This is a genomic window from Maridesulfovibrio sp., assembly GCF_965230075.1.
Taxonomy (GTDB): Bacteria; Desulfobacterota; Desulfovibrionia; order Desulfovibrionales; family Desulfovibrionaceae; genus Maridesulfovibrio.
In genome coordinates, this window is sequence record NZ_OZ245945.1 from 4346543 (window position 1) to 4404030 (window position 57488).

At 48.1% G+C, this 57488-nt stretch carries 54 protein-coding genes and 2 tRNA genes (2 of these 56 running past the window's edge); 26 read left to right on the forward strand and 30 right to left on the reverse strand.

Translation table 11 applies throughout. The features are described from left to right. Both ACO05Z_RS19560 and ACO05Z_RS19565 read left to right on the forward strand, forming a co-directional pair. A protein-coding gene (locus ACO05Z_RS19560; RefSeq protein ID WP_421903868.1) for a potassium channel family protein crosses the window boundary here: on the forward strand, positions 1-736 show its 3' portion. 413 nt of this gene lie to the left of the window's left edge; only the last 736 of its 1149 coding nucleotides appear in the window; its start codon lies beyond the left edge, outside the window; it ends in the stop codon at positions 734-736. Then, positions 729-1244 carry a cyclic nucleotide-binding domain-containing protein gene (locus ACO05Z_RS19565; protein ID WP_421903869.1) on the forward strand — a complete coding sequence of 172 codons (516 nt, stop codon included), beginning with the start codon at positions 729-731 and terminating at the stop codon, positions 1242-1244. Before ACO05Z_RS19560 ends, ACO05Z_RS19565 begins: the two co-directional genes overlap by 8 nt. A 56-nt stretch (positions 1245-1300) precedes the next feature. Here ACO05Z_RS19565 and ACO05Z_RS19570 read toward each other — a convergent pair whose 3' ends face one another. Both ACO05Z_RS19570 and ACO05Z_RS19575 read right to left on the reverse strand, forming a co-directional pair. After that, positions 1301-1582: a TIGR04076 family protein gene (locus ACO05Z_RS19570; RefSeq protein ID WP_421903870.1), complete on the reverse strand. Its 282-nt coding sequence runs from the start codon at positions 1580-1582 to the stop codon at positions 1301-1303. Between the two features lie 96 nt (positions 1583-1678). Continuing rightward, positions 1679-2374 (reverse strand): Crp/Fnr family transcriptional regulator, encoded by a 696-nt coding sequence (locus ACO05Z_RS19575; RefSeq protein ID WP_421903871.1) that lies wholly within the window; start codon positions 2372-2374, stop codon positions 1679-1681. 248 nt (positions 2375-2622) lie between these two features. On the opposite strand from ACO05Z_RS19575, the gene ACO05Z_RS19580 reads away from it, so the two are divergent. Next, a complete protein-coding gene (locus ACO05Z_RS19580) occupies positions 2623-3492 on the forward strand; it encodes a septal ring lytic transglycosylase RlpA family protein (RefSeq protein ID WP_421903872.1) in 870 nt (289 codons plus the stop codon). A gap of 200 nt (positions 3493-3692) precedes the next feature. Here ACO05Z_RS19580 and ACO05Z_RS19585 read toward each other — a convergent pair whose 3' ends face one another. Then, positions 3693-3986, reverse strand: coding sequence for an integration host factor subunit alpha (locus tag ACO05Z_RS19585; protein ID WP_015853597.1), 294 nt, complete (start codon positions 3984-3986; stop codon positions 3693-3695). A 128-nt stretch (positions 3987-4114) separates the two neighbouring features. Beyond that, positions 4115-4537, reverse strand: coding sequence for an HIT family protein (locus ACO05Z_RS19590; protein WP_421903873.1), 423 nt, complete (start codon positions 4535-4537; stop codon positions 4115-4117). A gap of 179 nt (positions 4538-4716) precedes the next feature. Between ACO05Z_RS19590 and ACO05Z_RS19595 the strand changes: the two genes are divergently transcribed. After that, positions 4717-5751 carry an elongator complex protein 3 gene (locus ACO05Z_RS19595; protein ID WP_421903874.1) on the forward strand — a complete coding sequence of 345 codons (1035 nt, stop codon included), beginning with the start codon at positions 4717-4719 and terminating at the stop codon, positions 5749-5751. A gap of 169 nt (positions 5752-5920) precedes the next feature. After that, entirely contained in the window at positions 5921-7594 is a 1674-nt protein-coding gene (locus ACO05Z_RS19600; protein ID WP_421903875.1) for an FAD-dependent oxidoreductase, read from the forward strand. A 47-nt stretch (positions 7595-7641) separates the two neighbouring features. Here the strand turns inward: ACO05Z_RS19600 and ACO05Z_RS19605 are convergent, their stop codons facing one another. From ACO05Z_RS19605 to ACO05Z_RS19645, 9 genes are all read right to left on the reverse strand, one after another. Continuing rightward, on the reverse strand, positions 7642-8523 hold the full coding sequence (locus ACO05Z_RS19605) for an alpha/beta fold hydrolase (protein ID WP_421903876.1): 882 nt from the start codon (positions 8521-8523) through the stop codon (positions 7642-7644). A gap of 34 nt (positions 8524-8557) precedes the next feature. After that, positions 8558-8683 carry a hypothetical protein gene (locus ACO05Z_RS19610; protein ID WP_421903877.1) on the reverse strand — a complete coding sequence of 42 codons (126 nt, stop codon included), beginning with the start codon at positions 8681-8683 and terminating at the stop codon, positions 8558-8560. Beyond that, on the reverse strand, positions 8680-10092 hold the full coding sequence (locus ACO05Z_RS19615; RefSeq protein ID WP_421903878.1) for a hypothetical protein: 1413 nt from the start codon (positions 10090-10092) through the stop codon (positions 8680-8682). Before ACO05Z_RS19615 ends, ACO05Z_RS19610 begins: the two co-directional genes overlap by 4 nt. A gap of 314 nt (positions 10093-10406) precedes the next feature. Further along, the gene (gene gap, locus ACO05Z_RS19620) at positions 10407-11426 is read right to left on the reverse strand and encodes a type I glyceraldehyde-3-phosphate dehydrogenase (protein WP_015853603.1); all 1020 of its coding nucleotides are present in this window, start codon (positions 11424-11426) and stop codon (positions 10407-10409) included. 25 nt (positions 11427-11451) lie between these two features. After that, positions 11452-12012, reverse strand: coding sequence for a GAF domain-containing protein (locus ACO05Z_RS19625; protein ID WP_421903879.1), 561 nt, complete (start codon positions 12010-12012; stop codon positions 11452-11454). A 472-nt stretch (positions 12013-12484) separates the two neighbouring features. Continuing rightward, the gene (locus ACO05Z_RS19630; RefSeq protein ID WP_421903880.1) at positions 12485-13771 is read right to left on the reverse strand and encodes an ATP-binding protein; all 1287 of its coding nucleotides are present in this window, start codon (positions 13769-13771) and stop codon (positions 12485-12487) included. 42 nt (positions 13772-13813) lie between these two features. Further along, positions 13814-14089 carry a type II toxin-antitoxin system RelE/ParE family toxin gene (locus ACO05Z_RS19635; protein WP_421903881.1) on the reverse strand — a complete coding sequence of 92 codons (276 nt, stop codon included), beginning with the start codon at positions 14087-14089 and terminating at the stop codon, positions 13814-13816. Then, on the reverse strand, positions 14079-14321 hold the full coding sequence (locus tag ACO05Z_RS19640) for a CopG family ribbon-helix-helix protein (RefSeq protein WP_421903882.1): 243 nt from the start codon (positions 14319-14321) through the stop codon (positions 14079-14081). Before ACO05Z_RS19640 ends, ACO05Z_RS19635 begins: the two co-directional genes overlap by 11 nt. A 60-nt stretch (positions 14322-14381) precedes the next feature. Continuing rightward, positions 14382-15743, reverse strand: coding sequence for a PLP-dependent aminotransferase family protein (locus ACO05Z_RS19645; protein WP_421903883.1), 1362 nt, complete (start codon positions 15741-15743; stop codon positions 14382-14384). 248 nt (positions 15744-15991) lie between these two features. On the opposite strand from ACO05Z_RS19645, the gene ACO05Z_RS19650 reads away from it, so the two are divergent. From ACO05Z_RS19650 to ACO05Z_RS19660, 3 genes are all read left to right on the forward strand, one after another. After that, positions 15992-16582 (forward strand): LysE family translocator, encoded by a 591-nt coding sequence (locus ACO05Z_RS19650; RefSeq protein WP_421903884.1) that lies wholly within the window; start codon positions 15992-15994, stop codon positions 16580-16582. 145 nt (positions 16583-16727) lie between these two features. Beyond that, positions 16728-17606 (forward strand): NAD(P)-dependent oxidoreductase, encoded by an 879-nt coding sequence (locus tag ACO05Z_RS19655; protein WP_421903885.1) that lies wholly within the window; start codon positions 16728-16730, stop codon positions 17604-17606. Positions 17607-17669: 63 nt separating this feature from the next. Then, positions 17670-17745: transfer RNA gene (locus tag ACO05Z_RS19660), tRNA-Phe, on the forward strand. Positions 17746-17846: 101 nt separating this feature from the next. Here the strand turns inward: ACO05Z_RS19660 and ACO05Z_RS19665 are convergent. Both ACO05Z_RS19665 and ACO05Z_RS19670 read right to left on the reverse strand, forming a co-directional pair. Next, the gene (locus ACO05Z_RS19665) at positions 17847-18326 is read right to left on the reverse strand and encodes an S-ribosylhomocysteine lyase (protein WP_421903886.1); all 480 of its coding nucleotides are present in this window, start codon (positions 18324-18326) and stop codon (positions 17847-17849) included. A 136-nt stretch (positions 18327-18462) separates the two neighbouring features. Further along, positions 18463-19158 carry a 5'-methylthioadenosine/adenosylhomocysteine nucleosidase gene (locus ACO05Z_RS19670; RefSeq protein ID WP_421903887.1) on the reverse strand — a complete coding sequence of 232 codons (696 nt, stop codon included), beginning with the start codon at positions 19156-19158 and terminating at the stop codon, positions 18463-18465. 147 nt (positions 19159-19305) lie between these two features. Here ACO05Z_RS19670 and ACO05Z_RS19675 point away from each other — a divergent pair, with 147 nt between their 5' ends. Together ACO05Z_RS19675 and ACO05Z_RS19680 are read left to right on the forward strand one after the other, a co-directional pair. After that, complete coding sequence (locus ACO05Z_RS19675) at positions 19306-20247, forward strand: LysR family transcriptional regulator (RefSeq protein ID WP_421903888.1); 942 nt, start codon at positions 19306-19308, stop codon at positions 20245-20247. Positions 20248-20327: 80 nt separating this feature from the next. Then, positions 20328-23336, forward strand: a complete 3009-nt coding sequence (locus ACO05Z_RS19680; RefSeq protein WP_421903889.1) for a S8 family serine peptidase — start codon at positions 20328-20330, stop codon at positions 23334-23336. Between the two features lie 47 nt (positions 23337-23383). Here ACO05Z_RS19680 and ACO05Z_RS19685 read toward each other — a convergent pair. The 3 genes from ACO05Z_RS19685 to ACO05Z_RS19695 all read right to left on the reverse strand — a co-directional run bounded on the left by ACO05Z_RS19685 (position 23384) and on the right by ACO05Z_RS19695 (position 25713). Continuing rightward, positions 23384-23459 (reverse strand) — tRNA-Phe (locus ACO05Z_RS19685). Between the two features lie 53 nt (positions 23460-23512). Then, positions 23513-25294 carry an aldehyde ferredoxin oxidoreductase N-terminal domain-containing protein gene (locus ACO05Z_RS19690; RefSeq protein WP_421903890.1) on the reverse strand — a complete coding sequence of 594 codons (1782 nt, stop codon included), beginning with the start codon at positions 25292-25294 and terminating at the stop codon, positions 23513-23515. Then, positions 25294-25713, reverse strand: coding sequence for a 4Fe-4S binding protein (locus ACO05Z_RS19695; protein WP_421903891.1), 420 nt, complete (start codon positions 25711-25713; stop codon positions 25294-25296). Before ACO05Z_RS19695 ends, ACO05Z_RS19690 begins: the two co-directional genes overlap by 1 nt. A gap of 246 nt (positions 25714-25959) precedes the next feature. On the opposite strand from ACO05Z_RS19695, the gene ACO05Z_RS19700 reads away from it, so the two are divergent. Next, positions 25960-26229, forward strand: coding sequence for a hypothetical protein (locus ACO05Z_RS19700; RefSeq protein WP_421903892.1), 270 nt, complete (start codon positions 25960-25962; stop codon positions 26227-26229). 64 nt (positions 26230-26293) lie between these two features. Here the strand turns inward: ACO05Z_RS19700 and ACO05Z_RS19705 are convergent, their stop codons facing one another. Beyond that, positions 26294-27217, reverse strand: coding sequence for an ACP S-malonyltransferase (locus tag ACO05Z_RS19705; protein ID WP_421903893.1), 924 nt, complete (start codon positions 27215-27217; stop codon positions 26294-26296). Positions 27218-27465: 248 nt separating this feature from the next. Between ACO05Z_RS19705 and ACO05Z_RS19710 the strand changes: the two genes are divergently transcribed. Together ACO05Z_RS19710 and ACO05Z_RS19715 are read left to right on the forward strand one after the other, a co-directional pair. Then, on the forward strand, positions 27466-28584 hold the full coding sequence (locus ACO05Z_RS19710; RefSeq protein WP_421903894.1) for an FIST signal transduction protein: 1119 nt from the start codon (positions 27466-27468) through the stop codon (positions 28582-28584). Next, positions 28581-29456, forward strand: coding sequence for a PAS domain S-box protein (locus tag ACO05Z_RS19715; protein ID WP_421903895.1), 876 nt, complete (start codon positions 28581-28583; stop codon positions 29454-29456). Before ACO05Z_RS19710 ends, ACO05Z_RS19715 begins: the two co-directional genes overlap by 4 nt. A gap of 1 nt (position 29457) precedes the next feature. Here ACO05Z_RS19715 and ACO05Z_RS19720 read toward each other — a convergent pair whose 3' ends face one another. Then, positions 29458-29817, reverse strand: a complete 360-nt coding sequence (locus ACO05Z_RS19720) for a response regulator (RefSeq protein WP_421903896.1) — start codon at positions 29815-29817, stop codon at positions 29458-29460. Between the two features lie 421 nt (positions 29818-30238). Between ACO05Z_RS19720 and ACO05Z_RS19725 the strand changes: the two genes are divergently transcribed. From ACO05Z_RS19725 to ACO05Z_RS19735, 3 genes are all read left to right on the forward strand, one after another. Further along, positions 30239-31747: a sodium-dependent transporter gene (locus ACO05Z_RS19725; protein ID WP_421903897.1), complete on the forward strand. Its 1509-nt coding sequence runs from the start codon at positions 30239-30241 to the stop codon at positions 31745-31747. A 3-nt stretch (positions 31748-31750) separates the two neighbouring features. Next, a complete protein-coding gene (locus ACO05Z_RS19730) occupies positions 31751-31846 on the forward strand; it encodes a MetS family NSS transporter small subunit (RefSeq protein ID WP_015853623.1) in 96 nt (31 codons plus the stop codon). A 373-nt stretch (positions 31847-32219) separates the two neighbouring features. Continuing rightward, the gene (locus ACO05Z_RS19735) at positions 32220-32729 is read left to right on the forward strand and encodes a nitroreductase family protein (RefSeq protein WP_421903898.1); all 510 of its coding nucleotides are present in this window, start codon (positions 32220-32222) and stop codon (positions 32727-32729) included. Between the two features lie 49 nt (positions 32730-32778). Here the strand turns inward: ACO05Z_RS19735 and ACO05Z_RS19740 are convergent, their stop codons facing one another. Together ACO05Z_RS19740 and ACO05Z_RS19745 are read right to left on the reverse strand one after the other, a co-directional pair. After that, positions 32779-33471 (reverse strand): dienelactone hydrolase family protein, encoded by a 693-nt coding sequence (locus ACO05Z_RS19740; RefSeq protein ID WP_421903899.1) that lies wholly within the window; start codon positions 33469-33471, stop codon positions 32779-32781. Between the two features lie 6 nt (positions 33472-33477). Further along, on the reverse strand, positions 33478-34428 hold the full coding sequence (locus tag ACO05Z_RS19745; RefSeq protein WP_421903900.1) for a cation diffusion facilitator family transporter: 951 nt from the start codon (positions 34426-34428) through the stop codon (positions 33478-33480). Positions 34429-34833: 405 nt separating this feature from the next. On the opposite strand from ACO05Z_RS19745, the gene sstT reads away from it, so the two are divergent. From sstT to ACO05Z_RS19760, 3 genes are all read left to right on the forward strand, one after another. Further along, entirely contained in the window at positions 34834-36075 is a 1242-nt protein-coding gene (gene sstT, locus ACO05Z_RS19750) for a serine/threonine transporter SstT (RefSeq protein WP_421903901.1), read from the forward strand. 100 nt (positions 36076-36175) lie between these two features. Beyond that, a complete protein-coding gene (locus ACO05Z_RS19755) occupies positions 36176-39052 on the forward strand; it encodes a DEAD/DEAH box helicase (RefSeq protein ID WP_421903902.1) in 2877 nt (958 codons plus the stop codon). A 19-nt stretch (positions 39053-39071) separates the two neighbouring features. Then, positions 39072-39728, forward strand: a complete 657-nt coding sequence (locus ACO05Z_RS19760; protein ID WP_421903903.1) for a toxin-antitoxin system YwqK family antitoxin — start codon at positions 39072-39074, stop codon at positions 39726-39728. Positions 39729-39878: 150 nt separating this feature from the next. Here ACO05Z_RS19760 and ACO05Z_RS19765 read toward each other — a convergent pair whose 3' ends face one another. The 4 genes from ACO05Z_RS19765 to ACO05Z_RS19780 form a co-directional block, all read right to left on the reverse strand. Then, positions 39879-41252, reverse strand: a complete 1374-nt coding sequence (locus ACO05Z_RS19765; RefSeq protein ID WP_421903904.1) for a sigma-54-dependent transcriptional regulator — start codon at positions 41250-41252, stop codon at positions 39879-39881. A 3-nt stretch (positions 41253-41255) separates the two neighbouring features. Further along, positions 41256-42689, reverse strand: coding sequence for a sensor histidine kinase (locus ACO05Z_RS19770; protein WP_421903905.1), 1434 nt, complete (start codon positions 42687-42689; stop codon positions 41256-41258). A gap of 120 nt (positions 42690-42809) precedes the next feature. After that, positions 42810-44153: a glucose-6-phosphate isomerase gene (locus ACO05Z_RS19775; RefSeq protein WP_421903906.1), complete on the reverse strand. Its 1344-nt coding sequence runs from the start codon at positions 44151-44153 to the stop codon at positions 42810-42812. A gap of 99 nt (positions 44154-44252) precedes the next feature. Then, a complete protein-coding gene (locus tag ACO05Z_RS19780) occupies positions 44253-45428 on the reverse strand; it encodes a pyridoxal phosphate-dependent aminotransferase (RefSeq protein ID WP_421903907.1) in 1176 nt (391 codons plus the stop codon). A gap of 333 nt (positions 45429-45761) precedes the next feature. On the opposite strand from ACO05Z_RS19780, the gene ACO05Z_RS19785 reads away from it, so the two are divergent. The 4 genes from ACO05Z_RS19785 (at position 45762) to ilvD (ending at position 49599) form a co-directional block, all read left to right on the forward strand. Next, a complete protein-coding gene (locus ACO05Z_RS19785; RefSeq protein ID WP_421903908.1) occupies positions 45762-46115 on the forward strand; it encodes a hypothetical protein in 354 nt (117 codons plus the stop codon). A 21-nt stretch (positions 46116-46136) separates the two neighbouring features. Further along, a complete protein-coding gene (gene ftsE / locus ACO05Z_RS19790; RefSeq protein WP_421903909.1) occupies positions 46137-46826 on the forward strand; it encodes a cell division ATP-binding protein FtsE in 690 nt (229 codons plus the stop codon). Further along, complete coding sequence (locus ACO05Z_RS19795) at positions 46820-47701, forward strand: cell division protein FtsX (protein ID WP_421903910.1); 882 nt, start codon at positions 46820-46822, stop codon at positions 47699-47701. Before ftsE ends, ACO05Z_RS19795 begins: the two co-directional genes overlap by 7 nt. Positions 47702-47931: 230 nt before the next feature. Continuing rightward, complete coding sequence (gene ilvD, locus ACO05Z_RS19800) at positions 47932-49599, forward strand: dihydroxy-acid dehydratase (RefSeq protein ID WP_421903911.1); 1668 nt, start codon at positions 47932-47934, stop codon at positions 49597-49599. Between the two features lie 85 nt (positions 49600-49684). Here ilvD and ACO05Z_RS19805 read toward each other — a convergent pair whose 3' ends face one another. Then, on the reverse strand, positions 49685-50641 hold the full coding sequence (locus tag ACO05Z_RS19805) for a UDP-glucuronic acid decarboxylase family protein (protein ID WP_421903912.1): 957 nt from the start codon (positions 50639-50641) through the stop codon (positions 49685-49687). Positions 50642-50863: 222 nt separating this feature from the next. On the opposite strand from ACO05Z_RS19805, the gene ACO05Z_RS19810 reads away from it, so the two are divergent. Next, positions 50864-51967, forward strand: a complete 1104-nt coding sequence (locus ACO05Z_RS19810) for a DUF362 domain-containing protein (RefSeq protein WP_421903913.1) — start codon at positions 50864-50866, stop codon at positions 51965-51967. 283 nt (positions 51968-52250) lie between these two features. Here the strand turns inward: ACO05Z_RS19810 and ACO05Z_RS19815 are convergent, their stop codons facing one another. Further along, entirely contained in the window at positions 52251-52928 is a 678-nt protein-coding gene (locus ACO05Z_RS19815; RefSeq protein ID WP_421903914.1) for an HAD family hydrolase, read from the reverse strand. Positions 52929-53039: 111 nt separating this feature from the next. Here ACO05Z_RS19815 and ACO05Z_RS19820 point away from each other — a divergent pair, with 111 nt between their 5' ends. After that, the gene (locus ACO05Z_RS19820; protein WP_421903915.1) at positions 53040-54182 is read left to right on the forward strand and encodes a geranylgeranyl reductase family protein; all 1143 of its coding nucleotides are present in this window, start codon (positions 53040-53042) and stop codon (positions 54180-54182) included. 40 nt (positions 54183-54222) lie between these two features. Here ACO05Z_RS19820 and ACO05Z_RS19825 read toward each other — a convergent pair whose 3' ends face one another. Together ACO05Z_RS19825 and ACO05Z_RS19830 are read right to left on the reverse strand one after the other, a co-directional pair. Further along, positions 54223-55101, reverse strand: coding sequence for a DMT family transporter (locus ACO05Z_RS19825; protein ID WP_421903916.1), 879 nt, complete (start codon positions 55099-55101; stop codon positions 54223-54225). A gap of 75 nt (positions 55102-55176) precedes the next feature. Continuing rightward, positions 55177-56352 (reverse strand): homocysteine biosynthesis protein, encoded by a 1176-nt coding sequence (locus ACO05Z_RS19830; RefSeq protein ID WP_421903917.1) that lies wholly within the window; start codon positions 56350-56352, stop codon positions 55177-55179. 346 nt (positions 56353-56698) lie between these two features. Between ACO05Z_RS19830 and ACO05Z_RS19835 the strand changes: the two genes are divergently transcribed. Continuing rightward, positions 56699-57488, forward strand: the 5' portion of a protein-coding gene (locus ACO05Z_RS19835; protein WP_421903918.1) for a DnaA ATPase domain-containing protein. It continues 515 nt past the right edge of the window; the window shows 790 of its 1305 coding nt (coding positions 1-790); its start codon is at positions 56699-56701; its stop codon lies off the right edge, out of view.

Below are 57488 nucleotides of genomic sequence, written 5' to 3' on the forward strand. Positions count from 1 at the left end.
GCTGCATCTGGTCATTGTCAGCGACCTTGAAAGCCAGATCAGGGATGAAATCGCCTTTAAACTCGATATGGGGGAGCGGCTGAATTTCGTGCACGGCAACATCAGTCAGACCAACGTCATTTCAAGAGCGAATCCAAGTGTGGCCCGCAATGTCTATGTGCTCTGCCAGAATGGAATTGACAGCAAGGAATCCGACCAGCAGGCTATATATGCGGTTCTGGCCCTGCGCACTCTGTCCCCCAAGGTTCCGGTATACGCGGAAATCGCCCGCCATGAAAACAAGGAGCACCTGCTCCGCGCGGGGGCTAATGAAATTCTCGTACGCGGTGAAATTTCCGGGCGCATGATGGGCATGATGGGCGCCAGCCCATCCATGTGGTCTTTCTTCCGCAACCTGCTAGGCATCGGAGAATCCGGCATGCTCCAATTCCGGCCCTGCAATGCCGAAGAGCGACAGATGAGTTGGAGGGAACTGAGCACGAAAGTCAGAAACAGCAGCGGATGCCTGCCGGTAGCAGCCTGCAAGCTGGGCAAGAACCTGACCCTGCAGGATGTACTCGACGAAGGTTCCGCACTGGACCAGTTCATTATGGAATTGTTCAAGACCTCCGGGCAGGATACTTCACTGGGCATGCAGGGACCGAAAGTCCAGATGAATCCCCCGGATAATGAGCTCATGGAAGAATATGACGCCCTGCTGGTCATAAGTGCTCCGGGAGGTCCCGAACATGGCTGATTACTGGCTGTCTATCCCCCTTTTCCAAAATCTCGAAGAGGAAGAACTGCAGCAGGTAAAGTCTATTTTTGCCAACATCGCAGTGCGTTCCGGCACGGAAATCATCTCCGAAGGCGAGGAAGGGGACGAGATGTTTATCCTTGTGGACGGCAAAGTCCGCATCACCAAAGCCATGCTCATGAAAGGCATGTCCCTGCCGCTTAGTGAGATCAAAAACACCAGCAAGGTACTGGCCAACCTTGATGACAGCAGCTACCCCATGTTCGGTGAAATAGCCCTTATCGACCGCGACCATCGTTCAGCCACAGTCACAGTAGTGGAGGACTCCGAATTTCTGGTTACTGACCGCATGAAATTCTTCGAGTTTGTGGGAAACCATCCGCAAACAGGATCCAAACTGCTTATGACCATCGGCAAGCGGCTGACTGCCACAGTACGCCGCAATAACAACGAGCTGGTCAAATTGACCACAGCTCTGGCACTGGCTCTTTCGCGGAGCACTAAATAGCCAGCATTAGACTCGCCGAAAGGTAATTACCTTCCGGCTGTCAGAATATGCACCAATCATTCTCTGATCCGGCGAAGCTCCACCTTTACTTTATTGTTGGCATTAGGGCATTCCCATACTTGGATATCCGGATCATCACCAAAAGGAAAAGTTCCTCCCAATTGCAAGGTAGTCACCCAGCCTGCAATATTCTTATAAAACAGTCCGCAAAAATCTCCACACTTGTGGGTGCTGAGCTCAAACTCATCACCGGGCTTCATTCCGATGGTACAATTCCCTTTGGTCTCAATAACCTTCGCTACAACCTTACTGCCGATGGCTGGAAATTTTACAGGCATTGATCTGCTCCTTATTTATTGGGGTTATGTTGATTACATAAACACTGCCCAATTAGCTAATGAAGCAAATGAACTAATTCTGTAGCCAAGACTACATTAACAACTTTTCAGGGTGATAATTTTGTTCCGGCATTTGATTCTGTCCTTGGAGGCTAGAGCCTGCATTGCTTTAGTAATACTAACCCGATGTGCTCCGACCAGGAAAGCAAGTTCTTCGTGAGTGAGCTTAAAAGGGAACTGATATTCACCACCAATCTTACAGCCGTGCTCTTTGGAAATACAGGAAAGGACACTGTAAAGCCTATCTTCGAGATTAACCTCGGCAATACTTTCAATTCTATTGGACAGCGACAAAATTTTATTGCTCATGGATTTTATCACACTAAGCCCGATGTCCGGGTTTTGCAGAATGAGGGACTGGAAATCGTTTAAATTAAAGCCGCAGGTGATTGTGCCCTCTATTGCCCTAGCCGTTACCGGGTAAGTCCCGGCACCGGAAAATAGATTCTCACCAAGGACATCCCCATGCTTCCTGAAGTCAAGAGTCACTTCTGCGCCGTCTTCACTGACCTTACTAAGCTTAATCCTTCCCCTCCTTATAAGGAACAGCTCATCAGCATGCCCACCCTGACTGAATACAAGCTGACCGGTGGGTATCTCCCTTCTGATACCTATGGTTTGTAAAGCCTGAAGCTGGCCTTCACTAAAATGCTCAAATATCCACAAATCCTTTAAGCATTTACTTGTACCGGATGAATTTTCTGCTGCGCACTGATCACAAATACATCTCATATTGGTAGCCCCTTACCTTTACTCTAAACATTTATGCCTGAGAATTTGTCACAGCAGGAACATACGGTCCAGCATTTCAGCCATACTGTTTCGTCATTTCCCGCAAAAGCTATAGAAGAAATCACACCTTTATATATTTATAACAATGACTGCTGGACTTTAGCCAATTCAACAACTATGGATGGGTTACCTGATTGCTTTATCAGGACATCGGTAAATAAAGATTTTTCCATATGACGGAGGCTCAAATGTCCAGATATGTACTTCTGCTTGCACTTCTGGTGCTGCTTGTCCCTGCAGGCTGTGCTAAAAAAAGAATTTATTCCACTCCCGCAATCACCCATCACAAGGTGAAGAAGCAGGATTCCCCTAACGTGGTCAAACCGGTTCTGAAAACTGACCCGTACACCGTGCATGGCCGAACCTATATTCCGCATCTCAGCTCCAAAGGCTATAAGGCGCAAGGACTGGCCTCATGGTATGGTGACGACTTTCACGGCAAGACAACTGCCAACGGCGAAACTTACAACATGTACGCCATGACCGCCGCCCACCGCACCCTGCCCATGGGCACCATGCTTGAAGTAACTGACCGTTCCAGCGGACGCAAAGTCGTCGTCCGGGTCAATGACCGCGGACCTTTTGCCGACCCTGATTTGCGTATCATCGACCTTTCATATTCTGCAGCATCCAAGCTGGGAATTGTAAACAAAGGGATCACTCCGGTTGAACTGCGGGCTATTGATGATGTTAATGTTGAGCCAGTAGAAGCCACTGAAATCGTAGCTGAGACAGCGGCTCCTGCAGAAGAGGCCGTTATGGAAGAAACTGTGCAGGCTGCACCGGAAGTTGAAGAAATCATCATCACCGAAGAAGCTACCGCACAGGCCCACTACTATATTCAGGTGGGTGCATTCACTGACCATGACCGAGCCCAGAATGTACTGCAGTCTCTGCGCGACGGAGGTTACAAGGAATCTCGCATGGTGGAAGTAAACGTGAACGGCCAGAAGTTCATGCGGGTACAGGCCGGATACTTTTACAATATCCCGGCAGCTGAAGATGCCATGGCTACCCTCGGTGATGAATACGGAAACGTGATTCTCGTGGCTGAGTAAGCCCAAGCATACTAGCAATAAAAAAAACGCCCTGCCGAAACGACAGGGCGTTTTTTTGTGCACATCAGTGTAAAAAGACCGTAGGGCTTCAATAAATTGCACAAAAGTATGAAACAGGAGCCGGGTAAACCCGGCTCCTTTGTTTCATTACAAAATATCAAAGCGGGAGAAAGCCAGACCGCAACTCAGGCGGTAACTCACTATCCGTTCAGTTCAGCCCTGAACTTGCGGGAGAGCCTGAAAACAACAACCTTGCGTGCGGGCAGGGTAATTGCTTCGTTGGTCTGGGGATTGCGTCCCTTACGAGCATTCTTGTCGTAAGCTTCAAATTTACCGAAACCACTGATCAACATGGCGTGATCTTTTTTCACGGCCTGTTTCATGATGTCGAGGATGGATTCAACCAGTTCCTTGATCTCAGCTCTGTTACGGTCAGTCTTTTCGTAGATGTAGTCAACAACGCTGGCTTTAGTGAGGGTGTTTCCGGTAGCCATTCCTTTCCTCCGTTGTCCCCGGCCCTGCGGTCAGGGGCGGCGGTTTTAATGTTAACCGTGCAGGCAAAATGCCGAACACGACGATTCAGGTAAAAGGCGTTATCGTCTGAGAATAAATTACTATTAATTTATCCCATTATCATCTTTTCTATCTTTTGGGCAAGGGCTGAAGCTTCATCCATGCTTTCATATTCACTCTGGGCCCAGTGGACAAAACCGTCTTCCTTAAATCTGGGGATGAGGTGAAAATGGGCATGGAAAACCAGCTGGCCTGCCGCTTCATTGTTGTTCATAATCAGGTTCAGTCCGTCAGCACCGGTAGCCTTGACTATGGCATCCCCGGCAAGCTGGGCGGCGGTGATTATGTCCTGCCCCAGTTCTGCGGGCAGATCCCAAATATTTTCACAGTGCTGCTTGGGGATAACAAGGGCATGGCCTTTATTGACCGGCCCGATATCCAGAAAGCTGAGCACCTTGTCAGTTTCATAAATCTTAAAGCAGGGAATTTCCCCAGCCACGATTTTACAGAAGATACAATCCTGATTACTCATAATGAATACTGCTGCTGTTCCCACAGTTGCATGTTAAAACAAATAGTCTTAAACCGATCTTGAAAGCTTCAAGAGACAGTTATATTTAAATAAATAACCGACCACGTTTTTTTAATCAAGCTAATTTATTAAACAAAGGCATGATTTGTCTTATTTTTTTAACTGAAAGCCCCTGACCTATGCACACTACATTTTTTAAACACCCGGAACCGGAGCATAAAAAAACACGCATCTGGCCGGTTTTCATGCCTTTTATGGGCTGCCCCACAAAATGTATTTATTGCTCTCAAGACAGGCAGACTGGAACTGGAGCTAAGACATTAAGCGAAATATATCAAGATATTGAACGTGAAATACCCGCATTTTTCAAGGAAAAAAAGCGTGATCCCCTTGAATTGGCCTTCTTCGGCGGCACCTTTACCGCCCTTCCCTTTGAATGGCAGCAACGTTTCATTTCACTTGCTGCAGAGTTCAAAAAACAAGGCTACATGACTAAGGTACGCTGCTCCACCCGACCGGACTGCATTGATGCTGATCAAATAGTAAAACTCCACGAAGCCGGACTGGACATGGTTGAACTGGGCATCCAGAGTTTTTCAGCAGAAGTCCTGCGCCGCTCGGCCCGCAATTACTCCCCGCAGACCGCAGTCAATGCCTGCCATGTTATTCGCGAAAGCGGACTTTCACTGGGTATCCAGCTCCTCCCCGGACTGCCCGGAACAAAACGCGGCGATTTTCAGCGCGACATCAGCCGAACCATAGAACTAGCGCCTGATGCTGTGCGCATCTATCCCTGCCTGACAGTGAAAGGTACCGGACTTGAAAAGCTGTACCGGGTAGGCAAATATACTCCATGGTCTTTAAGCCGTACTGAAGAAGAGTTATCCCCGGCCCTGCTGCGACTCTGGCAGCATAAAATCCATGTCATCCGTATCGGTGTTGCGCACGAAGAAGGCTTTGAAGAAAGCATTGTAGCCGGCCCTGTCCATCCGGCACTGGGGCAAAAAATACGCTCCAAAGCCCTTTACCTTTTCCTGCGTTCCAAACTCGCTATGCACGGATCAAACATCAAACAATTAATCGTACCTCAGCAATACTCCGGTGAACTCTGGGGGCATAAGGCCAGTCTCAAGCCCCTTTATGCCAAGATCGGTATTCTTCCCGCCAATACCAAATATTCAGCCGCCTCTTTTTTTAAACTTATCTATAAATAACTGCACCTATCATTGCTTTTAGTAATTATTACTGATAAGTCTGTGTCATGGATTTTGGAAAAACCTTTTCCGGATCTGTAAAATAAGTCATATTGTTAAAAGCAATATATTAAATTGATGAGATGATAAGTGTCCGCTTAACTCAAGCGGAATAATAAGGAGGCTGAACATGAGTACACTGAGCGCAGAAGAAAAATACCGCAATTTCATCCCTGAAGAGAGCCGCGATTATCTTGAAAAACTCTTTGCCGGATTCAAACGGACCGTAACAATAGAAGTATACACTGCCGACGGAGAACACCGCGAATATAATGAATTCACCCTCAATATCTGCCGAGCTTTCAATGTGTTCAGCGATAAGATTGAGTTGCGCGAATACGCAATGGACAGCGAGATGGGTAAAAACCGAAATATCATCGCTACCCCCACAGTACTCATCTCACCTGATGAATACGATATCCGCTTTTTGGGTGCTCCTGCCGGGGAAGAAGGACGCGCTCTGGTGGAAGCACTCAAGCTCGCTTCCAAAGGCGCAGACGGAATTTCAAACTCCACAAAAGAGATACTCGAACCGCTGGAAGAAGACCGCCTGATCAAAATCTTTGCCAGCCCGACCTGCCCCTACTGCCCCGGACAGGCCATTAACGCTTTCAAGGCCGCAGTTGCCAGACCTGACAAAGTTTCGGCTTGGAATATTTCCACCCTTGATAATGAAAACATGGCCCACGAATACAAGGTCGGTTCTGTCCCGCACACTGACATTAACAACACAGCCACCTTCACCGGACTGGAGCCTGAAGAAAAATTTATGCTTCAGCTGCTCTTCCTCAAGCCTCTGGAAGAAGTTGTAGAAGAACAAAAGACAGCCAAGGCAGAAGCTGAAACAGCTGACGACACTGTTTTTGAAGACATCGATCTGGTCATCATCGGCGGAGGACCTGCCGGAATGAGTGCCGGAATTTACGCCAAGCGCAGTGGATTGAGCTGTATAATCCTTGAAAAGCAAGGCGTTGGCGGTCAGGTGGCTCTCACTCCTAAAGTCGAGAACTATCCCGGTTTTACCAACATTCAGGGCTTTGAACTGGTGGAAATTCTTGGAACCCATGCCCGCGAATACACAGACATTCACCAGTTCGCTGAAGTGAGTGATGTGAGATACGGAAAACGCATCGATATCGTTACTGAAGAAAAGACATACCGCGCCAAAGGGGTCATGCTTGCGACCGGGGTCAACGTGCGCATGCTCGGCGTTCCGGGCGAGGATAAGTTTTACGGCCACGGGGTCAGCTACTGCGCCACCTGTGACGGTAACTTCTACAAAGGCGGCAAGGCTGTAGTTGTCGGCGGTGGAAACACCGCACTTACTGATGCCCTGCACCTCAAACATCTGGGTATTGAAACCACCATCGTCCATCGCGGAGACAAGTTCCGGGCAGAAAAGGTGCTGCAGGATTCCGTTAGGCGTGAAGGAATCGAGATCATCTGGAACAGTCAGGTTAGCGAAATCATCGGTGAAGATCAGGTGGAATCTGCCCGCCTCATAAACAAAGACGGCACCGAGAACATTTTGGATACCGATGTAGTTTTCGTTGCCATTGGACACACCGCCAACACCCAACTTGCTGAAAAGCTGGGCTGCGAACTGCGCCCGGATGGATTCATCAAAGTCGATCCCAACCAGCGCACCAGTGTGGAACGGGTCTATGCTGCCGGAGACGTGACCGGAGGCGTGCGCCAGATCATCACAGCCACCGGGCAGGGTGCTGCCGCAGCACTGGCCGCATTTGATGATTTCACCAGACTCTTTGATGACAACACGGAAAACGGTAAGAATATTTGGTAAAAAGAAAGCGTCCTGTTTTACTTAAAACAGGACGCTTTTCTATTGAATCAATTCGGAAACAAATTCTGATTAACTTTTAAAAAATTATTCACTGTCCGCCCAAGCCCGACCGGATCTTGGTACATGAGCCAGTGGGTTGCATTCTTGTAGCGAACCAGCCAGCTCCCTTTTACCTGTCCCGCTATTTCAACGGACAGCTTCTCCGGAAGGATATCGTCATCCAGACCGGAAACAATCAACATACTCTTATCCAAACTTCTAAGCTGTGAACAACAACCATCCCAGCCAAGCATTGCATCAGCCTGCGCCTGCACAATTGCCGGATCTGGTGGACTTGCCGGACGCGGTAGCTTTGCATAGGCATCAGGGTATTTTTCAACCCAACCGGACGGGAATATGTGGGTTACCAATTCCTCCATATCCATTTTCAACAACTTCCGGGTGATGTCCGCAACAGGCTTAGCGTCACAGGAAGCTCCCATCAAAACCAGCTTGTTTACCTTATCCGGATAATTGAGCGCCATTTCCTGAGCAATCAGCCCGCCCATGGACCAGCCGAGCACATCTGCCTGCGCATAACCGAGTTCCTGCAATAGTCCGGCACTGTCCACGGCCATGCGGGAAATTGTAATTTCCTCTGTTCCATTGCTGGAACCGCCCATGCCCCGGTTATCAAAGATGATCACCGTATGCTCTTTGCCCAGTTCTCGTACCATCTGCGCATCCCAGACATCCATAGTCCCGGCAAAGCCCATGATCATGAGCAGAGGCGGGCCTTCACCAAAAGTGCGGTAAGCAAGCTGCATATCATCAACTTGAACTACCGATTTCGGCAAAGGAGTGAGATAATGCGCGGATTCAGGCAGATTCTTCTGGGCACATCCGGCCAGCAAAACGAATATAATAAGAGGTATGATCAGACGGCGCATGGCTAACTCCGGTTTTAAAATTTCATGCAGATTACTATTCAACACTCTTTTTGGAAAGCTGCTCGATTTCAGCAACATCTTTGCGGGGCAACGCATCTGATTCAGTTTCGACTGTCAATTCTGACTCCTGCTCTTGAACTTCAGGCTGCTCCGGCTTCACTCCAGGCTATCACCAAAATGATCAGCAATAAGTTCATTACGAACTTTGGTTATGCTGAAAGGTTCTCCCTTGCTGACCAGCACAGTCACGCGGTGCAGGAAATCTCGGATTGCCGCTGCCTGATCACGCTGATCACCCGAAACGGACTCGCAACGTTCATCAATGTCACGCAACCCGTAAACCATAAGCCGGGACTCGGGATTATCCTTAAGCATAAAAAGCGCGGCCAGCATGGAAGCATCCGCTTCGTCAAGGCCATCGGCGATGGCCGCATAAATCTGCTGTTCCCCGCTGATCTTGTCGTTGATTACCGCCTGCACAACTTCGATCAAGGCTTCATCGGTTCCCTTCTCTCCTTTACAACTGAAGATACATAACCACAGGGAACGCATTTCAGCATCAAGACCGGAATCAAGGATATCCTCGGTACTGAGTATTCCATCCACAAACTTTTTAAACAATACCCGGCAGGCCATGTTTATCCGCTCTTCCTCTCCATTTTGCTGTGCCCTTTCGCGAAATTCGCGATCAGCCTTAATCATTTCCCCAAGCTCACGACGCATATCAGCATCCTTGAGGTCTTCCAGCTCTGCTTCAAGCTGCTCATCATCCATGTCACGCAAGGAATAGAATTCCTGCTTCATATGCTGGTTCCGAGCCTGCGGCTCAAGCATTTCGTAAAGATGTCCATAATGGACCTCGCCCAATTGTTCCTTCCAGCTTTCACACAGAATTAATGCGGTTACCGGATCTTTAACTCCGATTGTTTCCAAGGCCCCGGCATACATGGCCTGCCTGGCAGTTATTAAACGTAATTCCAGAAGTTCGGGGGGGCTTCCCCGGAACAGACGCAGGATCGCCCCTTCCAGCAGCCGCTCCCCATGCATCAGCGAAGCAGCGTCCGGGCTGAGATTGACCGCCTTGAGCACGGAATCTATAGTTGCTGTGGCAGTTACTTCCTTCCAGTTCTGATATTCCTGACTTTGATGGCGGGCCACTGCATCAACTGCGGTCTTGCGTCGGGATTCCAAAATATCCATAAACCGGCCCCGGCATTCGTCATCGGGCAGCCCATCACGCAGCCTACCACCCTCTTCCGTAAAATAGTCATTGACCTCAAACACCGCCGACTGCGCTTCCCCGGCCCGCAATTCCATCAACCCTGATTCGGGGGCAGCCAGGATTTCCTGCAAGCCCACTTCAAAACGATTGTAAGCGTCCAAGACCCGCAAATCACGCTCTTCTTCCTCCCGGTTCCGGGCGCGCCGCAATAACTCCGGATCAATATTCTCCCGTGCTGTCAGCTTCTCCAATTCAGGACTTATGCCTGATTCCTTTTCAGCCCCGAACAAGCCATCGGAATCCAATCCCTTTAAAAAATTACCGCCTTTTGAATTTACAACCTTCACTGTTACTTTCTCCTGTTACATATTGATTTAAAACACAAAACAACAGACACAGGATCGCAAAATAACAAAGGGGACGGACCCGAGTTAGATAACTCAGGTCCGCCCCAAAAAAACGCAAGACGGGCGACCTGTCTGTGGTTAACAGGCCGCCCGTCTTGGCAATCTTAAGAATCTCATTCATTCAACAGGTACATCCACTACCTGATGTATGTTGGGAGGTTTTAAACCCTTTCAGGACAAGGGTTAAAAACCGACAGCGGTAAACATCCCGGACCGCTGCCGGCTTATTGTACTGTAATTAGGACCGTATCTTTTTAGATACCGCACTTAGCCATGTAGTCGATCAGGTCGGCCAGACGGCAGGAGTAACCCCATTCGTTGTCGTACCATGCGTAAACCTTGGCAAGGTTACCGCCCTGTACAACGGTGAAGTCAGCTTCGACGATACCGGAGTGGGGATCGGCGAGGAAGTCGGAGGAAACAAGGGGAGCTTCAGAGTAGCCCATGATGCCCTTGAGTTCGCCTTCGGAAGCTGCTTTCAGGGTAGCCTTGAGTTCTTCGGTGGTGGTGTCTTTTTTGAGCACAGCAACGAAGTCAACAAGGGATACGGTGGGTGTGGGAACACGCACGGAGTAACCTTCGAAACGGCCTGCCATTTCGGGAATTACCAGAGCAACAGCTTTAGCCGCACCGGTGGAGGTGGGGATCATGTTGCAAGCAGCAGCGCGAGCACGACGCAGGTCCTTATGAGGCTGGTCGAGGATACGCTGGTCGTTGGTGTATGCGTGAACAGTTGTCATCACACCTTTCTCAATACCGAACTTCTCGTGCATGGTCTTAACGATAGGCGCGAGGCAGTTGGTGGTACAAGAAGCGTTGGAAATAATGGTGTGCTTTGCAGGATCGTAATCCTTGTGGTTAACACCCATAACAACGGTGATATCTTCTTCCTTGGCAGGAGCGGAGATAACAACCTTCTTGGCGCCGCCTTCAAGGTGCTGTGCAGCGGTAGGACCAGTTCTGAAAATACCGGTACACTCGATTACGATATCTACACCGCACTCACCCCAAGGGATCTGGCGGGGATCACGTTCTGCGAAGTTCTTGATGGTGTAGTCGGAACCGACAAACATGGTGGTGCCTTCTACTTTTACTTCTGCAGGAAATTTACCGTAGTTGGTATCTCTGGCAAAGAGAGCTGCGTTTGTTTCGATATCGAAAAGGTCGTTGATGGCTACAACATCGATAGTGTCACGATGTCTTTCCCAGATGGTTTTCAGAACCTGACGGCCGATACGACCGAAACCGTTAATACCTACTTTTACTTTGCTCATTTTAAATTCCTTATATTAACGCGTCTTACAGATCGTCGACGCGGTAGATGTAATCGTTTGCCAATTCGCTTGCACGCTTCAGAGCGCTGTACATGCGGGCGTTTTCAAGAGCGAGACCGGAAAGGTCGGCAACGCACTTGAGGAAGTCCAGTTCTTCTTCGGAAAATTCGCGGAGTTCAGCGGAGTATACACGCAGAACGCCGATTACTTTTTCACCGCGGGCGGTGAGGGGAAGAACGACGAGAGAGCAGAGACCTTCTTTTGCTGCTTCTTCAGGATACTGGAAGCGGTCATCTTTTCTTACGTCGGCGATGGATACGATTTTACCATCAAGAACTTCCTGGTCCAAACGGCTCTTGGAAACCTCAACAGGACCTTTCTTTTCGTAACGTTCGCTCAGACCGTAAGATGCGTCTGCTTTCAGAACTTCGCCTTTACGGTCCAGAAGTCTGATAAAACAACCTTTCAGTTCCATTTCAGTTGCCACTTTTTCGGCAATGTTGTGCAGAACTTTTTCAGGTTCCAGGCTGGAGTTTACAGCTCTGGTGATTTCGAAAATTGCTTTGTAGAGTCTGGTTACACCCATTTCTCATACCTGCCTTGTTTATGTTTAACCGAAAGGGCCGCTTAAAGGGCGGACCTGCGTATCAAGTTCTTGGTTAATTGCTTTCTAACAGATTTGAAATCATTTTGCATGCAAAAAATGACCACTTTCTAACATTTTTATGTTTTGTGCTGCTAAATGTTTTTCGTTTATGAAAATTTTGTTCGCTTTTGTTACGCATAACACCATGTATATTATTTATAAACTAAATAAACTTAAAGTCCCTGAAAGCATTGCAGATAAACAATTCTAATTCAAGATGGACGAAAAATATATTCAATAAAAAAACAGTTCCGGGCAGGAAAAAAGCAGATAAAGGAAAGGTTCGATTTAGAAATATAAGCAAGCACCCGGACAAGAGGCTGGCTCAATAATATCAGAATATACCCTGACAGCAACCTATAAAGTTACAAACAAGGCGCGGAAAAAAGAAGAGCGTGAAAAAGCAAACGGCTTAGGAAGTAGCTTTGCGTAGAGTACTCAGGAATCGGGAACGCAAGGTGTCGCCCATCAATCCTTTTTTTACCGGGGAAAGCTTGAGAAAACCGCCCAGCAAGGAACGCATGAAATCTTCACTCTTGCTGTTGGGATTGTCGAAAATCAAATTCTGCAAGGTACCGCGCTCAAGAGATTGCAGGATGACTCGCTCGAAGCTGTCTTCAGGATGAATGACCCGCTGTTCACGCTTATCCATCTGCAAAGCCCCGGTGGGACATTTAAGCGCACAGACCCCGCACCCAAGGCAGATGTCTTTTTTGATTTCCGCATAACGACGCGGTTTATCCGATCCGGAAACATTTTCTTTATGGATGGTGATGGCATCAATAGGGCAAGCTCGGGCACATTTACCGCAGCCATTACATTCAGCAAGTTCAATCCCGGCAATGAAGGTAGAGGAAACCACAATGCCCGGATAACCGGAATACTTGATCCCGTTCATCAAATTGCAACAGCACCCACAGCAATGGCAGAAAAAACCGGCATTCTCACGGACATTATCGGTAGTCAGGGTAAAACCCATTTCACGTGAACGGGCCATGATATCGTCCATTTCAGCGCGGGAGATCTCACGGGCAAAATTATTGCGGATCAGGAAATCGGCAGCTTCGCCCATGGAGGTGCAGGTTTCTAGGTCGATGCCGCACTTCTGCTCGCCGAGATGCATCTTCTCGTGGCGACAGGAACAGAGACTGACCGCAAAACGGTCCTGCTGCGCTACCATCATGGAAGCTTTTTCATAATCGAGCACTTCCACATGATCCACATTGCGGATGGTCCCTTCGTGAGGCAGGGCACGCATGATGGAAACCTGTTCATCATTGCCGAAATTGGCCTTGAAGAAAGACTTGTCCCCGAACATGTAATTGTTGAACAGCTCGGCCCATTTTGCGGAATCAAGTTCACCCTTAGTGCGCATCATGGTGAATTCAAAAAAACCGATAACAAAGGGACTGATCATATAAAGGTAACGGTCCTGTTCCCAGAGGTCGCAGACCATACCTTTATGACACATGGATTCAAGCATAGGCCGGAGTGTTCGCTCATCCATGCCGGTCAGCTTTGAAATTCGTTCAAGGGATGAGGGGCGGTAGGGCATACGCACAATGAGCTCCGCCTCAGCAGGGGAGTAAAGAGCCTTGAGCATTTCACGCATGGAATCGGACCACGGCATACGCACGGTGGTTCCGTCCACTTTGTCACCCAACTGACGATAGATATCTTTTCCGATGATGTGTCCCATGAGGAGAGGAATTACACGGGGACGGTGGATATTGGCAAGAGATTAAGGATATTGCTTGCGACTGTGTAAGATCCTGACAATTTCAACATGATCTTTCACTCTGTAGACAACTATGTATGGCAAGTCAGGCAAAATCAACTCTCTGGTTTCCTTCAATCTTCCCTCTCTACCAGAATTGGGGAATGAGGAAAGTCGTGCAATTGACTTGATTATTCGGTCCAGCAGCATCTGTCCAACATCCTTCTGCCCTTGCTCTGAATAATAGTTTAACAAATGCAGAATATCTTTACGCCCAGACGGTGCCCAGCTAATCAACATTGTAGCCTAACTTTTCAACATCTTTGAGGACATCTTCGTGTGGAACACTCTGCCCACTATCCAATTCTGCTAGACCTTCACGCACTTGTGCACGAAACCAGATTTCATAATCAAGAAACCCAGCAACAGCTTCTTTAATTAATGCCGAACGAGTAGTGCCACTTCCACTAGCCAACTCATCAAGCCTTTCAATTGTATCCTGATCAAATCTTGTACTTACAGTTGTCTGCATATTGGCCTCCTTAATACGTGTTACAATTGTAACACGCAAAATACCAACATGCAAGAAAGGTTAACAAGAGAAGAGTATTTCCCGCAAAATCCCAAGCCCCTTCCTTAACTGGGCAATATCCCTCGGCCCGCTCAGGGAAAGCCTGATATTAGCCGGAACAGGCCCGCCACCCACGGCGAATTTTTCAGCCCCAAAAATATTTAATCCTGCTTCGCGGGCGCGTTGCTCAACCATATACCCTTTCCATGGTTCAGGCAGAGACAGCCAAAGGAAGAACCCCGAAGGATTCGCCCCCAATCCCATGCCATCCAGCAGATCTTTAACCGCTTCAAAACGACGACGCGCTGCCTGACGCTTAAGTTTTATGGTTATGTCCGCAGTGCCGTCAGTTATCCACTGGGAAAGCAATTCAGCATTGAGCGGAGGGGTCATCCATACGGTATTGAGAATAGCATGGGCCAACTGCTTGAAACGCTCACCCTGCGCGACCATGAAAGCAACCCGCAACCCCACGGCAATGGATTTGGAAACCCCGGCAATAAACACACTTCTCTCCGGGGCAAATGAAGTGACCGGAGGCAGATCACTTTCCACGGTCAGGGCATAGGCATCATCTTCAATGATGGTCAGGTCATGGTTACAGGCGATCATGGCTATCTGCTCCCGTCGCTCAACAGACATGCAGGCCGAAGTTGGATTCTGGACTCCGGGCATGAGCGAAACACCATTAATTTTTTCCCTGCGGCAAATTGTGTCCAGTTGCTCAGGAATCATACCCTGATCATCCATGGGTACAGGAACCAACCTGATACCGAGCATGTTAGCAAGGGTTTTCATACCTGGATAGATAAGAGGATCAGTAGCAATACGGTCCCCAGCCCGGAACAGGCTGCTCAGACAACAGTTCAGCGCATGCTGGGCACCGGAACAAACCAGAACATTCCCGGCAGTTGTTTCCAGATGATAACGCTTTGCCCACAGGGCACCCACTTCACGGTGTTCCGGCAAGCCCTGTGGATCGGTATAGCGCAAAAAAGCATTCAGATTGCGGCGACGGGTCAGCCGCTTCATACCTTCCTGAATGTCCGGGTCCAAATCATAGAAGGTATTGACCATGCCCAGCTCGATCATTCCGGGAGCGTGCGGCTCGAAGGTTACCATTGATGATGACGTGATCGCATCAGATGCGATGAATGTCCCACGGCCCACGGTACCGCAGACAAGCCCCCGTTTTTCAGCCTCGGCGTAGCCGCGGGTCACCGTGCTCACGTTCATCTTCAGATCATCAGCCAGATCACGGTGAGTGGGAAGCTTATCTCCGGGACTAAGCTTCCCGGCATAAACATCCCGTTCAATGGCATCTGCCAAACGCTTAAATTTAGGGCGTGTGCTTTCTTCCAGTTCAGGTATCCATTTTGTCATGCATACAATGTTTCATTTGACTGCATACAATGTCAAGCATATGAATACAATTAAGCAGCAAGAAGCACACAATCACCCAAGCTGCTCACCAACCACGTCCAGTGGTCCCCCTTGTCGGGCGTTGTCCGGACAACGCCCAATCAACACAAAATCCCCCAAGCAGCCATACTAAGCAGCGAAGCTTACTAAAATGTTTTGGGATTCTTAAACCCTTTTGCAAAAGGGCTTAAGCCGCCGGAGGCAAAAAAATGCAAGAAAATTTCTGGGCTTTCCTAATATTTGTAATTGTCATGACCGGGACACCGGGACCGGGCAACATCGCATCAATGGCTCTCGGTCAGGCCGTGGGCTTCAAACGATCCATTCCATTCCTTTCAGGCATAGTCATCGGCGGAATGATCATGGATGTTCTGGCAGCAATAGGTCTGGCGGAACTATTTTTGGCTTACCCGCAAGTATCAGCGGTGCTCAAGGTCGGCGGACTGGCCTACATCCTCTACCTTGCATGGAAGGTATTGAACATGCAGGCCGACTCATCAGGAAAGCCAAAAGCGTTCAAATTCGTGGAAGGACTGGCCCTGCATCCGCTGAACCCGAAGCATTATGCCATGACTGTATCGGCTTTTGCTCAATTCGCCGACCCAAGCGCAAACCGTTTCACTGAAATACTAATCTTCGTGGGCACCTTCACCTGCGGGGCGGCTTTCTTCCATTCCATGTGGTGCTTTGCAGGCGAATCGTTTATGAAAATGCTGCGTTCTGCAGCTGTCCGCCATACGGTTAATATCTCCATGGTAGTACTCATGGTCGGCGCCACAGCTTACGCACTTTATAAATAAAGATGCCTCCGGCGGGTCTGCGACGCTTTGACTTGATGCGCTATCGCGCTTTTTGTTAGTCGCATTTCGCCTCCGGCGGCCAAAGGGAATAATCCCCTTTGGAATCCCTAATTGTTTAATCTAGTTATCGGGAGGCTTAACCAATATGACTAAAAAAATCGGATGGATCGGAACAGGCGTCATGGGCGGCTCCATGTGCATGCACCTGATCAAAGCTGGCAATGAGGCATTTGTATACAACCGCACTAAATCCAAAGCTGACCAGCCGGTAGCCGAAGGTGCAACATGGTGCGATTCCCCGGCGGAAGTAGCCAAACAAGCGGACATCATCTTCACCATCGTCGGCTACCCCACTGATGTAGAACAGACCATCCTCAGTGAAAACGGCGTGCTCGCCAATGCTGATTCCGGCAAGATAATCGTGGATATGACCACTTCCGAACCTGCACTTGCGGAACGCATTGCCGCAGAAGCCGCAGCTAAGGGTGTGGGGTCACTTGATGCTCCTGTTTCCGGCGGAGACCTCGGCGCGCGTAATGCGACTCTGGCCATCATGGTCGGCGGAGAACAAGAAACTTTTGATGAAATAAGCCCGCTTTTTGAAGTGATGGGCAGCAACATCAGGCTCATGGGCAAGGCCGGCGCTGGCCAGCACACCAAGATGTGCAACCAGATCCTCATTGCCGGAACCATGATCGGTACCGTGGAATCCCTGCTCTATGCATACAAAGCGGGCATGGATCTCAATGAAGTGATCGATGTGATCGGCTCCGGTGCTGCCGGATCATGGTCCATCAACAACCTTGGCCGCCGCATTGCAGATGATGACTTCAACCCCGGATTCTTCATCAAACACTTTGTAAAAGACATGGGCATCGCACTTGATGAAGCCAAGCGCATGAACCTTTCCCTGCCCGGACTGGCGCTGGTCAACCAATTCTACATCTCAGCCATGGCGCTGGGTTATGAAGAGCTCGGAACTCAGGCTCTATATAAAGTTCTGGAAAAGATGAACGGGAAGTAGGATTTAATTACTAAATAATTGTTGACTTCGTTTTGCGATCTGCGTAGAAACGATTTCTCCGGCGCCGAGGTAGCTCAGTCGGTAGAGCAGGGGACTGAAAATCCCCGTGTCGGCAGTTCAATTCTGTCCCTCGGCACCACCTGCCTAGAATAGCCGTTACAACTTAATTGTAACGGCTTTTTCGTTTTTAAAGCACTTTCTGTTTTGTGCCTTGTATCCGGCACTTTCTAAACAATCTGACTACTCAGGGTAATTCAAATTATCCGAACCAATCCCTTCAAGCACTTCTGCGTAATATTTCGCAGCTTCCTGCTTTGCCAAAGGCAAATCCATCAAAGTATAATTCCCACACTCCACAGCGGAAGCACCGGGAACATCGCATTCAAAATCCGCAGCGAACTTGAACAGCTCCTGAATCAAACCCACAACATCTTTTGAATCATATTTGCCGTTCAGCAACAGATAGAATCCGGTCAGGCAGCCCATGGGACCAAAGTAGATAATCTTATCACCATACTCGGCATGGTTACGCAGGAAAGTTGCGCCGATATGCTCAAGGGTATGCGCTGCCGCAGGATCAATAGCGGGTTCATTGTTGGGTTCTTTAACGCGCAGATCAAAAGTTGTGACATTCTCAGCACCGATCTGATCTCGGCGGGAAACATAAATCCCGCGCTTAAGCTTAGTATGGTCTATCTTAAAACTTTCTATTTTATTCATACCTTATCTCTCAAACAAAGCAGCGAAGCTTATTAAAAGTTTTAGGAGAGTCCAGAGAACCCTTTTCCAAAAGGGTTCTCTGGTCCCCGAAGGGCCGCCGGAGGCGAAATCTATTCGTAAAAAGCGCGTTAGTGCATCAAATATTATCCAGCATAGACAAAACCATGCGCACTGAATTGGCAGCGGCTTTTTCCATGCTTTGTTCATAAATCGCACTACTTCCGTCGTCGTGCACCTTATCCGAAATGGAACGGATCAGGATGAAGGGCACGTTGAACAGAAAACCTGTCTGGGCGATTGCTGCCCCTTCCATTTCCACGGCCATGACATCGGGAAATTTCTGCTCGATCTGTGATATCTGCTGCGGGGTGTGGATAAATGAATCCCCGGACAACACAGGTCCCTGATGCACACTGATGGTGCCCTCGTTTATCCATGCCTTCTGCGCCAGACCGAGCAAGAGTTTGTCTGCCTGATATGCTGCGGGCATCTGCGGAATCTGGCCCATCTCGTAATCAAAGGCCGTGGCGTCAGCATCGTAATGGCGCACTTCAGACGAAACTACGATATCACCGATATTTATATTTCCGGGAAATGCCCCGGCTACCCCGGTATTAATCAGGTAGTCGGGCTTAAATTTATCCAAAAGTAAGGTGGCACCCACTGCGGCATTAACCTTACCGATTCCACACAAAAATAAAGCCACCTCCACTCCGTTAATCCTTCCGGTGTGGTAAGTGAACTGTCCGAAACTCTCAGTTTTCGGCTCATCCAGTTTATTGACCAGCAATGCAAGCTCTTCTTCCATTGCCGCGATAATTCCTATCTTCAAAACAAATTTCCTCTTATCTGTTCCGGCAGCCCCAATTAGTTTGAGGACGCCGTGTTCTTACTTGATAGATAAACGCGGGACGTGTAATTAGTAAAATTAATAGTTCTACTTTTTTTGATTATTTAAACTTACTAATAGGCAAAAAATATGCTTCCTGACCTGAACAGATTGAAAGTATTCTTTCATATATTCAACGAACAAAGCAGCACCGCTGCGGCCAAAAAACTGCACATCACCCAATCCGGAGTCAGCCAGCATCTGAAAAAACTGGAAGAAGAGCTGCAGACCGAACTCTTCACCCGGGTCAACCGCAGACTGGTACCCACCGCAGCGGGAAATAAACTGTATGGAATTGTACAGGAATTCATGGATGAACTAGAACAAGGTGTCCGGCACATAAACGACGGAATGGAAACGCCCTCCGGTCCATTACGAATCGGCGCGCCCAGCGAGTTCGGGAAAATATACCTGCCACCTATGTTCGGATCATTCCGACGAAAATATCCGGCTGTGACGATGGAGCTGGAACTGGATGAACCGAAGGTCCTTTTTGAAAAAGTCGCGGCAGGCAAATTGGATTTCGCATATATCGACATCCTGCCCTTTTTTATGGACACACCGGGCGGAACATCAGCCTACTCAATTGAACCAGTAGTACGTGAAGAATTTGTACTGGCCTGTTCAAAAGAATACTATCAGGCAAGGATAAACGGCACAGACTACGACCAGCTCAAGCAACTGGATTTCATTGGCTACAAAAAAGATCTTTCCCTCTTCCGCAGCTGGTTCAGGCTGCATTATGACCACGAACCGCAGAACCTGAACCTTGTCTTCATTGCCGACAGCTCCGAAGCAATTGTCTCAGCCATTAAGGCCGGGCTGGGGGCTGGAATCACTGTGAGCCATTTAATGAACAGGGAAATCAATGCGGGAGAGATTATCGCTATCCGTCCGGATGAAGAAAAACTGCAAAACACCATCGCCTGCGTACAGTTCAAAAACAAACAACCCAATATCACCGAGAAAGCATTTCAAGAACATTTCCAGCTGGAGTTGAGTAAGAATTATGCGAAATTGGATTTAGGATGAATTAAGAGTCGCCCTGAGCACAATATTATTGTACCTCTAAACCAGCAATATGCAGCTCACAATAACTATCAGGCACTTTAATGAAAAACAGACCTTTAGTAATCATACTTATTGTATTAATTTCAGCACTTTCTTTTTCCACAGCCTTCGGCGAAGGAAGTGTTAAAAATCAATTAATAGTCAAATTCAAAACCGGTATAAGTGAAGACGATGCCAGAGCTGTTGCAACGACCCACTATATGGATGTTGTTGCCGTCCTCAACACTTCTACGCGAGAGAGCGGACAATGCATTCTGCTTTTGCGTTCCCACCTCAGTACACAAGAGATGATTAATGAGATTTCAGGTCTTAAGGAGGTGTACTCCTATGCTCCGAACTACATCCGCAAAAAGAAAAGAACACCAGATGACACAGAATTCCCAGACCAATGGGCTCTACAAAATTCAGCCGCAGGGATAAATGCTCCAGACGCATGGGATAGTACAACCGGCGGAGCGGATGTTGTCATTGCTGTCATAGATTCCGGCATTGATTTAAAGCACGAAGACCTTCACGACAACCTGTGGAATAACCCCGTAGAAACTTTCAATCAGGTTGATGATGATGGAAACGGCGTGGTGGACGATGTGTACGGCATCAGCATTGATAATGGAGTTTCCAGCAACAGCACCCAAGACACCGAAGGACACGGAACCACAGTCTCCAGTGTCATTGCCGCCAAAGGAAACAATAACCTTGGTGTAGCCGGAGTCAGCTGGAACAGTAAAATAATGGTCCTGCGTGTAGTCAACAGCGCCGATGCCGAAATAATTGTCGCCATCAACTACATCATCCAAAAAAAGAAAGCCGGAATTAACATTCCGGTTCTAAACATGTCTATCGGTGGCCCGGGCGGCAGCACAATTATCAGGGACAAGATACAGGAGCTCGCTGACAACAGCATAATTTTCACCACCTCAGCGGGCAACGACGGCTATGACAACGACAATTCAAATGTACGCGAATACCCGGCCAGCTTTGATATCCCGAACATCATAAGTGTCGGTGCCAGCAATTCAGGAAACAACAAGCCGGACTGGTCACATTTCGGACAGTACACAGTAGATCTATTTGCACCGGGAGAAGACATCATGTCTGCCAAACTTGGAGGCGGCTACACCTCAGCCGATGTTGACGGGACCTCCTTTGCTGCTCCCCATGTGGCAGGAGTGGCAGCCTTACTGGCCAGCCTCTCTCCCGATGAAGACATATACACCCGCATCAGCCGAATTCTTTCCAGTACTGATGCCGGCAGCAGCTTTTCCGGCAAATGCCTTACCGGAGGAAAGCTTAATGCCGACTCTGCTTTGGATAACGACCTGAGCCTGATCCCCATCATTAGCGGATCAGACTCCAGAGACAATAAAAGGGAAGGAAACTCCTTCACCCTGTATGGACAACTCTTTGGAACAACCCAAGGCGAAGTATACTTCTGCAACAAATCCAACCGCGTAAAAGCGAGCATAAACACATGGTCTGACACTGAGATCAGCGGCGTAGTTCCTCAGGATGCCGGGACATTTGTACAGGTAACTACCAGCAGCGGATTGAAATCAAATGCGCTCCAATTTTCTGCATGGACAAATAAGCAGGCTGGCTCCCAACCCCACGGGTTGGGAGCCTCGGTTGTGCGCAACGGGAAAATATACGTATTCGGCGGCGGCATCCTCTCACAAAGCACCAAGTGTGAAAGCTATGATCCAGACACTAATGAATGGACCCAATTCACAACCATGCCGGAAAAACGATCCGGTGCCGGAACTGTATTTTACAACGATGAAATGTACTTCATCGGAGGCCTTGAACGGCAACTGGACGGGTCGCTGAATGCCTACACCGATGTAATAAAATACTCATTTGCAACAAATGCATGGAGCACGCTGCCCGGGACAGTACCCTATCCAGGATTCTGCGCAGCAGCCGAACTGGATGGGCAGATATACGTTTTTGGCGGCAACTCTACCGACGGCAGCACTGTCAGCGATGATATTTATACTTACGATCCGGGAACAGGAGATTTTTCGGAAGATGGGCAGATGGATATCCCCCGCTTCAAGCATACTGCCATAACTTTTGGAAACTCAATCTACATATTTGGTGGTATAACCTCTGATGGAGCAGAAAGTTCCGGAGTTAGCACTGTGGCAATATACAATGGCACTGCTTCAACCATATCCGGACCGGACATCAGCTCAACCGGAGTAACAAGCGACGGACAAACAATATTCCTGACTAACGGGGCCATGACAATCAATGAAGCCGCAACTCCATTCCTTTATCTTTTTAATCCAACGACCAACGCATGGGATTACGGCAACAACACCATCCAGCAGCCGGGTATCGGCAGAATAGGTTCTTTGCTGGAATATATTGATGGTCGAGGCATATATTCTGTCAGCGGACTTTGCGGGGAAGCTGATGATAACGGTTTGACATTCCTGAGCACACCCGCTCCGGTAAATGTCCCTTCCTCACAGCCTGACTCTTCGATAACTATCAATATCACGCAAACTGGAACCAGTTTTGAATCAGCCGGGGAATTGAAAACTAAATACAATCTCTCGGATTCCGGAGACAGAGTCACTGATGTTCGTGAATTCAGTGCAACAGTGAGCAAAACAGGTGCACTTATCCATTTGCAATACGAATTCACTGCATCTGATTCCACTCTTAGCCCTTCGGAAATGACCCTCTACAAACTGAAAGACGCTGATAGCAGCAATCTTACTTACCAGTATGCAGACACAAAAAATGAATGGAGAGACGGCTCCTGGTGGCTGGAGGACTCGTCAGGAAATTATATAGATCCGGCCCTGAAGCTTACAAGTGACAAGGTATACGCTGTGCATTTCTGCCTGCAGGACAACGGCAGTTATGACCAAAACTCAGCAGAGAAGATAATTGATGACCCACTGGTCCTTTTCTCGGGAACCTCCGGATCATCAGGGTGTGTACTTTCGAAAAATGCGGATATGGAACTAGACTTCATGCTCGGCGCATTCGGCTTATTCTGCCTGATAATTTGTTCATGGCTACGCAGACGCGCATAACGAAAAAGCCCTCATGATTTCTCATGAGGGCTATTCTAAGCACTTAGTGGTGCCGAGGGACAGAATTGAACTGCCGACACGGGGATTTTCAGTCCCCTGCTCTACCGACTGAGCTACCTCGGCGCCGCTGAGGAGAGATAACTAACCAAACCGGAGTCGGTTGGCAAGTACTTTTTTTAATTTTCCTCAATTTTTTTCAAATTAAGCTTCTCAAGAGCCTCATCTGAAACAAACTCACAGATTCTACGTCCATATTCATTTTTTAAATTTTCCATATATTCCGGGTCAGTCTTACCCTTCCATGTTGTAATTTCATTATATCTCTTGGGAATGCTGATCTCCTTCGGATCATAGCCGGTGGCAAAACGAATTTTCCAACGCATGGCCCGGACTCTTTCTCCGATAAGATCCATGTTTTCGGCTATTTCAGGGTAGCCCACAGACTTCAAGCACTCAGCAAGAAGGTCATCCTTATAAACCCCGCGCCCGAAGAGACAGGAAACCATGGAGGTCAGGAAGGCCCGCCCGGTTTCATCGCTGATCAGAAAATCACAAACCTCATCAGCATCCTTGCGGTCATTCTTCTGGTCCCATGAGTAACCGCCGGAATCCAAGTGGGAATGACGAAATCCCAGCCCTTCAGCAACATAAAAGGCTTCTCCGGTAGCATATCCGGCCATTTCCTGACCAAGCACACAAGCGAAATCCTCACCGCCATACTTTGCGGCCGCCACCAGCGAACCTTTACCCAGCGCGGCATAGAACTCATTTTCCGCATTACTTAAGTATTGCACGGCCTTCTTGTAATTATCCGCATCACCGAAAGCGAGAGGCACGATTGTCTCAGCCTCACTGACCAAACCCTTTTCAAAGGCTTCAGTTGCCCATGCAAGGGCCACCCCGCCGGACATGACATCCAGCCCGCCTTTTTCAACTTCATCCATTATGCCCAGAACCTGAAAGGCGTCAGTCACTCCGAGCATAGACCCAGTGGCAAAAATGGGTTCATAATCATAGGCCACCTGACGGTAGAGGTATTGGTTATCCTCCATGAACTTTTCACGCACAAAACCGATGTGGATACAACCCACCGGACATCCGGCACAGGCCGCATTGCGCAGCAGGGTATCGTCAGCAAACTTCTTACCGGTAATTCCGGATATCTTCTCATCCTTGGTGGCCTGCAGGTTGCGCCACGGCAAAGATTCCAGCTCATTGAGCGCATCAAGATTCGCTGCCGTTCCGAGGTTGTGATACTTGCTCATCATGTCGGTGGCGGTCATCTTCTCGTAGACCTGCTTGTAGATCTTCGCATACTCCTTGCTTTCCGGCAGGGCAAAAGAACCGTCACCCTGAATCACTATTCCCTTGAGATTCTTGGCCCCCATAACCGCTCCGGACCCCAGCCGCCCGAAATGGCGGTAGGTATCAGCATTAATACAGGCCATGCCCGAAAGCTTCTCTCCGGCAGGACCGATGCGCAGGATAGACCTGTGCCCGGAACCGGGAAACATGGAGCGCAAAATTTTACCGGTAGTGAACACATCCTTCCCGGCCAGAAATTGGACATCCTTAACTTCCAGATGCTTCATGCCAAGGGAAAGACAGGACAGACGCGGTGCACGCCCGGTTATGACCAAGGCGTCATAGTCGGCAAAACGGATAGCCAAGGCAGAACGTCCCCCGGCATGACTTTCGGCAAACTGATCATGGTAGGGGGATTTAAAAGAGCAGACCGTCTTGCTCATCAGCGGAAATAGTCCGGTCAGAGGGCCGATGGAAAATATCAACGGCTGGTCCGGATCATCCCACGGACGATCCGCATGCCCGTATTTTTCAAAGAGTAAGGCTCCCAGACCGCTGCCCCCGGCAAATTCATTACGACCTTCAACCTTGACCACATTGCCTTTACCGCTGCCCAGATCAACCACGAGGACTCTGAAGTAATCACGTATCATTATGAGTCCCTCCTCTTATCTGATTCGACCAGTTCAAGACATTCGTGCGGACAGTATTCAACACACCTGCCGCAATGGATGCACACGTAAGGCCGGTCCTTCAAATCCAGATAAATTGCATCCACCGGACAGGCTTCTGCGCATTTTCCGCAGCGAATACAAAGATCCTTTTTATGGAGAACTCCTCCGCCTTTTTTACGAGCCCGCATGGCCCCGGTGGGACAGGCCTCGGCACAGGGTGCCGGAGAACAGGCCAGACAGACTTTGGCTACAAATCCGGTAGAAAGGCCTCCGGAGGAAGCAATCCTGATTCCTGCCGTATTCCACGACAACAATTTATGCACCAAGCGCGCACAGGCAAAGGAACATGAGTGACAACCAATACAACGCTCCATGCGTGAAGCAGTCAATGTTTTCATATCTACCCCGTAAGTTAGGAAATATTTGGACACAGCATATACATTATTTGCTGCAATTTTGACCCTGAGTTTAATTTTAACACAACTGCAAACATCTACAACCAAAATTCATTTTCCGGGAATCATGCTGAAAACTAATTAACATGAATTGACAGCCGCAATTTACAATTTATATTCTAAATATGAACCATAGAAATAATCGATAAAGAATATATCCTCTCACTCAAAAATAATGGAGGGGGAACTATGAGACTTACCGACTCCCAAATCCGCAATATGGTCATGGACCTTTACCCGGAGATAGAAATGTTCAGCATCGGCATGTCCACCGAGTTCAACGAAGAAAAGGACGCTTGGATCATTACCCTTGAAGACGGATCCAACTCCCTGTCCACTCATATGGACTCATCCCATGTGAGCAGCTGCTTTAACGAGCACAATTGCGTTTACTTCACCAACCAGATGATGAACGTAATCGACAATTACTGCTTGGAAAGCGGAACCTGCTCAATTTAGACCCAAAAAAAAGGACCAGCCCTTTCGGGCTGGTCCTTTTGATTTCTATTGCAAGTGTCGACTATTACTTGAAGGCTTCAGCCTGCTCCAGATTACCGACGCCCTTTCCTTCATATTCCTTACCCTTGAGGTTAGCCACCAGCAACTTGGTCAGCACACCCTTAGGTCCGAGTTCAAGGAAGTTACGCGCTCCTGCTGCATACTGGTTGGTAACAATTTCAATCCAGCGTACGGATGAAGTCATCTGAGAACACATGATCTTCTTAATCTCTTCAGGGTTGGATTCAGTTCCAGCGGTCACGTTGAAGTAAACCGGGAATGCAGGAGCATTCCAATCCAGCTTGCCGAGATAGGCTGCAAATTCATCAGCAGCTTCCTGAATAAGAGGGCTGTGGAAAGCACCGCTTACCGGAAGGGGAATAGCACGGCCTTTCTTTTCCTTGATCACGGTTCCAGCGGCTTCAATTGCTGCCTTCTCACCGCTGATCACGTACTGGGCCGGGGAGTTATAGTTGGCCACGCGCAGCTCTTTTCCTGTTTCGGATGCACCGAATTCAACAGCTTCTTCAACTGCGGACTGATCCAGCTTAAGCACTGCGGCCATGCCATGATCTTCGTTTCCGACTTGCGACATGAGCTTACCGCGCAGGGAAACCGCTTTAATGGTGTCTTCCACAGAAAGAATACCGGAAGCGCCAAGGGATGCGAACTCACCGAGGCTATGTCCGGCAGTCGCTGCGGGCTTGAAGCTCTCCTTGAGATAGGACCAGATGGACAGGTTAACCACGGTCAAGCCGGGCTGCAGAGCATCGGTCTTGGCCATATCTGCAGCATCACCTTCCCAATAAATTTCACGCAGGGGCAGACCTGATTCAGACTCAGCAAACTTCCACATATCCATGGCAGTGGACCATTTTTCAGCAAGATCACGCCCCATACCGGGCTCCTGAGAACCCTGGCCGGGAAAAAGTATAGATAAATCAGACATTTTAATTTCTCCTTGAATTACTACCGGACAAACACCGGACATTATATATGATGAAACCTTGTTTATGATTTAATAGTTGCGCACTTTCACGCTGGAAGCGTGCCTATAGAAAGCAGATTTATGGGCGTTGTTCAAGCTCAATCATTATAAATTCATCAACGTATCTAACAAGTAAGCTTTTTACCTGCACAATATCCTTTTTTTTGATAATCAAGAAGGAAGATTTAAACAAACTGTGGAGATCATGGATGCATATTGAATTAGAACAAAAAGGCAGTATACAAGCTTTAGCAACAGTGCTGGAAAATACAGCCGCCCGTGACGGGGTAAATGGAATAATTGTTTTTGCCTGTGATAAAAACGGCTTCGAACCGGAAAATGTGGATAGCATCTTTCAAAAATGTCCTGTCCCTCTTATGGGAGGCATATTTCCGGGCATAATCCACGAAAAGGAAACATTGGAAACCGGAACCATTGTAATCGGCATTTCCCAAAAGCCTGAAATATCCATAATCAAGGGCATGAGCGACCCTGACACGGATTTCCTGCACCCCCTGAGTGAAATATTCAAAATCGACGATATTCCTGAAACTATCCTTGTTTTCGCCGACGGCTTTGCCAGCCGTATTTCATCATTCATTAATGCAATGTTCATCAATATAGGACTTGAACGCAATATCCTCGGAGGGGGGGCCGGATCACTCAGCCTTACCAAAAAACCGTGCATAATCAGCAACGAAGGATTGCTGGAAGATGCATCCATAATCGGCCTGCTGGATACCCAAAGCACTGTGAATATCAGCCACGGCTGGCATACCATTAAAGGACCTTTCAAAGTTACGGAAGCGGACCGTAATGTAATCAAGACCATTAACTGGATGCCAGCTTTCAATATCTACAGGGAAGTCATCCGCGAACATTCCGGGCAATATATAACCCCGGACAACTTTTCGCGTATTGCCATGTCCTACCCTTTTGGCGTTTCAAGGATGTGCAATGATCCCGTTGTCCGTGACCCGGTGATGGTTGATGAGGCTGGGGCTTTGACTTGTGTGGGTGAAATTATGGAAGGAGCCTTTGTAAACATCCTGCACGGCAACCCCCAATCCCTGATCAAGGCATCGGGCCAGCTATCCACCTGCACACCCGGATTCAGCCTCGGCGAGAACTCAGTAGGGCTGGTTATCGATTGTATTTCAAGAGCCTTATTTCTCAAGGATAAGTTCGAGCATGAACTGAAAGCTCTGCACCTGCCGGATATCCCTTTGCTTGGATTCCTCTCTTTTGGAGAGATAGCCACTCAGGAAAAACAATCACTGGAATTTCATAACAAGACCACTGTGTTGTCCATACTGGAGGAATTGTGAGTATCAGAGTCCAAGAACAGCTTCTTTATGAAATAGCCATGTCAGTAGGCACAAACATGGATCTTGAGAAAATGCTTTCAACAGCACTTTCAACATACCTGCACCGGTTATGCTGCATGAGCGCAAGAGTTTTCCTGCAAAATAAAGACTCACTTTCCTTTGATAAATCTTTCTCCATCCCCATCTGGGAAAAAAAACAACCGGCTTTTGATGATTTTGTGGTGAAAATTTCAAACTGCAAAACAGAGGATCAAATCAACAATCTCAGGGAAAGCCTGCCCCTGCATGCGTCCTTTGAAGGAAACCACTATTACCTCATGGACCTGCCTGAAGCGGGATTTCTGATGATCGGCAGAGGACTTTCTCCTCTACCTCATTCCATGCTCAAATCATTACAAAAAATTAATATCAGATTGTCTGAATCAATCATTTCCTGCCAGACACATAGAAGCAATGAAATCCTGAATATAAAACTGCAAAACCAGATCAGAGAAAGGGAAAAAGCTGAACAGAAGATATTAGAAGAACAACAAAAGTACAGGGTAATATTTGATAATTCACCCTTGGGCTTGATCTATTTCGACCACGAGGGAGTTATCAGGGACTGCAATCCCAAATTCATTGAATTGATGGGCTCAACAAGGGAAAATCTGATCGGCTTCAGTACCGCAAATAAAGGAACCCCGGAAATGCGTAAAGTTATAGATGAAGCCCTGAATGGAAAATCGGCCATTTATGAAGGTAACTACATTTCCGTAACAGGAAATAAAAAAATGTATGCCAGAGCCGTCTTTAACCCTGTATCACCGGGCAGTGCAGAAACTGAAGTTATAGCCACCGTGGAAAAGCTTGGCGAATTCCGGGAAAAATAATTTAGCGGGCCAACACATCGTCTACCTTGAATTCAAGCTCATCTTTATCAATGGGCTTAACGCAATATTCATTTGCACCGTGTTTCAATGATTCACGGGCTGTCTCAAGGGTCGGATATCCTGTGAGCATAATCACCTTGAGTTCAGGCATTATTTTTTTCATTTCTTCCAGCACCTCGACCCCGGTCATCTTCTTGAGCTTAATATCAAGGATAGCCAGCTCAACATCGCTGCCGGACAAAAAAGATAGGGCTTCCTCCTCTTCGGAAAAAACACTTACTTTGTGCCCCTTGCGTTCAAGAATGCGCTTGAGAAGTATTCCCGCATCTACAACATCATCAAGAACAAGAATGTGTGCCATAACCAGTCTCCTTAACTTTCGCTGCCAAACCATAATATCAAGATGATCATTAGTCGAGCACTCTATTTAAGGTACTCTTTTGCTGCTATGCAGCGCTAAGCAAATTTACTTCCAGTCATCAGCAAAATCTTTTTTTCTGATCTTTTCTTCAATGCACCTACAATTTGCGAAACACAAAATTATTTATAAAAAAATTCCATTTCGATTAATTTTACATTCCAGATATCAGTAATAACACTGCGACTACACTTGTTTCACCATCCATTTCAGAATCCAGATACTGAATTTGATGGACAATAATCGAAATGTATTCTATGCGGTATGCTCAATTATGCGTTTAGCGCATTTTACATATAGTTTTTGCTGATTCAGTAAAATGGTTGCTGTTTCAGCTGGTTTTTTCTTAAGGAGTTCAAACAACATGCAAAAAAGAGAAACATGGGGTTCCCGTTCCGGCTTTATTCTTGCCGCGGTGGGCTCTGCAATCGGATTGGGTAACATCTGGCGTTTTCCCTACATGGTTTATGAAAACGGCGGTGGTGCATTCCTCATCCCCTACTTTGTAGCAATGCTTGCTGCGGGTATCCCCTTCATGATCCTTGAATTCGGTCTCGGCCAGAAGTTCAAGGGTTCCGCGCCAAAAATTTTCTCATCCATTTCCAAAAAATGGGAATGGCTCGGCTGGTGGCAGGTAGTGGTATCATTCATCATTGCCTCTTATTATGTAGTAGTTATCGCATGGGCGATGAACTACGTGGGCCTTGCCTTCACTCAAGGATGGGGAGACGCTCCCAAGGACTTCTTCTTCGGAAGCTTCCTTGGTCTGACCGATTCCCCCATGAACATGGGTAGCGTACAGGGCTCTATCTTCCTGGCAACCGCCGCAGCCTGGGCATTTACTTTCATTGCCCTATTTACCGGAGTTAAAGCCGGCATTGAAAGGGTCAATAAGATCTTCATGCCCCTTCTCTTCCTGCTTGTGTTTATCTTCATCGGAAGAGGCCTGATGCTCCCCGGAGCAATGGACGGACTGAACTGGCTCTTCAAGCCTGATTTTGCCGCCATCATGGATGGTAAAGTCTGGGCTGACGCATTCGGCCAGATCTTCTTCAGCCTCTCCATCGGGTTCGGTATCATGCTCTCTTACTCCAGCTACCTGCCCAAGGATTCCGACATCAACAACAACGCCTGCATGACTGTTTTCATCAACTGCGGATTCAGCATAATCTCCGGTATCATGATCTTCAGCGTGCTCGGCTACATGGCCCAGCAGCAGGGCGTTCCCATCAGCGAAGTTGCCGGTGCAGGTGTAGGCCTTGCCTTCATCACCCTGCCCACCGCAATCAACCTGATGCCCGCACCTGTCTTCTTCGGCGTGCTCTTCTTTATGGCACTCGTTGTTGCCGGTCTCTCTTCCATGATCTCCATCAACGAAGTTATTACTTCCGCAGTGATCGATAAATTCGGTGTTTCCCGCAAAAAAGCCGTAGCAGTTTGCTGCTCCCTCGGCTTCCTGGTCAGCATCGTTTTCACCACCGGCGGCGGCCTGCTGCTGCTTGATATCGTTGACCACTTTGTCAACAACTTCGGTATCCTCATCGGTGGTTTCATTGAAATCGTATTTGTAGCATGGTTCTGCAACCTTGATGAAATGCGCGTTCATGTTAACAAAACCTCCGAAATCAGGGTTGGTTCCCTGTGGCTGAACAGCCTGCGTTTCGTTGTTCCGGCAATGCTCGGTTTCATGATCGTGACCAACTTCATCGGTGATATCTCCAAGAACTACGGTGGATACTCCAACACAGCCATCATCGCATTCGGCTGGGCAACACTTGCCCTCTGCCTTGCAGTTGGCTTCGCTCTGTCTTCTCAGGATCGCGCGTTTGCAAATGTATCTTCCACCAACAGCAGCTTCCTCAAAAGGAGATAAGCCATGACTACCAGCGCAATCATCATGATGCTCTTCGGCCTCGGCATTACCTGGGGCGGAGCAATCGCCTGCTTCCGCATTGCTTTTAAAAACAAATAGCGTTCGGACAGAATATAAAATCAAAGAAAGGGTGCACTTCTTAAGAGGTGCACCCTTTCTTCTTTAAGGAAAGGATAGGCGGTGCCGAACGGTTAGCGAGGGAGGAGAACGGCACCGCCAAGGGGTTGGACTGCAAAATAACCAAAAGTATTTCAGACCAAATCAGGGGTGTGATTATTGATAGAATACAACAATACAGATTTAAATCAAGCACTATTTAAAATTAACCCTGCTTCTGTATAAAAAGATTGCACCAGATCACATCAAACAAAAGGACCAACCTTATAATCAGACAAAAATATGATCCGCTTTTGTCCAGTGCTGTGCTATATAAAGGCATTCATGAAATATATTTTTAACGGAGATAATAGAAATGGATGTATTTGAAGCGATTTACAGCCGTAGAAGTGTCAGAAAATTCGAAGACAAACCTGTGTCCGAGGAAGATATCAAGGATCTCCTCGGCGCAGCTATGATGGCCCCCAGCGCCGGCAACCAGCAGCCATGGCAATTCATTGTTGTAGATGATAAAGAAAAGATGACTGCCATCACCAAAATTAACGAATACGCACCCATGGCAGACAAAGCACCTATCGGCATTCTGGTTTGCGGTGACACCAGTCTCGAAAAATACGCCGGTTACTGGGTGCAGGATTGTTCCGCAGCTATCCAGAACCTGCTGCTGGCCACCCACGCCAAAGGACTCGGCGCAGTATGGACCGGCATCTACCCCATGGAAGACAGGGTTGAGGGTTTCAAAAAACTGTTCAACCTGCCCGAATCGGTCATTCCGCTGGGCTATATGGTCATCGGCCACCCCGGACACGCATCAAAAAAATTGGATCGCTACAAAGAAGAAAGAGTTCGCCGCAACAGCTGGTAGGATTCTATAAATATATTCTCTGAAAACCCCGGTGCAAATGTGTCGGGGTTTATTTTTTACCTTTAAACCACTTAAGCACTGTATCCCACATATCTTCCGCAAGCGATGCATCAAATCCTGCATCTTCAGGATTGGTAAAGCCGTGTTGTGCATCATCCAGCCGGATAAGTTCATACTTCACTTCAGCTGACTGCATTTCATCTTTAAACGTTAGTAAATGGTCTGCGGGAACCACGGGATCATTATTTACATGGATAGCCAGCAAAGGGAATTGAATTTCTCCGGGTGATACCGGGTGGCTGGTATCCAGATAACCGTAGACTGAAACAGCACCTTTCAATCTTTCCCCGCTACGGGCCAGTTCCAGTGCTGCGCCCCCTCCAAAAGAAAAACCGAGCACGAAAACTCGGTCAGGATCAACATTGGACTGATCGCGCAGAACTGCAAGGCAGGCCTTGGCCCGTTCACGCATAAGCAAACGGTCATTACGATAGATGCGATGAGTGCTGCGTGCTTCCTCTACTGTGGAAGGACGGTTGCGAACTCCGTAAAAATCTGCGGCAAGTACTGCGTAGCCTGCTGCTGCAAGGCGCTTTGCATGGTTTACTGTTACTTCATTCAATCCCGTATATTCATGGAAAAGCAGAACAGCCGGGAACGGACCTTCGTCATCCGGCAGCAGAAAAACACTTTCAAGTTCAGTATCATGATGAATGTGGTTAATTTTATATGGCTCCGGCATCAGCTATTAATCCTTATCCCCGAATTTTTCTTTAAGCCTGATCATGGATCCGCAGAGTCCACCCGTTTCCTCACAATCGTAGGATGCGACATCTTCTTTGGGTTCCACATGAATGGTTACATGACAATTCCTTAGATCCGACTTGATACAGTCTTCAATCTCCGTACATAAATTATGGGAATCGGTGATAGTTGAATCCCCGGAGAGGAGCAAATGAAAATCAACAAAACGATGCGATCCGGCCTTACGGGTCCGCAAACCGTGATAAAGAGCATCCTCCCCGCTACAACTGCGAATAGCAGAATCAATGATCACCAGTTCTTCGTGAGGTAGGGCATTGTCCATCAATCCGGAATAAGACTTTTTGATCAGGGAAAATCCGGTAAAGACAATATTTCCGGCCATGATCATAGCAATGACCGGATCAATGAAAGACCATGAAGGGGGAGTAAAGAGCATTATCCCCAACCCGGCCACCAGCCCCACTGAAGTCCAGACATCGGTCAGCAAATGCTTTGCGTCCGCTTCAAGGATAATGGAATCATGGACCTTCGCCCCTTTAAGCATTATTTTAGCTGTTACATAATTCACTACAGATGAAAGCAAGGCTATCCCCAGACCGATGCCTAGGTTCTGCGGAACAGAAGGACTCAGAAACCTTTCTATGGAAGCATAAACAATACCCACGGCAGCTATGAGAATAAGCATCCCTTCCGCACCGCTGGAAAAATACTCCGCTTTACCATGTCCGTAAGCATGATCATCATCAGCAGGTTTCAGTGCCAGGGTCAGGGTCGCCAAGGCAAATAGCGCGGCCGAAAGGTTGACCAGGGTTTCCAATGCATCGGAAAGCAAACCTACGGAATCTGTAACGTACCAAGCCCATGTCTTAAGGAACATGGTGATAATTGAGGCCGCAATTGAGTAGTAAATGTACTTTTGTGGAGATTCAGCCATGCTTTTCATCCTGTTTTCAAATTGAATTATAAAAAAGTTACATAGTGGTCGTTAGTACAACTACGCATTAGCTATTTTCCGTTTTAAGTAAAATTATAGCTAAAAATTAACCAATCAGAAATTTTAAGCCAACCATACAACGATTAATTTTATATTGAACTACATTATTGATTGAATAGTCATTCAGTGTTTTGATTTAAACTTTATACCATACAATAGTAACCCATTGTTGTGCAACTAGCTATGTTTGTGTTTTGCTTATTGAATTTTTGCTCAATGCGTAAAATAGCAGGGCATAAATTAACTTTTCACCTATTTGACACAAAAATGTTGACAAGAATCTCAACATCTACCTATGACCAAAACCGTCTAGCATAATTTTTTTCAAAAACACGGGGGATAAAAATGACTCAATCATCCAACATCTTTAAACGCATTGCATCCGGCAGTCTGGTAGTACAGATCATGATCGGTATTGCAGCAGGTATTGCTCTAGCATCCGTTGCTCCTGAAGCAGCAAAATCCGTAAGCCTTCTGGGTAGCCTTTTTGTTAAAGGCCTGAAAGCAGTTGCACCCATTCTGGTTTTCGTAATTGTAGCAGCATCTATTGCTAACCAGAAGAAAGGCGCACACACTAACATGCGCTCCATTATTTCCCTGTACCTGATCGGAACATTCATGTCCGCACTGGTTGCTGTTACCATGAGCTTCCTCATGCCTACCACCCTTACCCTTGTTGCAACTGAAACCAGTGCAACACCCCCCGGCGGTATTGCTGAAGTTCTGAACACCCTGCTTTTCAAGATCGTGGATAACCCGGTCAACGCCCTCTACACCGGTAACTTCATCGGTATTCTCGCATGGGCTCTTGCTCTCGGTTTCTTTTTCCAGCATTCAAGCGATGCTACCAAACAGGTTCTGAATGACCTTTCCGAAGGCGTATCCAGAATCGTTAAGCTGGTTATCCGCTTTGCACCTCTTGGTATTTTCGGTCTGGTATCCAACACCATTGCGACTACCGGTTTTTCCGCACTGGCAGGTTACAGCCACCTGATCATGGTTCTGCTCATCTCCATGGGAACCATCGCCCTGGTAATCAACCCCGCCATTGTCTTCATCAAGACCAAGCGCAACCCTTACCCACTTGTTTTCACCTGCCTGCGTGAATCCGGTATCACCGCATTCTTTACCCGCAGCTCCGCAGCAAACATTCCGGTTAACATGGAACTGTGTAAGAAACTCGACCTGCACGAAGACACCTATTCCGTATCCATCCCCCTCGGTGCTACCGTAAACATGGGCGGCGCAGCTATCACCATTACCGTTATGACCCTTGCTGCTGTACATACCCTCGGCATTCAGGTTGACATTGCAACCGCACTACTGCTCAGCCTTATCGCTTCCGTATCCGCTTGCGGTGCTTCCGGTGTTGCCGGCGGCTCCCTGCTGCTGATCCCCCTCGCATGCTCCCTCTTCGGTGTTCCCAACGAAATCTCCATGCAGGTTGTTGCTGCAGGTTTCATCGTTGGTGTAATTCAGGACTCCGCTGAGACCGCACTGAACAGCTCCACCGACGTTATCTTCACCGCTGCTGCTGATATCGCAGCCAAACATGGTGAAACTGCTGCTCAGACTGTAAAAGCATAACTTACGCTTTACAGACCAAGCTTATTCAAGGGCCGCACGTGAAAACGTGCGGCCCTTTTTTCTTGACGAATTTTGATTACGATATGACTCTATTCACCTGATGCAGAACCAAGACAGAATACAAGAATACATCAACTCCCTGCTTGCTTCACCAACCATGGGCGATCAAGTAGTCCACCACCGGACCATGGACGGAACTGATCCATCCTACGGCGAGCCGCGCCGACCTTTTTCACCTTCGGTAAATTCCGTACTCGGATTTAGGAATATTGAGCAGCTCTATTCCCATCAGGCTGAAGCCACTGATTACGCCCGTGCCGGACGCAATGTAGTGGTCGCCACCCCAACGGCCAGCGGCAAGACCCTGACCTACAACCTGCCTGTGCTGGAACAATGTCTGCGCGATCCTGATTCCCACGCCCTCTATCTTTTCCCGCTCAAGGCCCTGGCACAGGACCAGCTCAAGACCTTTAATGAAATGGCTGCCCTGCTACCTGAACACGCCCGGCCCGAAGCAGCCATCTATGATGGAGACACCTCCCCATACAGACGCAAGAAAATCCGCGATACACCACCCGCAGTAATCCTGACCAACCCGGAAATGCTGCACCTGTCCATGCTGCCCTACCATGAAAAATGGGCTCCATTTTTAGCCGGACTAACTCACATCGTGGTAGATGAGGTCCACACCTACCGGGGAGTAATGGGGTCGCACATGGCCATGGTTTTCCGTCGCCTACTGCGTATCTGCAAATATTACGGGGCCAATCCCTCTTTTATTTTTTCCTCCGCCACCGTGGGTAACCCTGCGGAACTCTGCCACGACCTGACCGGACTGGAAGTGAACCCCATCACCGAATCCGGGGCCGCTTCCGGTAAACGCAATTACATTTTCTTCAATCCCGTGGTTTCGCCATACAGTGCAGCCATCCAACTACTCAAAGCAGGGCTGGCCCGTGGCCTGCGCACAATAGTCTATACCCAATCTCGCAAGATGACCGAACTCATCGCCATGTGGGTCAATGATAAGGCCGGTGAATACAAGGACCGCATCAGCGCCTACCGGGCCGGATTCCTGCCCGAGGAGAGACGTGAGATCGAACAGAAGATGTCTTCCGGGGAATTGCTGGCGGTTATTTCAACCAGCGCCCTCGAATTGGGCATAGACATCGGTGGACTCGATCTCTGCATCCTTGTGGGCTATCCCGGCTCAGTCATGGCTACGCTCCAGCGTGGAGGCCGTGTAGGGCGCAGCCAGCGCGAATCAGCTGTCATCCTCATCGGGCAGGAAGACGCCCTCGACCAATATTTCATGCGCAACCCGGACGATTTCTTTTCACGACCTGCGGAAAATGCGGTGCTCAATCCTTACAACCCGGTAATCATGCAGCGCCATCTGGTCTGCGCAGCAGCGGAATTAACCCTGCGCGACAATGACTATCTGCTTCGCGACGAAGAAATCAAACAACGGGTCACCGAGCTTGAAAAGGAAGGGATTCTACTACGCAACAAACGCGGAGATGAAATATACTCCACCCGCAAGCGTCCGCATCGTGATGTATCCCTGCGCGGAGCCGGATCGACCATGCACATTGAAGATTCTGCAAACGGATCGACCATCGGGACCATTGATGAAGTGCGGGCTTACTCCGAGGCACATGAAGGCGCAGTCTACATCCACCGAGGCTCTACCTATGCCATCAAGGAACTAGACCTCGGTGCCAATAAAATCAAGGCTTCCAAGGAACGTGTCGGCTATTACACCAAAGCCCGCAAAAACAAATCCACGGAAATACTCGAAGTCATTTCCCAGAAAAAAGTCTTCGGCATTGTCATGCGCTTCGGAAGACTGCGGGTAACCGAACAGGTCACCGGATATGAAAAACGGGCTGTGAAGGGCGGTAAACTGCTTGGAATAGTTCCTCTGGACATGCCCCCGGTAGTTTTTGAAACCCAAGGGCTATGGATGGAAATTTCACCGGAAATCAAACGCAGAGCCGAAGAAGATTTCATTCACTTCATGGGCGGTATCCATGCCGTGGAACATGCGGCCATCGGCATTACGCCTCTGCTGGTACTCACCGACCGCAATGATTTAGGCGGTATTTCCACGCCCATGCACGAGCAGGTCGATGGTCCAGCTGTATTTATCTACGACGGTATCCCCGGAGGCGCAGGACTGACCATGCAGGCCTTTGCACAGGCCGAAGAACTCCTTGAACGCACCTTACAGGTCATCGTAGACTGTGAATGCGAACTGGGCTGCCCCACCTGTGTGCATTCCCCCAAATGCGGCTCCGGCAACAGGCCCATCGACAAGGCCGCTGCCATCTACGTACTGGAAAACATAGTCAACGGACAACCACCGGAAAAAATAGAGGATTTATCTATGATACTGGTTCCCTTCGGCGAAGATGTAAAAAAGGAAGAAAACTCCAAAGAACCCAAAAGCTTCGGCGTTCTCGATGTGGAAACCCGTCGCTCGGCGCAGGAAGTAGGCGGCTGGAACAAGGCCGAACGCATGGGCATATCCATTGCTGTGCTCTACGATTCCACTGAAGACAAATTTTTCGAATACGAGGAAGAGCAGATCCCGGAAATGATGGAGCGTGTTCAGAAGCTGGACCTGATCATCGGCTTCAACATCGAACGCTTTGACTACAAAGTCCTTTCCGGCATTCACCCCTTTAACTACAAAGGTCTGCCTACTCTTGACCTGCTGCTCAAGGTCTACGAAAGGCTGGGTTACCGTCTCAAGCTGGACAATATTGCTCAAGCCACCCTTGATGCAGCCAAAAGCGCGGACGGTTTACAGGCCCTTGAATGGTGGAAAGAAGGACGTCTGGACCTGATCACCGAATACTGCAAGCAGGACGTGGCCGTGACCCGTGATGTCTACCTGTTTGGCAAAGAGAACGGATACGTGCTATTTACTAATAAAGAGAAAAAGAAAGTGAGATTACCCGTGAGCTGGTAAGAAAAAAGTTGAGGTGTCTATGCTCAGAAAGTTGCTGCTTTATTTAATGGCCCTGTTTTTAATGCTGCTGACCGCATGCAGTCAGCAGGAAGCAACTTTCTACGAACTAAGCTTTGAACATGACAAGATAGTCCTTATTGATTCAAATAAGCCATTCAGCGGAATCTATACCGAATATTACGACTCAGGACACCAATTCCCCAAGAGCCGTATTGTGATTAAGAATGGAGTCATGAACGGCAGGTTCTACCACTACTACCCTGACGGCAAAATGCGTGAGAAGGGCACCAACCGCAACGGCATGATATACGGATACCATTCCCTCTACTGGCCCAACGGCAAGATCAAGCAAAAGTTCTTCGTAGGCCGCGACAAGGCCGGATACAATTACGAGTACTTTGATAACGGCAAGATCCGGGAAATGCGTCATTACAACGAACAGGCCCAGTTAGACGGCAAGTCCTTTACCTTTCACCGTAACGGCAACGTAAAGGATGAGATGAACTACAAGAACGGAAAGCGTGAGGGCCTATTCATCACCAAGGACAAGGCAGGATTTCTGGTTAATGTCTTTGAGTACCGTGATGATGTCTTGCAGGAACGCGCCCGCGAGCATAATGACCTCTCGGATCACACAAAGTATTCTGCCATGACGACTATGTATTATCATTTTTAATGCCTCCGGCGGCTTAAACCCTTTTGCAAAAGGGTTTAAGAATCCCAAAAACATTTAATAAGCTTCGCATTTAGCTTCTAAAAACAACTTTCAAAATAAAAAAGCGCACAACCTTCACAGACTGTGCGCTTTAATTATTTAACAATATATTTACTTTCCTGTAATCTTATATTTCTTCAGCTTATACTGCAAAAGACTCTTGGAGATGCCGAGCATGTCAGCAGCATCGACCTTGACGAAGTTACTGGCCACCAGCGCCCTGCGTACCAATGTAGCTTCGATCTTATCCAATGTATCAGCAAGATTGAGCTTTGCTGGCAGCAAGTCCACCGCACTCTTGAACTGCGCTTCCTCATCCTTGATTTCGGCGGGCAGGTCTTCGGTCTCAATGACTGTGCCGGATGAAAGAACAACACAACGTTCCACAACGTTCTGCAACTGGCGCACGTTTCCGGGCCACTCGTAGGCGGTCATGTAATCCATGGCTGCCGGAGCAAAACCGTCAAATTCCTTATTATTGTCAGCGGAATAGGTAGCAAGGAAATGATCCACGAGGAAAGGAATATCCTCGCGACGCTCACGCAGGGGCGGCATTTCGATGCTGACTACGTTGAGACGGTAATAAAGATCTTCGCGAAACTCACCGTTTTCCACTGCTTCTTTAAGATTCTTGTTAGTAGCAGCAACAATGCGGATGTTCACCTTTATAGGTTCGCCCCCACCTACGCGTTCAATGGTCTTTTCCTGCAACACACGCAGCAGCTTGACCTGCATATCATGGGAAATTTCACCAATTTCATCGAGAAAAAGTGTTCCTTGATCAGCAGCTTCGAAACGTCCACGCTTGCGGGCCACGGCTCCAGTGAATGAGCCTTTTTCATGCCCGAAAAGTTCGCTCTCCAGCACCCCGGCGTTAAAAGCCATGCAGTTGACTGAAACAAAAGGCTTGTCGCAACGCGGTGAAGCCTGATGGATAGCCTGCGCCACCAGTTCCTTACCTGTTCCAGATTCCCCGGTAACCAGTACGGTAGAGCTCCCCGGAGCGGCTTTGCTGATCATGTCAAAGACCTGCAACATGGGTTTGGAACGACCAATAATGTTGCTGGGAGAATAACGATCCTTGATCTGCTCGCGGAGCTGCCTGTTTTCCTGCTGTGCCTTGGCAAACTGAGCAGCCTTGGTCACAGAAAGAAGCAGTTCTTCGTTGGCAAAAGGCTTGGTAATGTAGTCAAAGGCACCTATTTTCATGGCCTCAACAGCAGATTCAATGGAGCCGAAAGCGGTCATGATGATCACCGGGATGTGCGGAAAATTCTTTTTCACATGCTCCAACACATCCTGCCCGGTCAGCTTAGGCATCTTCATGTCAGTGATGACCAGATCAACTTCCGATTCATCAAGGTAAGCCAGCCCTGTTTCCGGGTCGGAAAGAGCAGTAATGGTATAGCCTTCATCTGAAAGCAGAGCTTCCAGAATGAGCAGGTAGTTCTGTTCGTCGTCCAGTATGAGTATATTTGCAGGCATTTTCTAGCAGTCTTTCTTTTCAGGTAAAAATATTTCCAAACGCGCCCCGCCTTCAGGATTGTTCCCGATGCGCAGCTTTCCGTTATGGCTTTCCACAATATTAGTCACAATTGCAAGCCCCAAGCCTGTTCCGTTATCCTTAGTAGTAAAAAACGGGTCTTTAACCTTCTCGATTATCTCAACCGGAAATCCCGGCCCGGAATCAGATACAACCACGCTTATCCCATTCTCTGCTTCATTAATGGAAACATTGATATGCCCATCTTTATCCACAGCCTGCATGGCGTTGCCGATGAGATTATAAAAAGCACGATAGAGCAAATCTTCATCGCCGCAGACCTGATGGCCCGGCAGGTAGTCCCGCTGAAGCTCAATATTGCTTTCACGACATTTGGATTCCAGGAACATGTATATCTTGTCCAGAAGATCAGCCGGATCAAGGGCAGTCATGGCAATCTTACGCGGCCTTGCGTAATCAAGAAAATCGCTAACCGTGCGGCTCAACCGTTTGGTTTCCTCATGAATAGCACCCAGAATCTTAACATTAACCGGGTCGCTTTCCTTCATCCTTTTGAGCAAAAGCTCCGAACTGGAGCGGATAATGCCCAGCGGGTTGCGAATTTCATGGGCTACCCCGGAAACCATACGCCCGATACTGGCCAATTTTTCACTCTGGTTAAGCTCTTTTTCAAACTGTCTGCGTTCCTGCATGCGCTGTTCATTAATAATATCAGCACGGCGAATGATAGCCATGATGGTGGCAAACAGGATAAGCGCCGAAAAACTGGAAGTGAACAGGATCAAACGCTCAAAATTTATAACTGACTGGTAATCCTCGGTAATATCCTGAGTCAGCTCCATCACGCCCATGATTACATTTTCATCAATGTTAAGGCTCTTTTCCGAACGCAGGGGATAAACAATCTTGAGCTGCATTGTTCCGGGACGCATGTGAAAATCAAAAATCAAAGCCAGGGTGGACTTTTTACTAATGAATTCATAGCGCGGTTTTCCGCTGTCTAAAACCTGCTTGATAAACTCACCCGCAAGGTCAACTTTTCCAATATTCTCGGTATCTGTCGAATATGAGACTGTGAGTTCCGGATCATAGATACGCACTTCATTAACCTTGAAGCTGTGCACGGTGGAACGCACCACCTGATCCAAGCGCTCCATCTGTTCCTTATTTTTCAATCCGATACGTCCGTAACCAATAAGTGTAGGCAGGATAAAACGGCGGTAAATCTGGTGGTTCAAGTTCTCAGCCTGCAAGAGGGCGAATTCCTTCTGTTTTTCCAGAAGGGTTTCGTCCGCATGTTTTGCCAAAAAAACAGAAAGTCCAAGACTGCTGGCAATGATAACAATCAGCAAAGTCCAAGAAAGAAGCTTAACAAGCTGGAATGATTTAACTTGCAAATCTTGATGTTGTGAGTCCAAAGATGCCTCCGGGCAGCTTAAATTATGTAGTTATTACTTATAAGCCTTCGGCAGCAAAAGCAAATCGGCCGCCCTATCAAAAAGACGACCGATTCAAATTTAAGTTAAGTTTTGTAATATTTAGAATTCCTGCTCTTCACGCTTTGTATTCAAGAATGAATTGAGGCTGTCTTTTTCTTTCTGCAGTCCATCAGCCCCGAGTCTGGCTTTGGCTAAAAGCTTACCCATCTCTACTGCTGGCTGATCAATGGGATTGATCTCGATCAGCCAGCCGGTAAAAATGGTCGCAGCCATAAGCAAACCCATAAGCCTTCCTGCGGCTTCTTCGGAATCTTCCCCCATCTGCATTTCAACAAGCGGGACTTTATTTGCGGCAAGGGCCATTTTTGTTCCGAGACCTTCAGCATGAATCAGCTCGCCAAAATTTTTACCCTTGAGATAAGCGAAGTTTTCCGGGATGTCCTCCGGGAAGTAAGCACCTTCAGGTAAAGAGGGGCAGGTCAGAAACAGGCAACCTTTGTTGCGCGGACCGTCCAGAAACATCTGATTAACCGAATGCTGGTCCGTGGCCCCGATCGCCGGAAGCGGCTGGCTGCCCTTGCCTTCCTTGCCGAGACTTTCAGCCCAGAGCTGGGCAAACCATTGCCCGAAGCAAGCCCATTGCGGAATATAAGAAAAGAAGATCAGTTCGTTGTAGCCTTCGCTCATTAAACCGGAAGCCCAGCAGGCCATTTTAAATGCCGGATGGCTACTCAATGTATCGCCATTAAGACTAGGTGATGCCAAAGGCGAAAGTACTGCGGAAGCACCTTCTACCAGCGAACGGTAATCGATGCCCATGAACATGGCCGGAAGCAGTCCGACAGCTGAAAGTACGGAATACCTGCCGCCTAGATAATCAGGAACTTCAAGGGTGCGTACGGAAAATTCATCGGCCTGTTCACGCAGAAAACCCTTTTCCTTATCGGTTACAAAAAGGAGGTTGCGGCTCCAGTTGTCACCCAAGTCCTGCTTGAGCTTATCGCGAACAAGGAAATACTGACTGATTGTTTCGATTGTCCCGCCGGATTTGGAGACAACCGCTACCAGAGTCTTTTCAAGGGGAAGTTTTTCGAGGTAGGCATCTAAAGTCTTGGAGCAGACATTGTCCGCAATCCAGAGCCAAGGCCCTTCGTGTCCGGGCTGGTCCTGCTGTGGGAAAAATGCTTTCTGCAAGGCTCTTGCGCCCAGAGCGGAACCACCGATGCCCAGCAGAAGCATATGGTCAAAACTTTTTACGTAATCTTCAAGACCGTCCAGATCGTGAAGCAGGGACGCCATAAAAGGCATGGAGCAGAAAGGAAGCTTGCCTTCGGCAACTTCTCCGCTGAATCTTGCGGCAATGGATGCTGCGGAGTCGCAATGGGATTCAGAATCAAGACGTTCGTACCAGCTGTCGGTCCAATCAAGAATATTAGCAGCCATATTCGATCTCCCTTGGTATGAGTTGCAACCTCTCCCGGAAGTAATTCCGGGAGAGGTTGATTTTTTCATCAATCAAATATGACTATCTTTACTTTCTTTTTATTTTCCCATCAACACTTTGCCGATTTTTTCCAGTGAATTTTTGAGCACTTCATCATCCACAGCGTAAGAGAAGCGGATGCAGCGGTCATCACCGAAAGCAGAACCGGGCACAAGAGCAACTCCGGCTTCTTCCAGAATCTTGGTACACATGGAAGCGGAATCAGGTGTTTCTTCAGTGAAGAAAGTATCCAGAACCGGGAAGAGATAGAAAGCTCCATCCGGTTTCGGGCAGATAACACCGGGCCATGCGGTGATGATGTCGTAAGCAAGGTCACGGCGCCGCTGGAACTTAACGCACATTTCATCAATAAGATCCCACGGACCTTCGAAAGCGGCCAAGGCTGCTTTCTGAGCCATGGTATTTACGTTGGAAGTGGACTGCCCCTGAATCTTGACCATGGCTTTAACCAGATCGGCATGGGCAAGAGTGGTTCCCACACGCCAGCCGGTCATGGCGAAGCTCTTGGAAAGAGCGCCGACAATAGCTACATCTTCAGGGTTCTTTTCCCAGAAGTTAGCAAGGGTGGAATACTGAGCAGGCTTGTAGACCAGACGGTCATAAACTTCATCGGAAACAATAAATATGCCTTTGGACTTGGCCCAGTTTGCGATCTCATCCAGCTGTGCCTGTGGGTAGTGTCCGCCGGTGGGGTTGGAGGGAGTGTTCAGGATCAGCAGTCTGGTCTTTTCAGTACAAGCTGCTTCAAGATCCTTGATCTCAGCCAGAAAACCGGACTCAGCGGTTGTGGGTACGATAACCGGCTTACCTTCAGCCAGCTCGACCATGGCCGGATAACTTACCCAATAGGGAGCAGGAATAAGCACTTCATCACCCGGATCAATGAGGGCCATGAACAGGTTGTATAGAGAATGCTTACCGCCGTTGCTGATAATAGTATTTTCAGCTTCAGCCTTTGCACCATAGAATTTACCGTAATAATTAGCTACAGCTGTACGCAGTTCAGGGAGTCCGGGAACAGCGGTGTAGCGATGAAATCCATCATCAACAGCCTTTTTCATGGCTTCGCAGACATGTTCCGGAGTGGGGGAATCAGGTTCACCAACTGCAAGGCTGACAATTTCCTTACCCTGTGCGCGCAGTTCCTGTGCCTTGGCGTTTACAGCCAGAGTTGCTGACGGTTTAGCCCTCATAAGTCTTTCAGAAATTTTCATATCTCTTTCCTGCTGCTTAAGTTATATGTTAATCCACGGCCATTGACGATATTTAAGCATACACCGTAACTGATCTAATCAAAGTCACAACACTTAATCTAAAGATGCGTCCAAAAGGCGCATAATTGTCAGGATTGTCATTAAGGTCCATGCTCTATTCGGGAACTTAATTGAAAACAGCAAAAACGTAAATCTCTCTGTGGTACATTTCCCACTTTACAACTCTGCTTTTTGACCGTTTACCGAAACAGAGGTCTTAGGAACCGCTTAATATAATGTTTTTTGCAAAACAGCCCCACCCCTGCTACAACCCCAATCGAGGAGTTTAATAATATGATTTACAGATTTTCTATTTTGATCGTCCTGCTGTTGAGTCTTGCTGCCTGCGCGCCCGTAATGATGAAAGGAGAAGTCACTTCCGAAAAAGGAACTTCCCTCGGTGTGGTAGAAATGACCGCTAACAAACGTCCGGAACTGGAAGCATACACTATTAAAGCCCAAATGCCCGATGAAACAATTTTCAACGGCGATATTGGATATCACAAAAGAACCGTCACCCTGTACAGCCATGACGGCGTCAGCATGAAATGCAACTTTGAATTAAAAGACCAACTTAAGGAATTCGAAGGTGGTGGAACAGGTGCCTGTACCACTTCCGACGGCCAGAAACTGACGGTTAAATTCTAGCCCTTTTCCACGGTGAATTAAATGATCCGGCTTAACCGGCTTTCATATAACTTCGGCTCCAACTGGGCACTGAAGGATATATCCCTGCACATTCAGAAAGGGGAATTCATCTTCCTGACCGGACATTCCGGTGCAGGTAAGACTACCCTCATGCGCCTGCTTTACGGCGCCCTGCCCCTGACCCGTGGTCAGGCTAGCGTTGCCGGGTATGACCTGCATAATATCAAGCGCGGTCAGATCCCCATGCTGCGCCGCGAGCTGGGCGTTGTCTTTCAGGATTTCAAAATCCTGCCCAACCGTTCAGTATACGAAAATGTATCCCTCGCCCTGACCGTACGCAGTATGCCCAAAGCAGTTGTTGATAAAAGGGTCCGGGCCATCATCCGCGCCTTAGGCCTTGAAAAGAAAAGTTATTCAAAATGCAGCAGTCTTTCCGGCGGTGAACAGCAGCGGGTAGCCATTGCCCGAGCCATGGTAGTCAATCCCAAACTCATCATTGCCGACGAACCTACCGGAAACCTCGACTTTGAACTTTCCCTGCACCTGATGGATGTATTCAAACAATTCCATACCCACGGAACTACAGTTGTCATGGCCACCCACAGCAGAGAAATCCTGCGCTGCGTTCCTGATGCCAGAATCATCCACCTTGAAGACGGACAACTCAGCGAACCTCCGGAATACCTGACCTCGGAGCTTTGCCCATGTTAGCACTCTTCTTCAGACTCATCGGACGGGGTATCCGCGATCTGGGGTTACATCCTTGGGCAAATATTTTCACCCTTGTAGCTGTGACCATGGTCTCCATCATGGCCGGACTGTTCATGCTCACCCTGCATAACGTCAATCAGGAACTCCTCAAGAGCAAGGGACAGGTTGAAATCCAGATTTTCTGGGCTTCAAACACCCCGGCGGAAGACTACAAAAAACAATGGGCCGACCTGCAAAATATCGAAGGCCTCAAAGACATTCGCACCTTCACCCCGGAAAATGCCCTCAGACAGCTTTCCGAAGCACTCAGCGACAGTGACGATTTTTCATGGCTCGGTAAATCGCGGAATCCCCTTCCGCCTACCGCCCTACTCTCATTTTCTGTTGAACCGGGTGTAGAAAACGAACGTTGGGCCGCAGATTTACTGCATGACCTTAAAGCACTTCCCTTTGTGGACAAGGTGCATTACAATCCCCTGCAGATTGACCTTGCACGAGGCTGGATCAGCCTGACCCAATCCATAGTCTGGCCCATAATAGCCTTTCTCGGACTGATAGTCGCACTGGTTGTTGGAAACACCATGCGCCTCTCGCTCATGACCCGCAAAGACGAAATAGAAATCCTCTATCTCGTGGGCGCCAAGCAATGGTTTATTCGCCTTCCGCTCCTAACCGGAGGGGCACTGCTCGGACTCGTCGGAAGTTCAACAGCCCTAGGTATCCTATACGCTGCCCAGCAACTTTTCACAGATATCCTGAACTTTCCGCCGCTATTCATGAAATTGACCTTCCTGCCCCCTGAACAATGCCTTATACTGGCAGGAACCGTCACCCTGATCGGAATGCTGAGCAGCTTTGTGGCTGTTAAGAATTAATTTAGCCTCCGGCGGCCCTTCGGGGACCAAAGAAACTTTTTGGAAAAAGTTTCTCTGGACTCTTCAAAAACTTTCGTTAGGGCTTCGCCTACTTCAACACAACTAATTGTTTTGCAACAAACAATTACGATATTCAAAGTTATTTCAACTAAAAACTAATAAAAAGTTTAAGGCCCCCGGCAGGGTCCTCGAAGAGCCGCCGGAGGCATACCCATCAGGAGAGAACCACCATGAGAAGTAAAAAAATGACAGGAGGGCTGGAGAAAGCCCCGCACCGTTCCCTGCTTTACGCACTGGGCATGTCCAAGGACGAGGTCAACCGTCCGCTGATCGGTATCTGTAACGCAGCCAACGAGATCATTCCCGGTCACGTACATTTGCACACCATCACTCGTGCGGTAAAAGACGGCGTGCGTCTTGCCGGCGGTGTCCCCATGGAATTTCCTGCCATCGGCGTCTGTGACGGTCTGGCCATGAACCACGCGGGCATGCGTTACTCCCTGCCCAGCCGTGAAATTATTGCCGATTCCATCGAAATCATGGCTACTGCGCATCCCTTTGATGCACTGGTACTCATCCCCAACTGTGATAAAATCGTACCCGGCATGCTCATGGCTGCCCTGCGCCTGAACATTCCGACCATCGTCATAAGCGGCGGTCCCATGCTCGCAGGCCGCAAAGACGGCAAAAAGGTCGACCTGATCACCGTATTCGAAGGTGTCGGTCAGGTTAAGACCGGAAACATGAGCGAAGACGAACTTTCCGTACTCGAACAGAGCGCCTGCCCCACCTGCGGCTCCTGTTCCGGTATGTTCACCGCGAACTCCATGAACTGTCTCTCCGAGACCATCGGTCTGGCCCTTCCCGGCAACGGCACCATACCCGCAGTCATGGCCGAGCGCACCCGTCTTGCCAAAGCAGCTGGTTCCCAGATCATGACCCTGCTCGAAAAAGACATCAAACCGCGCGATATTGTTACCGAGAAAAGCCTCAAAAACGCAGTAACCATGGACATGGCTCTGGGCTGCTCCACCAATACCGTGCTGCACCTGCCCGCTATCTTCAATGAGGCAGGCCTTAAACTGGACCTGACTGTATTTGATGAAATCAGCCGCAATACCCCAAACCTCTGTAAACTTTCCCCGGCCGGTCCCGATCACATCGAAGATCTCAACGCAGCAGGCGGTATTCAGGGTGTAATGGCCGAACTTTCCAAAACAGGCCGCATCGATCTTGATCCGCTGACCGTTACCGGTAAAACCGTTGGTGAAAACCTCAAGGAACTGAACGCAGGAATCAAGGACCACAAAATTGTGCGTCCGGTTGATGATCCTTACTCCAATGAAGGTGGAATCGCTGTTCTGTTCGGTAACATTGCTGAAGACGGCTGCGTAGTTAAGCAGTCCGCAGTGGCACCTGAAATGATGAAACGCACCTGCAACGCCAAGGTCTTCAATTCCGAAGAAGAAGCTGTTGAAGCGATTCTCGGCAACCAGATCATCAAAGGTGACGCTGTAGTTATCCTTTATGAAGGACCTAAAGGCGGTCCCGGTATGCGTGAAATGCTGACCCCCACCTCTGCAATCGCAGGTATGGGACTCGGCGCAGACGTAGCCCTGATCACTGACGGACGTTTTTCCGGCGGTACCCGCGGCGCAGCCATCGGGCACGTTTCCCCAGAAGCAGCTTCCGGCGGCGCAATCGGCCTTGTTCAGACTGGCGATGTAATCGAAATCGACATCCCCGGCCGTTCCATCAACGTGAAGCTCGATGAAGCTGAAATGAAAAAACGCCGCGCTGAATTCAAGCCCATTGAAAAGGAAATGCCCTCCGCATTCCTCAAGCGCTACAGCCAGAACGTAACTTCAGCATCAACTGGTGCTATTTATAAAAAATAGTTTCTTCAAAATACTAAAAAAAAGTCCGCAACATCTATTTGATATTGCGGACTTTTTTATTGAAAATAAACTAACGGAGCAGCATCTACTTAAATATAGATTCCAAATCCAAGGTCTTGAAATATTCAATAGTGCTGACCAATCCTTTTTCGAGCTGTATGGTAGGTTCCCAGCCGAGTTCTTTTGCGCGAGTGATATCAGGCTTGCGCTGCTTGGGATCATCTCCGGGCAGAGGCTTGAAAATGAGTTCTGATTTTGATCCGGTGAGTTCGATAACTTTTTCAGCCAACTCGAGAATAGAAAATTCTGTCGGATTACCGAGGTTTACCGGCCCGGTCACTTCATCAGGAGTTGCCATAAGAGTCAGAAAACCTTCAATCATATCGTCTACGTAACAGAATGAACGAGTCTGAGAGCCGTCACCGTAAATTGTGATGGGTTTTCCGAGCAGGGCTTGGGTAATGAAATTTGAAACTACACGACCATCATTGGGATGCATCATTGGACCGTAAGTGTTGAAAATACGGCCTACTTTGATGTTCACTTTGTGCTGACGGTAGTAGTCGAAAAAAAGCGTTTCAGCACAACGCTTCCCTTCATCGTAGCAGGAACGAGGACCGATGGGGTTTACACTCCCAACATATGTTTCAGGCTGCGGATGCACTTCGGGATCGCCATAGACTTCTGATGTGGAGGCCTGAAATATTTTTGCCCTGGTACGCTTGGCAAGGCCGAGCATGTTGATAGCACCATGTACGGAAGTCTTGGTAGTCTGCACTGGGTCATGCTGGTAATGGATCGGTGAGGCAGGACAGGCCAGATTGTAGATTTCGTCAATTTCCAGATAGAGCGGAAAAGTTACATCATGCCGGATTATCTCAAAATTAGGGTTACTCAAAAGATGAGTCACATTGGATTTGGTCCCGGTAAAAAAATTATCCACACAGATCACGTCACACCCTTCAGCAAGCAGACGTTCACAAAGATGTGTGCCCAGAAAACCTGCTCCCCCGGTCACCAGAACCCTTTTCAGTAAGTGCATTTTCAAACTCCTGAATATTCAATTTATCCGCATTCCCTATCTCATTCTCTTCGTTATATAAATCAACTGAGTGCTGAAAGCTACCCGATCATTTATGCACAAATTTATGTTTTAAGCCTGTTCTTTTGAAATAGACAATATTCAAAGCAAATTATACCTTAACCCCGCAAAAACAGTCAGGGAAATGATTTACATATTTTATTAAGCAGAGGGGAAAGAGTTATGTCCAAAGTATATTTCTGGAATTTGCGTACTACACGCAAATCTCCGCATGCTTTGAAAATGAAAAAATTGCTCAAGCAGTCCGGCCTGAATGCTATTATTGATCCGGGTAACCTTGTTGCTCTGAAAGTTCATTTCGGGGAAAGCGGAAACACCGGTTATCTTAATGCACTTAATCTGCGTCCCATCGTGGATTTTCTGAAAAAAGCAGGTGCTAAACCTTTCTTTACTGACACCAGCACCCTTTACGTTGGAGACCGTGGGGAATCCGTTTCTCACGGACTGCTGGCCGCACGTCATGGCTATGATCCCAACGTGGTCGGTGCTCCGGTAATGTTTGCAGACGGTTTGCGCGGTGAATATGAAACCACCATTCCCTATGCAGGCGAACACATCTCTGAAGCACACGTGGGCGGCATGTTCATGGAAACAGACATGATGGTCACCCTCAACCACGTTAAAGGCCACGGCCTTGCCGGCTACGGCGGAGCCATCAAAAATATCGGTATGGGCTGTGCCTCCAAAAAAGGTAAAATGCACATCCATGTTTCCACAGGTCCGCACCTGCACCCTGAAAAATGTACCGGATGCGGGGTTTGCATAACCGAATGTGCTGCCAAGGCACTTGATCTGGATGATGAAGGAAAAATTATCATGGGTGGCAAGTGTACCGGATGCGGACGCTGTTTCCTGTCCTGCCGCTACGGCGCAATCTCCATCGACTGGAAAAGTGATGTTGATATCTTCACCAAGCGTCTCATTGAGTACAACAAAGCCATTCTGGATAACCTCAAGCGTCCGGCCATGCACATCAACTTCCTGATGAACATTACCCCGGACTGTGATTGCCACGGCTATAGCGATGCGCCCATCTGTCCCGATCTCGGAGTTATGATTTCATCCGACCCGGTTGCAGTGGATCAGGCTTCACTTGATATGATCAATGCAGCACCTCCGCTCTACCCCAGCCGGCTTCCTGACGGACTCAGCAAAGGTGATGATAAATTCAAAGCACTTGCACCAGATACCCCGGACTCTTTCGGACTCAAGTATGCTGAGGAAATCGGACTCGGTTCTCGTAACTATAAATTGGTTACTATTTAGCTTAAATAACATGTTCCAAAACATAGGGCGCAGTATCTGCAAAGATACTGCGCCCTTTTTTTTGAACAATTTATCGCTACAAATTGTTTATAACTAATTCTTATTTTTTAGATATTTATCTTAATTATGCACAAAACGAAACGTCAAAATCAGCCATCATTAATTTAACCACTTCCACTGACATCCCCCCCGGGTAACTTCAATTAAGAACATGGCTCCGGTTCTTTTAGTATTATGAATGGGTACTAAATGGGGTTAAATTAATGTTTTGAACAATTTTAAACTACAAATTGTTTACAACTAATCCTTCATTTTCAAGAACTTGCATTAATTCTGCACAATTTGCAGCTACGAAATCAGGCTCCGCTTTCCGGAGCTCTTCCACAGACATACGCCCGGTGGCTACACCTGCAGTCATGGCTCCTGCTCTTTTCCCGGTTTCAATATCCATGGGATGATCGCCGACCATAAGTGCGTTCTCAGGATTCACTCCAATCACTTCAAGAGCTTTGAAAAGATGTTCCGGATGCGGTTTCACGTTTTGAACATCTTCACGGGAAAGGAAACAGCCGGAAAGATTGTTGATCTCCGGGACAAGTTCGCGAACAGCCGAGGCGGTGTTGCGGGTGATGATTCCGGTCTTGATACCGGAATTGCGCAAACCGTTCAGAATATCACAGGTAAATGGAAACAACTTTCCATGGCGGGCTGCTTCAACTTCCATACTGATAATCAAAAAACGGCAGCGGGTATGAAATTCCTTGCCAAGGTCAGGATCTTCTTCCGCAAGGCAGTCGGCAATGAAATCCACCCATTCAAGAGCCGGAACATCCTTTTCCGGCAAAGGATCAAGAAAAGCACTGCCTAAGGCTTTAAGACGTTTCTTCATGTCATCGAAATCGATGGTCAACTCGGCCAGTGTGCCGTCAAAATCAAAAATTATTGCTTCTATTTTTTTCATATTTCGGTAAGTTTTGTACGGTCTTGCTTGCCCAAGTGCCCGCTAGGCGATATAAAATCACAACTTAATCAAGCAGATATTCCGGTTGTGAACATTTTTTCAGGAGTCCAAGTGTCCGGTAAATTTGATGTCATCATTGCAGGGGGAGGTCCTACAGGCTCTACAGCCGCAACCATCCTTGCTGGTAAAGGTTTTAAAGTAGCACTTATTGATAAGGCCGAGTTCCCCAGAAAAAAACTCTGCGGTGGCCTTCTTACTTATAAGGCTACTGAAGTATTGAATAAAATTTTCGACTGTGATGTTGATTGCCTTAAAGATAAAGGCATCATCAATTTTGAGTCACCTGAATATTCCATTAATTACCGCGACTACAACATCCGTGATGCAGAATCATCCATCCCCTTCCGCTTTGTGGATCGGGTGGATTTTGATTACTTCCTTCTGCAAAAAGCCGCAAATGCCGGAGCGCACATATTCACCGGTGAAGAAATCAAGGAATGCAATTATCAGGATGCAGAAGTAAAAACCGCATCAAACAGAATTTTCAAAGGAAAATACCTGCTTGGCGCAGACGGTGTACATTCTACCATCCGCCGTGCAGTGCCTTACAATAAGAAAAAATGGCGCGACGATATGGCTGCGACCATTGAAATAATTTTTGATGAAAAGGATTACCCGCGCAAAGTAACCAAGCCGGAACTCTACATCGGCCATTTGCGAGCCGGATATATATGGGTTTTCCCGGCCAAAGGAAAAGTCGTCACCGGGATCGGTGCGCTCAAACGCTGCACCACTGATTTCAAGAAAACCTACATGGATTTCCTGCGCACGCAAGGTATTGCAAATCCGGAATCCCTGCACATGCAGGGCTATCCGCTGCCTTATGGAAACTTCATGGAAAATCCGTGCTTCGGGCGCACTCTCCTTGCTGGAGACGCCGCAGGTCTGGTGGAACCGCTTTTCGGTGAAGGCATCTTCTACGCCCTGCAGACCGGACGCTACGCAGCTGAATCCATCGCCCGTGGAATAACTGAAAACAAAGCCCCGGATAAATTTTATCTGGAAAGGCTGGAAAAATACGTGTTCCCGGAACTGCGCTACTCCAACCGTTTGCGCTGGACCCTATTCTACTCCCAGCCGCTTTTAAAGCATATGTCGTTCAAAATGATGTTCAAATCCATGCCCAGAATACTGGCTGACATGGTTCACGGAGTGCGATCGTATAAATTTTTATTGAAAAAAGAATGGGATTAAAAAAGGGGTGATGTTCATGAACATCACCCCTCTATAATTTCTACGATTTAATCTGCGATAACAACATACCGCAAAGCATCAACCCACAACCGATCAAGCCTTGTGTGGTCAGTAATTCGCCAAGCAGCAACCATCCGGCAAAGGCCGCAAAAACAGACTCCAAGCTAAGGATAATTGCCGCGTGGGCAGGCTTGGCTTCCTGCTGAGCAACAACCTGCAAAGTATAGGCTACCCCGACAGACATAAGTCCGCCGTAAAGAATGGGCACAATCCCGGCCCAGATTCCAGCAAAAGTCATGGTCTCCAGCGCGAATGCCCCTATAAAACTGAATACGGAACAGGCAACGAACTGCCCTGCCGCGAATTTGACCGGATCAACCTTGCTGGCCAATAATGAAATAACCACAACATGTCCGGCAAAAAAGACCGCACAGATAAGTACCAGCAGGTCACCCATTTCAATATGAAAACTCTCGTTAACGGAAAGCAGATACATACCGATTACCGCCAGCACTGCGCCGATCCACGTGGGTAATCCTGTTTTCTGCTTGAAAAACAGCCCCATAATGGGAACAAAAACAACGTATAACCCAGTGATAAATCCTGCATTACCAGCCGTAGTGTAAACAAGTCCCCATTGCTGGAAAGTCGCCCCCAAAAATAGAGCTCCCCCGGCAATCAAACTACCCTTGATAAAGCTTTTCTTATCAACTTCCTGATAAGTACCGTCTTTCTTCTTTTCGCGGTCTATGCGCTGAATGAGCGGCAACAACGCGGCGGCACCAAGTGCAAAACGGACCGCGTTGAAAGTAAGCGGTCCCATGTAATCCATCCCCACCCGCTGGGCCACAAATGCGGCACCCCAGATAATGGCAGTGATAAGCAGTAAAATATCAGCTTTAAAACTTTTGGTGTTCATAAGTTCCTTTTCAAAAAAATCCGGCAGAAAATATTTTCTGCCGGATTAATAAAGCACTGTTGTTTATAAACTTATTTATTCAGACTCAATCTCTTCTACAGGCTCGGTCAGCAGGAACTCGCCTTTCTGAATCCAATCCTTGAGCTTGTCAGCAATCTCAAGTGAAATGGAATGGCTTGTCAGCGGAACGGTGGGGATATCCTTGCCGTTCAGGTTGATGGAGCCGGACTTGAGTTCTTCAAGGGTCACATGGGCGAGGATATTTCCTACACCGTTGGGATAATCATATCCGTAATCTTTGACAGGCATCTGGATATCAGCATCGGAAACACCGGTGTACCAGGCCATTTCCTCGTTGAGGATGGGAATGGGGATACCGACACCTACAGATGCTGTGCACCCGTAACCGGGGAAACTCAGTCCGCGGAAGTAGCGGGAATCCATCTCAGTCACATTGCTGGACTTGAGCATAAGTGTTCCGGACGGGGTCAGCGGAATACCGCGCTCGTTACGCTGCGGATTCTTCACATGCTGGGTTCCGGCTCCGATAACGTAACCTTTGGCCCCGGCAAGGAATATACGTGTCCCCATACCGATAGTCCTCAGGTACGGATCGTTGAAAAGCGGGGAAAGCTGGCCAGCAGTGGCAAAGTTCACATTACGCTGGTTGGGCTTAAGTGGTCCCATGTAGGTGTAGACGGTCCTGCTAGTCATGTTCACCGCGGCATTGTAGTTCTGGTAGCAGTTGCGCGGGTTAAGGATAGTCACATCCTTGAGATCCTTGAGGGAGACGTCTTTTTCTATTTCACGGCGGGGGTAACAGTCTGTGCCGTAAGCCTTGGCTTTGAGGCGTACGGTTTTACCGGCGATGAGATCTTCGATTACATGCCCTCCACCGTAAGCAAAGCGTCCGGGGTGAACCTTGTTCAGGGGATCATCCTCAGAAGGCTCTGTAACGCCGATAAAAGAGTCTACAGCGGCCACTCCGGCATAACAGGGGACATTGTTCAGCCAGACCTCGGAAGTCTTGATAAGCGGCGGAACCTGCCCGATGTTGAAAAACATGCCTGAAGAGCACATGGGGGAGAAAGTCCCGGTGGTGACTACATCTATCTCTTTGGCTGCTTCAACCTTGCCTTTAGAACGGACGATTTCGACCATTTCTTCAGCATTGACGACTACAGCCTTACCTTTCTTGATACGTTCGTTGATTTCACTGATTGTCTTGTTGACTTCAAAGGTAGTGGCCATTGGAAAGACTCCGTTTGGAATTTGGTTACTGGCAGGCCTGACAAAATTTTCCACAATACGTTCAAAAGTGATTTTCCGGGCAGGGACGCCCTGTGCATTTGAGTGAGAAGTCAGACCAGCAGAGATTGTGGCTTAAATAGCCTCTGATTGCAATTTTATTTTTTTTAGGGGGTAGATATTATTCCGCCGGAGAAAAACGTTTTAAGGGCGAATATGCCTTGGCTTAAGCTATATAATAATGTATAAGAACGTGTGGTTGCGGGGGTTGAGGAACTTCGGATTTTTTTTAGTTTTTTTTATTTTTATTTCAATAACTTAGAACACCCCTAAAAAATAAAATATTCACGTGAAAGAAGCACTGAGAAATCATCTTTTAAATTCATGCTCAGATTCCGAGCTGGCACGCTGGTTTGACCCCATAAATATCGACATCTCCGAAAAGACCGGGGAGGTTGTTGTCACTTTCCCACACGCATTTTTCGGGCAGTGGTTCAAATCAAGCATACAGGATCGTTTCGAAGAGCAGCTGGGCCAGTTTCTGGGCAGTGGATTCTCCATATCCTACTCCAACAACGGCTCAAGCCACAGTTCGGTTCAGGAACAGCCCGTCAGCGTCAAGAAAATCGACTTTCCCTTCGGGCATAACTTTACCTTTGAGAACTTTCTGATCGGCAAAAAGAACTACTTTCCCCTTGCCTCGGCCAAGGAAGTTGCCCGTGGTGACAATGTATCCTTCAATCCCTTTGTCATCTGCGGCAAAAGCGGATCAGGAAAATCCCACCTCTTGAAAGCCATTGCAAATGAAGTCTGCAAAAAGGTGGACCGGGAAAAAGTATTTCTCGGTAACGTTGATGACGTACAGAACATCTACTCTGTTCGTTTCGGTGGGGACGTCATGCGTGCGAGAAATTATTTCTTTGATTTCGAGTACTTCTTCCTAGATGACCTCAGGCAGATCAAGAAATACGAACATCTGCAGCAGGAACTAATCTCCATTTTCAATAATTTTTATGAACATGGAAAACAGATGGTTTTCAGCTGTACAGATAAATTGGCTTCCTACGACTTTTTGAACAAAAACCTGAAATCAAGGCTGGAATGGGGACTCATCGTCACCCTGAAAAGACCTGACCTTG

What these genes read in the sequence shown, in the direction of transcription:
- ACO05Z_RS19625 (WP_421903879.1), bottom strand. Translation starts at nt 12,012, where the DNA reads ATGGGTGTAACCAGACTCTACAAAGCAATTTTCGAAATCACCAGAGCT.
- ACO05Z_RS19780 (WP_421903907.1), bottom strand. Translation starts at nt 45,428, where the DNA reads ATGAAAATTTCTGAAAGACTTATGAGGGCTAAACCGTCAGCAACTCTG.
- ACO05Z_RS19665 (WP_421903886.1), bottom strand. Translation starts at nt 18,326, where the DNA reads ATGAATAAAATAGAAAGTTTTAAGATAGACCATACTAAGCTTAAGCGC.
- ACO05Z_RS19640 (WP_421903882.1), bottom strand. Translation starts at nt 14,321, where the DNA reads ATGCAGACAACTGTAAGTACAAGATTTGATCAGGATACAATTGAAAGG.
- ACO05Z_RS19760 (WP_421903903.1), top strand. Translation starts at nt 39,072, where the DNA reads ATGCTCAGAAAGTTGCTGCTTTATTTAATGGCCCTGTTTTTAATGCTG.
- ACO05Z_RS19600 (WP_421903875.1), top strand. Translation starts at nt 5,921, where the DNA reads ATGAGTACACTGAGCGCAGAAGAAAAATACCGCAATTTCATCCCTGAA.
- ACO05Z_RS19645 (WP_421903883.1), bottom strand. Translation starts at nt 15,743, where the DNA reads ATGACAAAATGGATACCTGAACTGGAAGAAAGCACACGCCCTAAATTT.
- ACO05Z_RS19745 (WP_421903900.1), bottom strand. Translation starts at nt 34,428, where the DNA reads ATGGCTGAATCTCCACAAAAGTACATTTACTACTCAATTGCGGCCTCA.
- ACO05Z_RS19755 (WP_421903902.1), top strand. Translation starts at nt 36,176, where the DNA reads ATGCAGAACCAAGACAGAATACAAGAATACATCAACTCCCTGCTTGCT.
- ACO05Z_RS19595 (WP_421903874.1), top strand. Translation starts at nt 4,717, where the DNA reads ATGCACACTACATTTTTTAAACACCCGGAACCGGAGCATAAAAAAACA.
- ACO05Z_RS19605 (WP_421903876.1), bottom strand. Translation starts at nt 8,523, where the DNA reads ATGCGCCGTCTGATCATACCTCTTATTATATTCGTTTTGCTGGCCGGA.
- ACO05Z_RS19805 (WP_421903912.1), bottom strand. Translation starts at nt 50,641, where the DNA reads ATGCACTTACTGAAAAGGGTTCTGGTGACCGGGGGAGCAGGTTTTCTG.
- ACO05Z_RS19630 (WP_421903880.1), bottom strand. Translation starts at nt 13,771, where the DNA reads ATGGGACACATCATCGGAAAAGATATCTATCGTCAGTTGGGTGACAAA.
- ACO05Z_RS19675 (WP_421903888.1), top strand. Translation starts at nt 19,306, where the DNA reads ATGCTTCCTGACCTGAACAGATTGAAAGTATTCTTTCATATATTCAAC.
- sstT (WP_421903901.1), top strand. Translation starts at nt 34,834, where the DNA reads ATGACTCAATCATCCAACATCTTTAAACGCATTGCATCCGGCAGTCTG.
- ACO05Z_RS19580 (WP_421903872.1), top strand. Translation starts at nt 2,623, where the DNA reads ATGTCCAGATATGTACTTCTGCTTGCACTTCTGGTGCTGCTTGTCCCT.
- ACO05Z_RS19730 (WP_015853623.1), top strand. Translation starts at nt 31,751, where the DNA reads ATGACTACCAGCGCAATCATCATGATGCTCTTCGGCCTCGGCATTACC.
- ACO05Z_RS19695 (WP_421903891.1), bottom strand. Translation starts at nt 25,713, where the DNA reads ATGAAAACATTGACTGCTTCACGCATGGAGCGTTGTATTGGTTGTCAC.
- ACO05Z_RS19815 (WP_421903914.1), bottom strand. Translation starts at nt 52,928, where the DNA reads ATGAAAAAAATAGAAGCAATAATTTTTGATTTTGACGGCACACTGGCC.
- ACO05Z_RS19725 (WP_421903897.1), top strand. Translation starts at nt 30,239, where the DNA reads ATGCAAAAAAGAGAAACATGGGGTTCCCGTTCCGGCTTTATTCTTGCC.
- ACO05Z_RS19735 (WP_421903898.1), top strand. Translation starts at nt 32,220, where the DNA reads ATGGATGTATTTGAAGCGATTTACAGCCGTAGAAGTGTCAGAAAATTC.
- ilvD (WP_421903911.1), top strand. Translation starts at nt 47,932, where the DNA reads ATGAGAAGTAAAAAAATGACAGGAGGGCTGGAGAAAGCCCCGCACCGT.
- ACO05Z_RS19635 (WP_421903881.1), bottom strand. Translation starts at nt 14,089, where the DNA reads ATGTTGATTAGCTGGGCACCGTCTGGGCGTAAAGATATTCTGCATTTG.
- ACO05Z_RS19565 (WP_421903869.1), top strand. Translation starts at nt 729, where the DNA reads ATGGCTGATTACTGGCTGTCTATCCCCCTTTTCCAAAATCTCGAAGAG.
- ACO05Z_RS19575 (WP_421903871.1), bottom strand. Translation starts at nt 2,374, where the DNA reads ATGAGATGTATTTGTGATCAGTGCGCAGCAGAAAATTCATCCGGTACA.
- ACO05Z_RS19825 (WP_421903916.1), bottom strand. Translation starts at nt 55,101, where the DNA reads ATGAACACCAAAAGTTTTAAAGCTGATATTTTACTGCTTATCACTGCC.
- ACO05Z_RS19740 (WP_421903899.1), bottom strand. Translation starts at nt 33,471, where the DNA reads ATGCCGGAGCCATATAAAATTAACCACATTCATCATGATACTGAACTT.
- ACO05Z_RS19775 (WP_421903906.1), bottom strand. Translation starts at nt 44,153, where the DNA reads ATGGCTGCTAATATTCTTGATTGGACCGACAGCTGGTACGAACGTCTT.
- ACO05Z_RS19680 (WP_421903889.1), top strand. Translation starts at nt 20,328, where the DNA reads ATGAAAAACAGACCTTTAGTAATCATACTTATTGTATTAATTTCAGCA.
- ACO05Z_RS19655 (WP_421903885.1), top strand. Translation starts at nt 16,728, where the DNA reads ATGACTAAAAAAATCGGATGGATCGGAACAGGCGTCATGGGCGGCTCC.
- ACO05Z_RS19710 (WP_421903894.1), top strand. Translation starts at nt 27,466, where the DNA reads ATGCATATTGAATTAGAACAAAAAGGCAGTATACAAGCTTTAGCAACA.
- ACO05Z_RS19700 (WP_421903892.1), top strand. Translation starts at nt 25,960, where the DNA reads ATGAGACTTACCGACTCCCAAATCCGCAATATGGTCATGGACCTTTAC.
- ACO05Z_RS19720 (WP_421903896.1), bottom strand. Translation starts at nt 29,817, where the DNA reads ATGGCACACATTCTTGTTCTTGATGATGTTGTAGATGCGGGAATACTT.
- ftsE (WP_421903909.1), top strand. Translation starts at nt 46,137, where the DNA reads ATGATCCGGCTTAACCGGCTTTCATATAACTTCGGCTCCAACTGGGCA.
- ACO05Z_RS19810 (WP_421903913.1), top strand. Translation starts at nt 50,864, where the DNA reads ATGTCCAAAGTATATTTCTGGAATTTGCGTACTACACGCAAATCTCCG.
- gap (WP_015853603.1), bottom strand. Translation starts at nt 11,426, where the DNA reads ATGAGCAAAGTAAAAGTAGGTATTAACGGTTTCGGTCGTATCGGCCGT.
- ACO05Z_RS19795 (WP_421903910.1), top strand. Translation starts at nt 46,820, where the DNA reads ATGTTAGCACTCTTCTTCAGACTCATCGGACGGGGTATCCGCGATCTG.
- ACO05Z_RS19650 (WP_421903884.1), top strand. Translation starts at nt 15,992, where the DNA reads ATGCAAGAAAATTTCTGGGCTTTCCTAATATTTGTAATTGTCATGACC.
- ACO05Z_RS19585 (WP_015853597.1), bottom strand. Translation starts at nt 3,986, where the DNA reads ATGGCTACCGGAAACACCCTCACTAAAGCCAGCGTTGTTGACTACATC.
- ACO05Z_RS19590 (WP_421903873.1), bottom strand. Translation starts at nt 4,537, where the DNA reads ATGAGTAATCAGGATTGTATCTTCTGTAAAATCGTGGCTGGGGAAATT.
- ACO05Z_RS19690 (WP_421903890.1), bottom strand. Translation starts at nt 25,294, where the DNA reads ATGATACGTGATTACTTCAGAGTCCTCGTGGTTGATCTGGGCAGCGGT.
- ACO05Z_RS19830 (WP_421903917.1), bottom strand. Translation starts at nt 56,352, where the DNA reads ATGGCCACTACCTTTGAAGTCAACAAGACAATCAGTGAAATCAACGAA.
- ACO05Z_RS19785 (WP_421903908.1), top strand. Translation starts at nt 45,762, where the DNA reads ATGATTTACAGATTTTCTATTTTGATCGTCCTGCTGTTGAGTCTTGCT.
- ACO05Z_RS19705 (WP_421903893.1), bottom strand. Translation starts at nt 27,217, where the DNA reads ATGTCTGATTTATCTATACTTTTTCCCGGCCAGGGTTCTCAGGAGCCC.
- ACO05Z_RS19570 (WP_421903870.1), bottom strand. Translation starts at nt 1,582, where the DNA reads ATGCCTGTAAAATTTCCAGCCATCGGCAGTAAGGTTGTAGCGAAGGTT.
- ACO05Z_RS19765 (WP_421903904.1), bottom strand. Translation starts at nt 41,252, where the DNA reads ATGCCTGCAAATATACTCATACTGGACGACGAACAGAACTACCTGCTC.